The organism is Vitreoscilla massiliensis (assembly GCF_001457815.1).
Classification (GTDB): domain Bacteria; phylum Pseudomonadota; class Gammaproteobacteria; order Burkholderiales; family Neisseriaceae; genus Vitreoscilla; species Vitreoscilla massiliensis.
The window spans coordinates 286078-342701 of sequence record NZ_LN898219.1 but is presented as its reverse complement, the minus strand read 5'-3'; the positions used below and the strand labels follow the sequence as shown (position 1 = coordinate 342701).

59 protein-coding genes and 2 pseudogenes (2 of these 61 only partly in view) are annotated in these 56624 nt (G+C 50.4%); 31 read left to right on the top strand and 30 right to left on the bottom strand.

The features are described from left to right. Both BN3003_RS07260 and BN3003_RS07255 read right to left on the bottom strand, forming a co-directional pair. Positions 1-733, bottom strand: the 5' portion of a protein-coding gene (locus BN3003_RS07260; RefSeq protein ID WP_058355976.1) for an AraC family transcriptional regulator. 266 nt of this gene lie to the left of the window's left edge; 733 of the gene's 999 nt are visible here — the first part of the coding sequence; its start codon is at positions 731-733; the stop codon falls past the left edge of the window. 73 nt (positions 734-806) lie between these two features. Then, a complete protein-coding gene (locus BN3003_RS07255; protein ID WP_058355975.1) occupies positions 807-2183 on the bottom strand; it encodes a spinster family MFS transporter in 1377 nt (458 codons plus the stop codon). 342 nt (positions 2184-2525) lie between these two features. On the opposite strand from BN3003_RS07255, the gene BN3003_RS07250 reads away from it, so the two are divergent. Together BN3003_RS07250 and BN3003_RS07245 are read left to right on the top strand one after the other, a co-directional pair. Further along, the gene (locus BN3003_RS07250) at positions 2526-3809 is read left to right on the top strand and encodes an amidase (protein WP_108721502.1); all 1284 of its coding nucleotides are present in this window, start codon (positions 2526-2528) and stop codon (positions 3807-3809) included. A gap of 210 nt (positions 3810-4019) precedes the next feature. Continuing rightward, the gene (locus tag BN3003_RS07245) at positions 4020-4466 is read left to right on the top strand and encodes a peroxiredoxin (RefSeq protein WP_058355973.1); all 447 of its coding nucleotides are present in this window, start codon (positions 4020-4022) and stop codon (positions 4464-4466) included. Between the two features lie 330 nt (positions 4467-4796). Here the strand turns inward: BN3003_RS07245 and BN3003_RS07240 are convergent, their stop codons facing one another. Next, the gene (locus BN3003_RS07240; protein WP_058355972.1) at positions 4797-5663 is read right to left on the bottom strand and encodes an AraC family transcriptional regulator; all 867 of its coding nucleotides are present in this window, start codon (positions 5661-5663) and stop codon (positions 4797-4799) included. Positions 5664-5759: 96 nt separating this feature from the next. On the opposite strand from BN3003_RS07240, the gene BN3003_RS07235 reads away from it, so the two are divergent. The 4 genes from BN3003_RS07235 to dsbD all read left to right on the top strand — a co-directional run bounded on the left by BN3003_RS07235 (position 5760) and on the right by dsbD (position 11861). Next, positions 5760-6932, top strand: coding sequence for an MFS transporter (locus BN3003_RS07235; protein ID WP_058355971.1), 1173 nt, complete (start codon positions 5760-5762; stop codon positions 6930-6932). A 182-nt stretch (positions 6933-7114) separates the two neighbouring features. Continuing rightward, the gene (locus tag BN3003_RS07230) at positions 7115-8512 is read left to right on the top strand and encodes a PhoH family protein (RefSeq protein ID WP_058355970.1); all 1398 of its coding nucleotides are present in this window, start codon (positions 7115-7117) and stop codon (positions 8510-8512) included. Positions 8513-8652: 140 nt separating this feature from the next. Then, positions 8653-9921: a class I SAM-dependent methyltransferase gene (locus BN3003_RS07225; RefSeq protein ID WP_058355969.1), complete on the top strand. Its 1269-nt coding sequence runs from the start codon at positions 8653-8655 to the stop codon at positions 9919-9921. 113 nt (positions 9922-10034) lie between these two features. Continuing rightward, entirely contained in the window at positions 10035-11861 is a 1827-nt protein-coding gene (gene dsbD / locus BN3003_RS07220) for a protein-disulfide reductase DsbD (protein ID WP_058356273.1), read from the top strand. Positions 11862-12191: 330 nt separating this feature from the next. Here the strand turns inward: dsbD and BN3003_RS07215 are convergent, their stop codons facing one another. The 3 genes from BN3003_RS07215 to mgtE form a co-directional block, all read right to left on the bottom strand. After that, positions 12192-13100: a polysaccharide deacetylase family protein gene (locus BN3003_RS07215; RefSeq protein WP_058355968.1), complete on the bottom strand. Its 909-nt coding sequence runs from the start codon at positions 13098-13100 to the stop codon at positions 12192-12194. A 302-nt stretch (positions 13101-13402) separates the two neighbouring features. Continuing rightward, the gene (prmC, locus tag BN3003_RS07210) at positions 13403-14218 is read right to left on the bottom strand and encodes a peptide chain release factor N(5)-glutamine methyltransferase (protein WP_058355967.1); all 816 of its coding nucleotides are present in this window, start codon (positions 14216-14218) and stop codon (positions 13403-13405) included. Further along, on the bottom strand, positions 14215-15645 hold the full coding sequence (gene mgtE / locus BN3003_RS07205; RefSeq protein WP_058355966.1) for a magnesium transporter: 1431 nt from the start codon (positions 15643-15645) through the stop codon (positions 14215-14217). Before mgtE ends, prmC begins: the two co-directional genes overlap by 4 nt. A gap of 157 nt (positions 15646-15802) precedes the next feature. Here mgtE and BN3003_RS07200 point away from each other — a divergent pair, with 157 nt between their 5' ends. The 12 genes from BN3003_RS07200 to BN3003_RS07145 all read left to right on the top strand — a co-directional run bounded on the left by BN3003_RS07200 (position 15803) and on the right by BN3003_RS07145 (position 25163). Next, positions 15803-16660, top strand: coding sequence for an efflux RND transporter periplasmic adaptor subunit (locus BN3003_RS07200; protein WP_082625595.1), 858 nt, complete (start codon positions 15803-15805; stop codon positions 16658-16660). Positions 16661-16683: 23 nt separating this feature from the next. Then, positions 16684-17202 carry a type IV pilin protein gene (locus BN3003_RS07195; RefSeq protein ID WP_058355964.1) on the top strand — a complete coding sequence of 173 codons (519 nt, stop codon included), beginning with the start codon at positions 16684-16686 and terminating at the stop codon, positions 17200-17202. A 70-nt stretch (positions 17203-17272) separates the two neighbouring features. Then, complete coding sequence (locus BN3003_RS07190) at positions 17273-17710, top strand: type IV pilin protein (RefSeq protein ID WP_159061415.1); 438 nt, start codon at positions 17273-17275, stop codon at positions 17708-17710. A 91-nt stretch (positions 17711-17801) separates the two neighbouring features. Beyond that, positions 17802-18080: a YbeD family protein gene (locus BN3003_RS07185; protein ID WP_058355962.1), complete on the top strand. Its 279-nt coding sequence runs from the start codon at positions 17802-17804 to the stop codon at positions 18078-18080. Continuing rightward, on the top strand, positions 18080-18700 hold the full coding sequence (gene lipB, locus BN3003_RS07180; RefSeq protein ID WP_058355961.1) for a lipoyl(octanoyl) transferase LipB: 621 nt from the start codon (positions 18080-18082) through the stop codon (positions 18698-18700). Before BN3003_RS07185 ends, lipB begins: the two co-directional genes overlap by 1 nt. Then, positions 18697-19650 carry a lipoyl synthase gene (gene lipA, locus BN3003_RS07175; RefSeq protein WP_058355960.1) on the top strand — a complete coding sequence of 318 codons (954 nt, stop codon included), beginning with the start codon at positions 18697-18699 and terminating at the stop codon, positions 19648-19650. Before lipB ends, lipA begins: the two co-directional genes overlap by 4 nt. Before the next feature lie 77 nt (positions 19651-19727). Then, entirely contained in the window at positions 19728-21230 is a 1503-nt protein-coding gene (ppx, locus tag BN3003_RS07170; RefSeq protein ID WP_108721501.1) for an exopolyphosphatase, read from the top strand. Then, positions 21230-22225, top strand: a complete 996-nt coding sequence (gene corA, locus BN3003_RS07165) for a magnesium/cobalt transporter CorA (protein ID WP_058355958.1) — start codon at positions 21230-21232, stop codon at positions 22223-22225. Before ppx ends, corA begins: the two co-directional genes overlap by 1 nt. A 32-nt stretch (positions 22226-22257) precedes the next feature. Next, positions 22258-22767: an acyl-CoA thioesterase gene (locus BN3003_RS07160; RefSeq protein ID WP_058355957.1), complete on the top strand. Its 510-nt coding sequence runs from the start codon at positions 22258-22260 to the stop codon at positions 22765-22767. Continuing rightward, positions 22767-23378: a riboflavin synthase gene (locus tag BN3003_RS19105; RefSeq protein WP_058355956.1), complete on the top strand. Its 612-nt coding sequence runs from the start codon at positions 22767-22769 to the stop codon at positions 23376-23378. The genes BN3003_RS07160 and BN3003_RS19105 overlap by 1 nt, the downstream gene beginning before the upstream one ends. Positions 23379-23396: 18 nt before the next feature. Further along, on the top strand, positions 23397-24503 hold the full coding sequence (ribBA, locus tag BN3003_RS19100; protein WP_108721500.1) for a bifunctional 3,4-dihydroxy-2-butanone-4-phosphate synthase/GTP cyclohydrolase II: 1107 nt from the start codon (positions 23397-23399) through the stop codon (positions 24501-24503). A gap of 231 nt (positions 24504-24734) precedes the next feature. Beyond that, entirely contained in the window at positions 24735-25163 is a 429-nt protein-coding gene (locus BN3003_RS07145) for a hypothetical protein (RefSeq protein WP_058355954.1), read from the top strand. Between the two features lie 70 nt (positions 25164-25233). On the opposite strand, the gene BN3003_RS07140 is transcribed toward BN3003_RS07145, so the two are convergent. From BN3003_RS07140 to BN3003_RS07095, 10 genes are all read right to left on the bottom strand, one after another. Then, entirely contained in the window at positions 25234-27036 is a 1803-nt protein-coding gene (locus BN3003_RS07140; protein ID WP_058355953.1) for an aminopeptidase P family protein, read from the bottom strand. A gap of 315 nt (positions 27037-27351) precedes the next feature. Beyond that, the gene (locus BN3003_RS07135; RefSeq protein WP_058355952.1) at positions 27352-27888 is read right to left on the bottom strand and encodes a c-type cytochrome; all 537 of its coding nucleotides are present in this window, start codon (positions 27886-27888) and stop codon (positions 27352-27354) included. Positions 27889-28238: 350 nt separating this feature from the next. Beyond that, positions 28239-29414, bottom strand: a complete 1176-nt coding sequence (locus tag BN3003_RS07130; protein WP_058355951.1) for an O-succinylhomoserine sulfhydrylase — start codon at positions 29412-29414, stop codon at positions 28239-28241. 19 nt (positions 29415-29433) lie between these two features. Beyond that, positions 29434-30972, bottom strand: a complete 1539-nt coding sequence (gene purF, locus BN3003_RS07125; protein WP_058355950.1) for an amidophosphoribosyltransferase — start codon at positions 30970-30972, stop codon at positions 29434-29436. 11 nt (positions 30973-30983) lie between these two features. After that, entirely contained in the window at positions 30984-31487 is a 504-nt protein-coding gene (locus BN3003_RS07120; RefSeq protein ID WP_058355949.1) for a CvpA family protein, read from the bottom strand. Between the two features lie 4 nt (positions 31488-31491). Next, positions 31492-32685 (bottom strand): SPOR domain-containing protein, encoded by a 1194-nt coding sequence (locus tag BN3003_RS07115; protein ID WP_058355948.1) that lies wholly within the window; start codon positions 32683-32685, stop codon positions 31492-31494. Positions 32686-32704: 19 nt separating this feature from the next. Further along, a complete protein-coding gene (locus BN3003_RS07110; RefSeq protein ID WP_058355947.1) occupies positions 32705-33064 on the bottom strand; it encodes an SPOR domain-containing protein in 360 nt (119 codons plus the stop codon). Positions 33065-33145: 81 nt separating this feature from the next. After that, complete coding sequence (gene folC / locus BN3003_RS07105; protein WP_058355946.1) at positions 33146-34438, bottom strand: bifunctional tetrahydrofolate synthase/dihydrofolate synthase; 1293 nt, start codon at positions 34436-34438, stop codon at positions 33146-33148. Beyond that, positions 34435-34863 carry a protein YgfX gene (locus tag BN3003_RS07100; RefSeq protein WP_058355945.1) on the bottom strand — a complete coding sequence of 143 codons (429 nt, stop codon included), beginning with the start codon at positions 34861-34863 and terminating at the stop codon, positions 34435-34437. The genes folC and BN3003_RS07100 overlap by 4 nt, the downstream gene beginning before the upstream one ends. Positions 34864-34865: 2 nt before the next feature. Beyond that, positions 34866-35216 (bottom strand): hypothetical protein, encoded by a 351-nt coding sequence (locus BN3003_RS07095; protein WP_058355944.1) that lies wholly within the window; start codon positions 35214-35216, stop codon positions 34866-34868. A 159-nt stretch (positions 35217-35375) separates the two neighbouring features. Here BN3003_RS07095 and BN3003_RS19310 point away from each other — a divergent pair. The 5 genes and pseudogenes from BN3003_RS19310 to BN3003_RS07080 all read left to right on the top strand — a co-directional run. Beyond that, positions 35376-36218, top strand: a pseudogene (locus BN3003_RS19310) (ABC-F family ATP-binding cassette domain-containing protein); the annotation flags it as partial. 195 nt (positions 36219-36413) lie between these two features. Continuing rightward, positions 36414-36725, top strand: a pseudogene (locus tag BN3003_RS19305) (ATP-binding cassette domain-containing protein); the annotation flags it as partial. A 144-nt stretch (positions 36726-36869) separates the two neighbouring features. Beyond that, positions 36870-37298 carry an ATP-binding cassette domain-containing protein gene (locus BN3003_RS19300; RefSeq protein WP_407701099.1) on the top strand — a complete coding sequence of 143 codons (429 nt, stop codon included), beginning with the start codon at positions 36870-36872 and terminating at the stop codon, positions 37296-37298. Between the two features lie 57 nt (positions 37299-37355). Beyond that, the gene (locus BN3003_RS07085) at positions 37356-37868 is read left to right on the top strand and encodes a C40 family peptidase (RefSeq protein ID WP_058355942.1); all 513 of its coding nucleotides are present in this window, start codon (positions 37356-37358) and stop codon (positions 37866-37868) included. Positions 37869-37915: 47 nt separating this feature from the next. After that, positions 37916-39112: an acetate kinase gene (locus BN3003_RS07080; protein WP_058355941.1), complete on the top strand. Its 1197-nt coding sequence runs from the start codon at positions 37916-37918 to the stop codon at positions 39110-39112. Between the two features lie 50 nt (positions 39113-39162). Here the strand turns inward: BN3003_RS07080 and BN3003_RS07075 are convergent, their stop codons facing one another. After that, entirely contained in the window at positions 39163-39822 is a 660-nt protein-coding gene (locus tag BN3003_RS07075) for an OmpA family protein (RefSeq protein ID WP_058355940.1), read from the bottom strand. Positions 39823-40278: 456 nt separating this feature from the next. On the opposite strand from BN3003_RS07075, the gene BN3003_RS07070 reads away from it, so the two are divergent. Genes BN3003_RS07070 through BN3003_RS07055 form a run of 4 tightly spaced genes read left to right on the top strand, consistent with a single transcriptional unit; the run spans position 40279 to position 43840 of the window. Further along, entirely contained in the window at positions 40279-41229 is a 951-nt protein-coding gene (locus BN3003_RS07070) for a CysB family HTH-type transcriptional regulator (protein ID WP_058355939.1), read from the top strand. Positions 41230-41286: 57 nt separating this feature from the next. After that, complete coding sequence (locus BN3003_RS07065; protein WP_058355938.1) at positions 41287-41640, top strand: hypothetical protein; 354 nt, start codon at positions 41287-41289, stop codon at positions 41638-41640. 35 nt (positions 41641-41675) lie between these two features. Further along, positions 41676-42434 (top strand): sulfite exporter TauE/SafE family protein, encoded by a 759-nt coding sequence (locus tag BN3003_RS07060; RefSeq protein ID WP_058355937.1) that lies wholly within the window; start codon positions 41676-41678, stop codon positions 42432-42434. Positions 42435-42487: 53 nt separating this feature from the next. After that, a complete protein-coding gene (locus BN3003_RS07055; protein WP_058355936.1) occupies positions 42488-43840 on the top strand; it encodes a glycosyltransferase in 1353 nt (450 codons plus the stop codon). An 85-nt stretch (positions 43841-43925) separates the two neighbouring features. On the opposite strand, the gene BN3003_RS07050 is transcribed toward BN3003_RS07055, so the two are convergent. The 3 genes from BN3003_RS07050 to BN3003_RS07040 are packed head-to-tail and all read right to left on the bottom strand — an operon-like array spanning position 43926 to position 45491. Beyond that, entirely contained in the window at positions 43926-44570 is a 645-nt protein-coding gene (locus tag BN3003_RS07050; protein ID WP_058355935.1) for a hypothetical protein, read from the bottom strand. A 34-nt stretch (positions 44571-44604) separates the two neighbouring features. Then, complete coding sequence (locus BN3003_RS07045) at positions 44605-45084, bottom strand: hypothetical protein (RefSeq protein WP_147645376.1); 480 nt, start codon at positions 45082-45084, stop codon at positions 44605-44607. Next, positions 45048-45491, bottom strand: a complete 444-nt coding sequence (locus BN3003_RS07040; protein WP_058355933.1) for a hypothetical protein — start codon at positions 45489-45491, stop codon at positions 45048-45050. The genes BN3003_RS07045 and BN3003_RS07040 overlap by 37 nt, the downstream gene beginning before the upstream one ends. 83 nt (positions 45492-45574) lie before the next feature. Between BN3003_RS07040 and BN3003_RS07035 the strand changes: the two genes are divergently transcribed. After that, positions 45575-45943, top strand: coding sequence for a hypothetical protein (locus tag BN3003_RS07035; RefSeq protein ID WP_058355932.1), 369 nt, complete (start codon positions 45575-45577; stop codon positions 45941-45943). A gap of 84 nt (positions 45944-46027) precedes the next feature. Here BN3003_RS07035 and BN3003_RS07030 read toward each other — a convergent pair whose 3' ends face one another. From BN3003_RS07030 to BN3003_RS07020, 3 genes are all read right to left on the bottom strand, one after another. Further along, positions 46028-47068, bottom strand: coding sequence for a DUF4272 domain-containing protein (locus BN3003_RS07030; RefSeq protein WP_082625593.1), 1041 nt, complete (start codon positions 47066-47068; stop codon positions 46028-46030). Between the two features lie 114 nt (positions 47069-47182). Continuing rightward, the gene (locus tag BN3003_RS19205) at positions 47183-49636 is read right to left on the bottom strand and encodes a calcium-binding protein (RefSeq protein WP_082625592.1); all 2454 of its coding nucleotides are present in this window, start codon (positions 49634-49636) and stop codon (positions 47183-47185) included. Positions 49637-49856: 220 nt separating this feature from the next. Next, positions 49857-50162 (bottom strand): hypothetical protein, encoded by a 306-nt coding sequence (locus tag BN3003_RS07020; protein WP_058355929.1) that lies wholly within the window; start codon positions 50160-50162, stop codon positions 49857-49859. Between the two features lie 118 nt (positions 50163-50280). Here BN3003_RS07020 and BN3003_RS07015 point away from each other — a divergent pair, with 118 nt between their 5' ends. Next, a complete protein-coding gene (locus BN3003_RS07015; protein WP_058355928.1) occupies positions 50281-50508 on the top strand; it encodes a hypothetical protein in 228 nt (75 codons plus the stop codon). 87 nt (positions 50509-50595) lie between these two features. Here BN3003_RS07015 and fabG read toward each other — a convergent pair whose 3' ends face one another. From fabG to BN3003_RS06980, 7 genes are all read right to left on the bottom strand, one after another. Continuing rightward, positions 50596-51339: a 3-oxoacyl-ACP reductase FabG gene (fabG, locus tag BN3003_RS07010; protein ID WP_058355927.1), complete on the bottom strand. Its 744-nt coding sequence runs from the start codon at positions 51337-51339 to the stop codon at positions 50596-50598. A 15-nt stretch (positions 51340-51354) separates the two neighbouring features. After that, positions 51355-52290, bottom strand: coding sequence for an ACP S-malonyltransferase (gene fabD / locus BN3003_RS07005; protein WP_058355926.1), 936 nt, complete (start codon positions 52288-52290; stop codon positions 51355-51357). An 18-nt stretch (positions 52291-52308) separates the two neighbouring features. Then, positions 52309-52692 (bottom strand): DUF1294 domain-containing protein, encoded by a 384-nt coding sequence (locus tag BN3003_RS07000; protein WP_082625591.1) that lies wholly within the window; start codon positions 52690-52692, stop codon positions 52309-52311. A 71-nt stretch (positions 52693-52763) separates the two neighbouring features. Next, entirely contained in the window at positions 52764-53726 is a 963-nt protein-coding gene (locus BN3003_RS06995) for a beta-ketoacyl-ACP synthase III (protein WP_058355925.1), read from the bottom strand. Positions 53727-53834: 108 nt separating this feature from the next. Continuing rightward, positions 53835-54875 (bottom strand): phosphate acyltransferase PlsX, encoded by a 1041-nt coding sequence (gene plsX / locus BN3003_RS06990; protein WP_058355924.1) that lies wholly within the window; start codon positions 54873-54875, stop codon positions 53835-53837. A 175-nt stretch (positions 54876-55050) separates the two neighbouring features. Next, positions 55051-55230 carry a 50S ribosomal protein L32 gene (gene rpmF / locus BN3003_RS06985; protein ID WP_058355923.1) on the bottom strand — a complete coding sequence of 60 codons (180 nt, stop codon included), beginning with the start codon at positions 55228-55230 and terminating at the stop codon, positions 55051-55053. A 32-nt stretch (positions 55231-55262) separates the two neighbouring features. Beyond that, positions 55263-55766: a YceD family protein gene (locus BN3003_RS06980; RefSeq protein ID WP_058355922.1), complete on the bottom strand. Its 504-nt coding sequence runs from the start codon at positions 55764-55766 to the stop codon at positions 55263-55265. Between the two features lie 53 nt (positions 55767-55819). Between BN3003_RS06980 and BN3003_RS06975 the strand changes: the two genes are divergently transcribed. Next, complete coding sequence (locus tag BN3003_RS06975) at positions 55820-56407, top strand: Maf family protein (protein ID WP_058355921.1); 588 nt, start codon at positions 55820-55822, stop codon at positions 56405-56407. Then, positions 56404-56624: the 5' end (the start) of an SAM-dependent methyltransferase gene (locus tag BN3003_RS06970; protein ID WP_058355920.1), read on the top strand. It continues 484 nt past the right edge of the window; the window shows 221 of its 705 coding nt (coding positions 1-221); it begins with the start codon at positions 56404-56406; its stop codon lies off the right edge, out of view. The genes BN3003_RS06975 and BN3003_RS06970 overlap by 4 nt, the downstream gene beginning before the upstream one ends.

The window sequence follows — 56624 nt, the reverse complement described above, 5'->3', positions numbered from 1 at the left end:
CTTCCATGCTCACCTCGTCATGCAAATGCTCGTCTAAATACTGCTTGGCCGCGCGCACATACGCTGGCAATAGCTGTTTGCGGTGACGGTTTTTTAAGCTGTCGCTGTGGTTGTGCGGCAGATTGAGCAAGAGCAGATTCAATAAATAATCGCTGAAGTGTTGCGACAAGTCTGGCCACATTTCCTCGCTGTGGTAATGCACTTGCAGCAGGTAATGGATGGTGTCGACAATGATTTGGTATTCGTCCACGCCAATGGCAGCGGCATTGAACACCAGTGCTTGATGCGGCCTGTAACCGAGTTTTTCGGCCAAATGCTGCTCCAAATCGGCTTTGGACAGTTTCAATACCAGATTGCGGCAGTCTTGATTGGTGACGATTTTATTGCGCCGCCCCGGATTGGAAACCGAAATCTCCCCGATGTGTTGCGAGGCCTCATCGTTTTCCGTCAACACTTGGCAATGCCCATCCAAGGTCAAACGCAAAAAATAAAACTCACTGCGCGCATCAATGATGACTTCCACCGGTGCGCGGTATTGCAAATCAAACAAGGCCGAATTGCCCAGTTTGAAGCCGTACAATTGCACATCCAACAAGGCATCGTGCACTTGTTTGAATTCATGCGCGCACAAATAGTGGCTGATGCGCTCTTGTACCGCATCAAAGTCTTGCGACTGAAACAATTTGTATTTTTGAATGTAGTGACTGTGGCTTTGCATGGACAAGGGCTGCATTTCTCACTCCTTCAGCGTGGTGGGTATGGCAACAAGTCCAAACCCAGGGCTTGGACTTGTGTCACGGCTGTCATCAGTTTTTGTATTCCGATTCCATGCTGTTGCTGAAGGCTTTGCAACCGCGTTGCAACAAGATGAAGGTCAACACACACGCCACCGTACCGACGATGGTCAACGATGAACCGACCATGGCGGGATTGGTAAACACTTTATCGGTAATCAAAGCCACCAAAGTCGTGCCTATGCCCACCGCCACCAAATTGCTGATGAGTAAGAAGATGGCGGAAATTTGCGCACGCAATTGGTTAGGTGCCAACATTTGCATGGCGGTGGTTGAGATCGGCATAGGGAAAGAAGCGAAGAACATCGCTGGTACCAAGAGCACCACTGACAATACCAAGCTGTCGGTATGGGTGAAAGTCAACATCGGGATAATCAAACCGGCAATACCAATCACACCCACCAACATCGGCGCATCTTTACGGCCTTTTTTGATGAAGTGGTCATTTAACCAGCCCGCTACCCACACGCCCAAACAGTTGGCCACCAACAATACCGTGCCCAACATATAGCCGGCTTCGGTCGGGGTTAAACCAAATTTGCGGATGTAAAATGCCGGCGCCCAGCTGATGATGCAATACAAGGCCATGGCGTAAAATGTGAAGCCCAAATAATGGCAGGTGAAGGTTTTGCGGTGTTTGCCCAAAAATGCGAACGTGTCTTTCAGGCTGACTTTGGCCACTTGACCATTGGCATCCACTTTTTGACCTTTGCGTTTTGGGTCTTTTACTGTCAACAACACCAACAAGCCGATGACCACACCGGGTAAACCCACAATCACAAATGCCAACTGCCATGGTTTGAGCATGCCAAACACCGGCACAGAAATCAACGTCATGTCTTTCAACAAGCCAATAATGTAACCACCAACCAAGAAAGCAATGCCGCCGCCAACAAACGAACCTATCGAGTACACCGCCACAGCGCGACCCAATTTTTCTTTGCTGAACATGTCACTGAACATTGAATACGCCGCTGGCGACAAAGCCGCCTCACCGACGCCCACGCCCATGCGTGACAAAAACAAATGGATGAAATTTTTGCTCAAGCCACAAGCCACGGTAGCGACACTCCAAAACACAATGCCAATGGCGATGAGTTTGGGACGCGAGAAACGGTCGGCGATGTAAGCCAAAGGCAAGCCCATGAAGGCATAGAACAGCGAGAATGCTAAACCGTGCAATAAACTGAATTGGGTATCGGTGATGTGCAAATCGGCTTTGATCGGTTCAATCATCAAAGCCAAAATTTGTCTGTCGATAAACGAAAAAATGTATGCCACCATACACAGCAATACCACGTACCAAGAATACAGGCCGGCTTTCTCAGACGAGGTATGGCTGTGGGTATGGGTAGGTTCCTCTACAACTTGAGATTCTGACTTAATCATTGTGATTTCATCCTTTGTGAGTTGTGGTCAAATATTCCAAATGCGTTTTGATTTTGGAGTCTTGATTTTGTCTTTGTTATTTTTGTATCTGCTTCTTTCAACAACGGGTTTTTGTGTCTGTTGTTGAATCTGGCCACCACACTTTTCCTCAACGTGCCGTTGCCGTGTAAATCATTATTTTCTTTTTATTTGTAATTTTCCATTACTTTTTAAGTATAATTTTATACTTAAATTGAATGACTATTGATTTGGCAATTGTTGTATGCTGAAAAAGAGGCCATGACAGAAGCCATTGATTTTTAGGCGGCATTTACCCAAAAACCCACATCATGAGTAATGAATATGAAAACGAATCAGCCTGAGTATTGCACTTTTCCATTGACAGAATTATTGAAATTGCTTGATACAGGCGCGGTGACGGTGCCTGAAATCATTCGTTCCTATTATCACAGAATCGCCGAGCGCGAGCCGGAAGTGTTGGCGTGGCAATACTTGGTCAGCCAAGAAAATTACTTGGCCCAATACGAGGCACAGCGCGAATTTTACGAGCAGTCTGCGCTCAAAGGTTTGCCATTTGCAGTCAAAGACGTCATCGACACCGCCCATATTCCCACCCGTATGGGCTCGGACATCCACAATCTGCGCATCCCAGCCATGGATGCCTCTTGTGTGACCGCCATCAAAGCCGCTGGTGGCATTGTGATGGGCAAAACCGTGACCACTGAATTTGCCTATTTCAAAGCCGGCAAAACCAATAACCCACACGACAAAACCCGCACCCCCGGTGGTTCATCCAGTGGTTCAGCCGCCGCCGTGGCCGATTTTATGGTGCCATTTGCATTTGGCACCCAAACCGCAGCCTCGGTTATTCGCCCTGCGGCGTATTGCGGCAGCGTTGGCTATGTCGGCAGCAAAAATGAATACTCACTGCGCAATATCCAGCCTTTGGCACAGTCACTCGACTCTTTGGGCATCATCAGCAATGATGTGAATGATACTTTATTCATCAGAAACATTTTGCTGCAAAAATCTCCAGCAGCGGTCAGCTTGCCCAGCAGTCTGCGCTTCAGTAGTTTTGATGGCAGTGCCTTAGGCCCGATCGAAGACGGCATGGCACTGGCCTTGCAAAATTTTGTCGGCAAGCTGAGCCAACAAGGCCATCAAGCACAGGTATTTGAGCACAGTGACGCCATCGCCGAACTCACTACCTTGCATGGCGACATCATGGCGTATGAGGTCGCGCGCAATTTGGTTTACGAAACCAGCACCGGTCAAATCAGCGCCCAATTAAACGATTTGATTAAAACAGGCTTGGCCTTGCCATATGAGGCTTATGTGGCCAAAGTGGCACGGGTCGAAGTATTGAAACAAGCGCTGTTGCAATGGTGGCAACAGCACAACATTGATGTGTTGATTGCACCTGCCGCCCCAGGGGTCGCGCCCTTGAAAGAAACCGGCACCGGTGCACCGTTTATGAGCCGCCCATGGCAGGTATTGGGCTTGCCAACGGTCACCATCCCACTTACCAACACGGGCACGCTGCCATTGGCGGTACAGCTGATAGGCAAACCGAAAAGCGATGATTTTATTTTGACAGCGGCAGGTGTGTTGGCTCAAGCCCAATAATGTGTTTGGGTATGATTAATGTGTGAATAGTGGTGGTTTTATTTCGGGTTAGTAAGTCGGAGTGACACTGTGTTTAGCATTATCGATGTTGTGTTTGCTTCATCCCTATTTCTTACAAAAAGCAGCGCCACTCATCTTAAAGCGGCCTGTAAATCACAAAACCATGGGCGGTGTTACAATGTCCATGGTTTTGTTTATGGATACCTGATTATGAATGCACAATATTTATTCACTTTGCCTGCCGACTCGGGCGAAGACTTTGTGACAGCGGAACACCTGCCGTTGGTGGTGTATTTCTACCCGAAAGACTCGACTCCTGGTTGCACCACCGAAGCCCAAGGCTTTCGCGACAACATAGACGCGTTCAAAGCCGCTGGTTATACCGTGGTCGGCATTTCGCGCGACAGCGTCAAATCGCATCAAAACTTTGTCTGCAAACAAGAATTGAATTTCCCGTTGTTGTCCGACAAAGAAGAAACCGTGTGCAAGCAATTTGATGTCATCAAAGAAAAGAACATGTATGGCAAAAAAGTGATGGGCATAGAGCGCTCGACATTTGTGCTCGGTGCAGACGGCGCATTGTTAAAAGAATGGCGCAAAGTCAAAGTGGCAGGCCATGTGGACGAGGTATTGGCGTTTGTGCAAAGCCTTGCCTAAATCTGTTTCACCCTTGGTTTAAAGTGGGGCACATGCCTTGCTAACACACGCTGCAAGCTGCCTGGTTTGCAGCGTGTGCTTGATTTGGCTTACAGGCCGCATTGCTGATTGATTGCATGACTGCGTATCTGAAAGCTTTCAAAATCACGATTTACGGTTTACAGGCCGCTTTCAGGCGTTCACCCACTTAGCTGCAAGCTGTCAATTCCTCCATCTGCAGCTTACAGGCCGCCTTTACCCGTTATAAACACAAGCTAGATGCGAATTCACACCACAACAGCGCTGTTGCGCTATTCATTTCATCGCTAAACTTCTCAATACCCACACACCTCAATCCTTGGTTGGCTTGTGCGTGCGCCACTCGCCTTTATTTGGTGCCGAAAAATAGCGTTTGGGTGTGGTGCCCAAGCGTTTTTTGAACACAGTAATGAAGGCGCTCACCGATTCATAACCCAAATCCATCGCCGCTTGCTGCACGCTTTTGCCCGCCGCCAATTGCAATAAGGCGTGCAATAACTGTACTTGCTGACGCCAACGCGCGAAACTCAAGCCCGTGTCTTGCTTCACCAAACGCAGCAGTGTGCGTTCGCTGATGGCCAAACGCTCTGCCCAAGTTTGGCTGCTGTCGCGGTTTTGCGGCTGCGCCAACAGCTGTTGGTACAGCGGCTGCAAACGCGGATGGTGCAATACTGGGATGGCATATGCTTGCGGCTGTGCCCGTGGCAATTCCAATAGCAACACATCCATCAAACGCTGTTCATATTCCTGTTCTTTCTCATTAGTGTTCACCTCATCTGCACCCATCTCGGTATTCACTGCAGATGCGGCCTGTAAATCTGCCAATTGCAGTAACACCGCTTGCAAGACCTCAGTCACGGCTATCGTGCCGGTGGGCATGGCCGCCAAACCGATGTCGGCGGCGATAAATGCCATGCACACCTCGGCATTGTGGGTGACATAATTGGTGTGCACATGGTGCGGCGGTATCCACACCGCCCCTTGCGGCGGCACCATCCACACCTGCCCATTGATGGCGCAGCGCACACCACCGGCCAAAGCCAATACCAATTGCCCTTGCGCATGCTCGTGCTCAGGCGATTCGTAATCGCAAGCACTGGCGGTCACGCGGGTAACGCTGAGGCGTTGCGACAAAGCGCCTTGGTGGGTTTGGTTTAAGTGTTGGTGAAAATCGACCATTTTGTCTGTTTTGAGTGATTTTTTGGCATTATAGCTAAATTTTTACAGGGGCATTTGTAATACACTGTATTCCTTTATTAAAAATCACATCACATCATGAAAAAACCGTCGTCTTCGCTGTTGCTGTGGGGCATTTTGTTGATTGCCTGTAATTTGCGTTTGCCCATCACCAGCATCGGGCCGGTGATGCAAAACATCGGTACAGATTTGCATTTGGGCAGCTCGGCCTTAGGTCTGTTAACCACCTTGCCCTTGCTGGCTTTCGCCTTGATTTCGCCATTGGCACCGCTATTGGCCAAGAAAATCGGCACAGACCGCAGCTTGGGCTTGAGTTTGTTGCTCATCATCATTGGTTTTACAGGCCGCTTAATGCCGAGCGTGGGCATGTTGTACACCGGCACAGCTTTCATAGGCGCAGGTATCGCCATAGGCAATGTGTTGTTGCCCAGCTTGGTGAAACAGCGCTTTCCTGACAAAATCGCGCTGATTACCAGTGTGTATGCCTTCACCATGGGCGTGGCCGCAGCGGCGGGTTCGGCCTTGGTCATCCCCTTGATGCACGTTTGGTCATGGACGTGGGCGCAGGCTTTGTTTGCGTTTGTGCTCGTTGCCATCGTTACCTTCATCGTCTGGTTGCCACAGCTTAAAACAACCGCGCCCAGTGCACATACTGCAAGTAGTAACGCAGACAGCAGCAGCACGCCGGTGTGGCAACACCTGTTGGCGTGGCAAGTGACTGCGTTCTTGGGGGTGAACTCGCTGATTTACTACAGCATTATTACGTGGCTGCCGAGCATGTTACAGGCCGCTGGTTACAGCGCCAGCGCCGCCGGCTCGATACACGGATTGTTACAATTGTTTTCGGCCTTGCCCGGTTTTGTCATCGTGCCATTGATGGCGCGTTTTCAAGACCAAGTGTTGCCGACGGCGCTGGTGTGCGTGTGCATGTTATTGGGTTTGGTCGGTTTAAATCTGTGGCCGCAAGGCGCGTCTGTGTGGGCGGCGATGATAGGCTTTGGCTCGGGCGGCGCCATTTTATTGGGCTTGATGTTCATGGGCTTGCGTACCCACACGCCTACCCGCGCCGCTTCTTTGTCTGGCATGGCGCAGTGTTTGGGTTATTTATTGGCAGCATTGGCGCCGCCCTTATTGGGATTATTACAACAAGCACAGCAACATTGGCATGGCGTGTTGTGGATTTTGAGCGCAGCGGCAATCATTGTATTAATCAACGGCTTATTGTCCGGACGCAAACGCCAGCTTCCCTAGTCACGTTACTGTCATGTAAGACTTTTATGCTGTGTTGGCGTTGACAGGGTTTGCCAAGCTTGGCGCTTAGGCTCACACTGTCAGTAAGGCACTTCTGTAACCAATTGACAACCAAGCTTACAGGCCGCATGGGTAAGCTTGCTACCTAAGGATGACATTCCTGTCACAAGTGGAGGGTTTACATGACGACCAAGAAACTGTTTGTGCTCGATACCAATGTATTGTTACATGACCCGCAAAGCCTGTTCCGTTTCGACGAACACGACATTTACATCCCCCTCATCACTTTAGAAGAAATGGACGCCCACAAAGTGGGCATGACCGATGTGGCGCGCAATGCGCGTCAAGCCAGCCGTTACATCGACGAATTGTTCAGCAAAGAACCCGATTCGCTCACCTCCGGCATCCCCTTGAATTTGGCCGGCCACAAAGAAGCACGCGGCAAACTCATTTTGCAAACCTCGGTAGAAACCGCGTCGCTGCCCGATTCCTTATTGGGCGAAAAAGCCGACAATTTGATTTTGGGCTTGGTCAAATACCTGCAACAACAAAAAAATGGCTACGAACATGTGGCTTTGGTCTCGAAAGACATCAACATCCGCATCAAGGCGCGCGCCTTGGGTTTGCACGCCGAAGACTATTTCAATGACAAGGTGTTGGAAGACAGCGATGTCCTCTACACCGGCTACCGCCAATTGGACGGCGAATTTTGGCTGCGCAATGGCAGTGAATTGCAATCGTGGCAAGAACAAGGCTCGGTGTTTTACCGCATCCAAGGCGACGATGCCTTGCAAATGTTGCCAAACGAATTATTGTTAGACGAAGACGGTGAAAAAACCCTGCAAGCGCGTGTGCGCGAAGTCAATCGCGCCGACAAAGTCGCCATATTGCAAACCGTCAAAGACTATACCCATCCTAAAAACAGCGTGTTTGGCATCACCGCGCGCAATTGGGGGCAAAACTATGCCTTAAACCTGTTGATGGACCCTGAAATTGATTTGGTCACCTTGCTTGGCCAAGCCGGCACCGGCAAGACCTTGCTCACCTTGGCCTCGGCCTTGACCCAAGTTTTGGACCAGCAGCGTTACAGCGAAATCATCATGACGCGTGTCACCGTGCCCTTGGGCAATGACATTGGTTTCTTGCCCGGCACCGAAGAAGAAAAAATGAACCCGTGGATGGGCGCGCTGGAAGACAATTTGGAAGTGCTCACCCACAGCGACGACATGGGCGGTGATTGGGCGCGCGCCGCCACCCACGACATGGTGGCGAGCAAAATCAAAATCAAATCCATCAATTTCATGCGCGGGCGCACCTTCCAACACAAATTCCTCATCATAGACGAGGCGCAAAACCTGACCTCCAAACAGATGAAAACCATGATTACCCGCGCTGGCGAAGGCACCAAAATCGTTTGCATGGGGAACTTAGCGCAAATCGACACACCCTATTTAAGCGAAGGTTCCAGTGGTTTGACCTATTTGGTCGACCGCTTTAAGAACTGGCCGCATTTTGGCCACATCACCATGCAACACGGCGAACGCTCACGCTTGGCCGCCCATGCGGTCGCCGTGTTATAGAAAGAAGTGTTATTAACGCAATACTTGTGGCATTTGCAGTATTTGAGATTCAAAAACGTCCATAAGCGGCCTGTAAATGTTTACAGGCCGCATTCACGCACATTCAGGAGCCCTTAAACCACTCGAGAAAGCAACTCGCGATGAACAAAGCCTTGGCCACGATGGTGGCACGTCAATTACAACAACACCAACTCCCCCTACAAATCCGCTTACGCAGCGGCCAACGCTTGGGCGCGGCCGATGCCCAAGTCGTCTTGCATGTACATGACAACGCTGTCCTCAAACATTTGGCACGCGGCCACATCGGCGACATCGCCAGCGCCGTGGTTGAAGGCCAAGCCGATTTAGATGGCAGCATGCGTGAGGTGATGACATTGGCCAGCATGCTTTTGGCACAAGCACCGACCCTCGCCCACAACCATTGGTGGACGCGCTTATGGCGCTACGGCCACTCGCTGGCCCAGCACAGCCTGCACCAAGATGCCGCCAACATCCAATTTCACTACGATGTGTCCGACGATTTTTACGCCTTGTGGCTAGACCCGCGCCGCATCTATTCTTGCGCTTATTACCGCGCTACCGATATGGATTTGGCCGCCGCACAAGAGGCCAAATTGGATTTGATTTGCCGCAAACTGCATTTACAGGCCGATGAGCGCTTGCTCGACATCGGTTGTGGTTGGGGCGGCTTGTTGGTGTACGCGGCCGAACACTATGGCATCCGCGGCAGCGGCATTACCTTGTCACGCAACCAATACGCTTACGCACAGGCCTTGATTGCCGCCAAAGGTTTGCAAAACCGCCTGAGCATCCATTTGTGCGATTACCGCGATTTTCAAACCGACACGCCGTTTGACAAAGTCGCCTCCATCGGCATGTTTGAACACGTCGGCCACGCCCATATGACGGCTTATTTCCAAACCGTGCGCCGCTTGGTCAAAGCGGGTGGACTGATTTTGAATCACGGCATCACCGCCGGCGGCACCCGCAACAGCCAATTGGGCGGCGGCATGGGCGATTTCATCGAGAAATACATTTTCCCCGGTGGCGAGTTATTGCACATCGGTGAGGCATTGCGCCATGTTGCCGATGCCGGTTTGGAAGCGGTAGACATTGAAAACCTGCGCCCACACTATGCCAAAACGCTGTGGGCATGGTCGGACGCCTTGGAAGCACAACTGCCCGCGGCACTGGCAATCTTGGAAAATACCTTAAGCCCTGCCCAAGCCAACCGCGTTCTCAGAGCCTACCGTTTGTATTTGGCCGGCTGCGCCATGAGTTTTGAGCACGCGTGGATCAGCATCCATCAAATACTCGTCACCGCACCCGATGGCGACGTGAACCACGGCCGCTTGCGCGGCGCCCAAAGCGACTATCCGTTCAAACGCGACTGGATGTACCTTACCTAAACTTTACAGGCCGCTTGTTTGCGCTGTGTCCCGGTTGGCATAAGCGCTTGTGTTAGAATGAGCGTCTTTGATGAATCATCACCAACACTATGGTGCAAACAGGTATGAGCGGTATGGCATTGAAACAAAAAGTGGTTTATTTTTTGGCATTGTGTGTGACTTTGTACAGTGGCTGGCTGCACGCCGCCATCGATCCGAACTCGATTTTGCCGGCTGAGCAAGCCTACCAAACCCAATTGTTCGCCACCGAAGACGGCGTGTCTTTGCAATTCACCATCGCCGATGGCTATTACCTTTACAAAGACAAGCTGCAGTTTGACAGCGATGGCCCAGCATTGGGCACAGCGCAATTCAGCCCAACCGAATCCAAGACCGATGAATTTTTCGGCACGCAAGCAGTGTATTTCAAGCAAGCGCAAATCAACATCCCATTCAGCAAAGCCCACAATCCTGCTCAAGCCTACCGCTTCCACCTCAGCTACCAAGGCTGTGCCGAAGTCGGCATTTGTTATCCACCGACCAAGGCCGAGTTTGTGGTCGATAAAGTCGGTTTGATTGCGGTGCAAGCCAGTAGCAAGGTCAATGTGTTCAGCAATGGCGCTCTGCCTACTTTCGGCAGCAATACCAGTGCTGCACCTGTTGCCACTGCCACCGCAGCCTATGCAAACAACACCGACAGCAGCGGCTTTAACCTTAAGCAAGATGCGGTATGGCGCAGCTTGCTCACATTTTTCATTGCTGGCATAGGTTTGAGCCTCACTGCTTGCATGTACCCCTTATTGCCGATTGTTTCCAGCATCGTCGTTGGGCAAAAGCGCAGCAAGCGCATCGCCTTTTGGCTGTCGTTTGTGTATGTGCAAGGCTTGGCCTTGACCTATACCGTCGTCGGCGTGGTCACTGGTTTGACGGGCTCGCTGCTCACGGTGTGGTTGCAACAAGCGTGGGTGGTGCTCGCCGCCGCCGCTTTGTTGGTGGTGTTGGCCTTGGCAATGTTTGATGTGATCCAAATCCAATTACCCAGCCGCATCCAATCGTATTTCCAACAGCAATCCAGCCGCATGAGTGGCGGCAAACTCGCCTCGGTTTTTGGTATGGGCATGTTGTCCGCCCTCATCGTCGGCCCGTGCGTGGCGCCGCCTTTGGCGTTTGCCTTGGGCTACATCGCCCAAAGCGGCAATGCCTTCTTGGGCGGCGCCGCCTTGTATGCGATGGCGCTGGGCACGGGCTTGCCGTTGATTTTGGTGGCGACGTTTGGCGCGCACATCTTGCCCAAAGCCGGCACTTGGATGAACAGCATCAAAGTGGTGTTTGGCTGTTTATTGCTTGCAGCCGCCGTGTACATGGCACGACCATTCTTGCCGTATTGGCTGACCATTGCCTTGTACAGCGCCATCATGTTCGGACTCGGCCTGTATTTGATTACCCGCAGCTTCAAAGTCATCAGCAAATGGAAATACCTGCCGTTGGTCTTGGGCGCTGCCTTGCTGGCGATTTCAGCTTATTTCAGCGGTGAAACCCTGCGTGGCAACAGCACGCCCATCCACCAAGCCTTGAGTTTGCAAGCACCGAATCAAGCGCATTTTGGTCGCCAATACACTAATGTGGCGGCTTTACAGGCCGCCATAGATGAAGCGTTGGCGCAAGACCCCAACACACCGGTGATACTGGACTTTTACGCCGATTGGTGCGTGACCTGCATCCAAATGCAAATGAACACTTTCAACACCGACACCGTCCACAACCAAGTGGATGAACAGCGTTTCTTCACCATAGACGTCACCGCCAACACCGCCGAACACCAAGCCTTACTCAAACAATACGGCTTGTTCGGCCCACCTGGGATATTTAAACTGGGCAAAAACGGCCAACGCAGCGCGCCTTTATTGGGTTTTGTCGGGGCGGATGAGTTTGTGCAGTGGGTGAAACAGCCACTGCAATAAACAGGTGGGCAATGATAGCAGTGTAAGACAGAATGTCAGCCTGCCCGTGCAAAGCCACTGCCACCACGTGCTGCTGCCCACTTCATAAGTGAGGTACGTGATTGTCTGGCTCTGAGCTATTTTGTGTTTGTTGCTGAGGCGGGCATTATCCACAAAGCCAGTATTTGAATAGCGAAATGCTGCACGCCAATTCACGCAGATAATGAATATGAAGTATTTACAGGCCGCATTTAAGCGGCCTGTAAAAGTCTGTGCTCATCCCAATACCACAGTGAATCTTAAAGACCTCTCAGTGAGCATCCTGATTCACCACACCCTCACCCCAAGGTTTTAAGGCTGCACCCAAATACCATGGCGTTCCAAATTGGTTTTTTCGTATGGCGCGTCTTCGGCGGGATAGCGCAAGCCTTTGTGGCCTTGGGCTTTGGCCAATGCCCACACCAAACTTTCACCCGCAGGCAAATTATCTGGCTTGTGTTGGTAAATCGGGTCGGCATAAGCAGTGTCGCTGTCAACGATGTGCCAACCATGTTGTCTCAAGGCCACGATGGCATCGCCCAAATACGCGGCATTGATGGCATTCACATGCAGCAACAACACGTGTTTGGGTGAGTAATTGAGGGTTTTTAGCGCCAAACCATCGTAGTATTGGGCGCGGTCTAGCACATGCGCCACATACGCGCTCTTCAATTTCTCCAGCGCCACGGCATCATTTTTGTCGCTGTATTGCTTAAACAACTGGTTGTAATACCAATCACTGGCATCTATGGTCACATCGCCGGCTTGATACTGATGGGTCTGTAACCACTGGCGCACACCGTCTCTTTTTTCGGTGGTATTCCCCTCTTTCAGAAAGGGAAAACGGTAGCGTGGTGTCCAGCCTGCCATGTTTTGCAGCGATTTTTGAGCTTGCTCTATGCCTGTTAAGTATTGCGTGAGCGTCACCTCAGGTTTATTCAGATTCAAATGCTGGTCGCTGTGATTGCCAATTTTGTGTCCATTCTTGCCCCAATCGGCGACTAGATTTAGGCCCTCGCCCGTACCGGTTTTGATCAACGAGGGAAACACAATGGCGGTCACATGCTGGTCGCTGAGGTGTTGCAAAATGTCTTGGTTGATTTGCTTGGCCGCAAGATTGGTCTCTGGGTTGACGCCATCATCAAAACTCAAAGCCAACTCTTTGGCCAGCAACAACGGGGCAAAACACAACAGTAGCAGCGGCAATACCTTGTTCAACATACGCCATCCTGACATGGAAAGTGGAAACAGGGTTTATAGCATCTGCATAAACAGTTGCGGCGGGATTTGCCATTTATTTACCTTACGAGCAAGTGCAGCTTGTGCGTTTAGGCGGATTGCTGCCATGTCTCGCCTTATCTTCCAACAACAAATAGTTTAAAAGTGTGGCGTGTATTCGTCTGCCTATGCCTAACAAGTAACGATTACGGTGACACACCTTGATGTGTGTACCAGATAGTGCCCTAAACATTTACAGGCCGCATAAAGCGGCCTGTAAGCGTAATCTATCGGCTTTGAAGCAATTAAACACGCAATTGTCCCAAGGTAATGCGGTCCAAACCTGCGTAGTCTTGCAGCGTGTGTACTTGCTGCAAACCTGCGGCTTGGAAGATGGCTTGTATGTCTTGCGCCTGCTCAAAGCCATGCTCGACCATTAACCAACCTTGTGACTTCACATAGTGTGCACAGTCGGCGGCCAAGGCGCGGTAAGCGTTTAAACCGTCATCAAAATCGGTCAACGCTTGCTGCGGTTCAAAACGCAAATCGCCTTGCGCCAAATGCGCATCGTCTTTGTGAATGTAAGGCGGATTGGACACCAACACATCCACTGGCTCAGTGATAACAGGCATGACTTCGTACCAAGAGCCGATATGAAACACCACTTGTGCACCCAAACGGCCAGCATTATTGCGAGCGATGTCTACTGCCGCGGCGCTGATGTCCGACGCATGTACCGTGGCATCGCTGCGCTCCAACGCATTGGTGATGGCGATGATGCCGCTACCAGTGCCTATGTCCCACACGCGGCCGCCTTGCGGCAAGTATTGCAACACGGTTTCCACCAACAACTCGGTTTCAGGCCGCGGTATCAACACAGCGGGCGTGACTTGAAACACGCGCCCATAGAATTCGCGCTCGCCCAATAAATACGCCATGGGCACGCCGTCTAGCCGCGCTTGTTGCATGTCATTGAGTTGCCACAACATCATCTCGGGCAACACCTCATCATCGTGCGCCACCAAATGCGCGCGCGTAAAACCGCCGACATATTGCAATAACATGCGTGCTTCAAGTTTCGGTAAAGGGCTGGCCTGCAGCCAATCACGTATGCTGGTCATAATAAGAATATCGTTGCCAAACCTAAGAAAATCATAAACCCACCCGAATCGGTGACGGCAGTAATCAATACCGAGCTGCCCAAGGCCGGATCACGCCCAAATTTTTCCATGACCACCGGAATTAACACCCCCATCGTCGCTGCCAAAACCAAATTTAAGGTCATGGCGGCCACCATCACCAAGCCTATGCCGATGTTGCCATACAGCAAATACGACACCACGCCCATCACCGAACCCCAAATCACGCCGTTGAGTAAGGCCACGCCCAGTTCTTTGCGCAATAAGCGCCCTGATTGGCTCAAATTAAGCTGCCCCATCGCCAAAGAGCGCACAATCATGGTGATGGTTTGGTTGCCAGAATTGCCGCCTATGCCTGCGACAATCGGCATCAAGGCGGCCAAGGCGACGATTTTTTCTATCGAGCCTTCAAACATGCCAATGACACGGCTGGCCACAAACGCAGTACACAGATTGATGACCAACCACATCCAACGGTTTTTGAAAGAATCAATAATCGGCGCAAACAAATCCTCTTCTTCTTTCAAACCCGCCATATTCAACATGTCGGCTTCGGATTCTTCACGGATGACGTCGAGCATTTCATCGACGGTGATGCGGCCTATCAGTTTTTTATTGTTGTCGACCACCGGCGCGGTCACCAAGTCATAGCGCTCAAACGCCGCCGCCGCTTCTTCCACATCGTCTTCAGGGCGAAAACGCACCACATCGGTGGACATCACGTTTTCCACCAATTCTTCAGGGTCAGACACCAACAGACTGCGTATCGGCAACACCCCTTGCAACACATCGTCGTCGTCCACCACAAAGATTTTATCGGTATGGTCGGGCAGGCTTTCAAAGCGGCGCAAATAGCGCAACACCACCTCACACGTCACATCGGCACGGATGCTGACCAATTCAAAGTCCATCAGCGCACCGACTTCGTCTTCCTCATACGACAAGGCCGATACCACTTGCGCACGTTCTTCGGCATCCAAGGATTCCAAGGCCTCGTGCACCACTTCTTTGGGCAAATCGGGCGCCAGCTCGGCCAATTCGTCTGCGTCCAAGTCCTCGATGGCCGCCAACAATTCTTGTTGGCCCATGCTCTCAATCAAGGTTTCGCGTACCGCATCCGACACTTCCAGCAACACTTCACCGTCTTCATCAGGCTCAGACAGCTTCCACACCATCACCCGTTCTTGCTGCGGCAACGATTCCAACACCGTCGCCATATCGGCGGGATGCAAATCGTGTAAAATGCCGATTAACTCATTCAGATAGCGTTGAATTTTGGGGTCATCAATGCGACCGGCAGCGACATCGGCATAAATGGGCAATAAGCGCCCCGCCAATTCGTGGATGCGCTCCATGTCCCATTCATTGCGCTCTTCTGATGGCTGGAAATCAGGTTCTTTATCGACCATAGGCAACTCTTTCAACAACAGGACAGCGGATTAAGGGAAGTGCCGGCATTGTACCTGTTTTAATGCCAATACTTAACCTTAGGCACCCAGAAACTGACGCAGCACAGCAAACAGCCATGAAAATCGATAATGAAGTCAAAATGATGACAAAGCGAACATGATGAAGAAATATCAAATAACTGCTTTAATTACAGCTTGCGTAACCCTTCTCGCATGCCAACCCGAATCTAAACCTTTACAGGCCGCATCTGCAGCAAAAAGCGCTGCGCCTGCAAAAACCCAATCCTCACCCTCTGTTGATGACCATCAAACCCAACGCATACAAGTGGTCTTAGAATGGGAACACCTCAAACCTGAAATCCTGACCGCGCCCAACCATGGCAAGCTAGAACAAGTGTTGGTACAGACAGGACAGCAAGTGAATGCAGGACAATGGTTGGCCCAATTCAAGCCCGAGGCAGCTGCAACGGTGAAACGCATCAGCACGACCACCGTTGACCAAGCCGCCAAAGCAGCGGCCTATCAAAAATGGCAACAAGACAAAAAACTGCAAGCGCAAGGCTTTATTTCCGAGGCGGCTGTGGCCAAAAGCGAAGCGGCTTACCGCTTGGCCGCACAAGCCAAAACCACAGTCACGCAAGCAGCGACACCCGCAGTACCCAGCCAACCGATTTGGCTAGAAGCGCCGTTTAATGGCGTAATCAAGCCATTTACTGTTTCTGCTGGCAGCCAGGTTAAAAACGGTCAACAATTGTTTATAATTGAGCCCAAAGACTCAAAACGCATTAAGATTATCGTTGCTGAGGAAAACAATCGCTTATTGCAAGTCGGACAACGGCTGCATTTGCGCAATGCGCAAACAGAGGTGTGGTTACAAATCAGTGAGTTGCCCTTAAACAATGACAAGCAATACACCGTGGCCTATGCGGTTTGGCCCAGCGATTTGCCCAAAATAGATTTGGGCACAGTAAATGCAGAGATTGTGTTACAACAGAACACAAACACACCATTTTAATAAGAATTCATTGGGTTTAAAGCATGCAAACATTGGCACAAAGCAAACAACGGGGATTTACATTACTGGAAGTCATGGTGGTGGTCATCATCATCGGTATTTTGGCCGCAATTATCTATCCAAGTTACTTAAGATATGTGCGCAATGCTCGTTTGCAAAATGCCAAAGCTGAACTTATATTGGCACAAAATATGTTGGAAAAGTACTATGCGCAAAATCACAGCTTTAGACAAGCTGGAGCTTACCCTACTGATATTTTAACCAATATCAGCAGTGCCAATCCATTTTTTAACATTGCCTTTTATAGCGATGATGAAACAGGTAGTGGCACCAACCCTGGCTTAACATGTGACCCTGCAAATGCAAATAATGATCAGTATTGTTTATATGCAGCACCAATTGATGCTACCAACCCAGGCGAAACACGGTTTTTATTTGTAGATGCAACTGGCTCGATTCAAGAATGTGAAGCAAACGGTGCCACCATATCAGTGACAGGAGAAGTATCAGATGTCTCACTGGCTGATTGCCAAACAAAATAATATTGATGGGCTTTTTTCTTTTTGAGTCATCTCTATTGACTCTCCATAAAAGGGGCTTAAGGAGATGATTGTGGCTTATCAAAATCACACTATTTTCGTTGCTACTTTGGGGTTTACCTTATTAGAAAGCATGGTTGTGGTAGCGATTATTACCATCTTGGCAGTAATCGTCGCTCCTACTTACCATCAACATGTGCTCAATGCGCGTTTAAAAAATGCTAAAACCACTTTGGTCGCTGATGCACAATACCTTGAGCGCTATTATGCGCAAAATGCACGTTTTACTAAAAATGCGACCACTTGGCCAATTTTACCGTATTTGAGTACTGAATATTTCAACATCAGTTTCAAAGGTACCGCCCGCGGTGCTGCGGCCAATACTTACCGTTTACAGGCTGTAGCCAAAGATACAGTAGAAGAACCTCGTTACCTCACCATAGACCAAAACCATACCATCCAAGAATGCGAAAAAATCGGCAGCAGTACCCGTTGTTACAGCCCTGAATAGCGGGTTTACAGTGCCCACAACGCAACACTTGGGTAGCCGACTAAACTAGCGTAAAATAACGCCTTTAGATACATCTATTAAAGGCGTTATCATGTCTGATGCGAACACTCCCCACGAAACCTTATTGGAATTCCCCTGTGAATTTCCTCTGAAAATCATGGGCACACATCACGATGAATTCGCGCAAACCATTTTGGCTGTGGTACAAGAACATGCTCCTGATACGCAAGAACATCATGTCAGCACCCGTTTGTCCAGCAAAGGCAATTACATTGGTGCGACCATTATAGTGACCGCGACCAGCCAAGAACAATTGGACAATATTTACCGCAGCCTCACTTCTCACCCCATGGTGAAGGTGGTGTATTGATGTTGATTAAACATTTGGGGCGGGTGGATTACGAGCCCACTTATCAAGCCATGGTGGCCTTTACCGATAATCGTACCGAAGACACCGCCGATGAATTGTGGATAGTTGAGCATCCACCGGTGTTCACCCAAGGCATGGCGGGTAAAGCCGAGCATTTATTGCAACACAGTAACATTCCAGTCGTGCAAGTCGACCGCGGCGGTCAAATCACCTACCATGGCCCTGGGCAAGTGGTAGTGTATACCATGATAGACTTCAAACGCCGCCACATTTCGGTGCGCGACTTGGTCAGCCGCTTGGAAAACAGCATCATCGCCACGTTGGCACATTTTGGCATAGAAGCACACAACGATCCCAAACGCCCTGGCGTGTACGTGGGTGAAGGAAAAATTGCCTCTTTGGGTCTGAGAATCAAACGTGGTTCGGTCTACCACGGTTTGGCCCTGAATGTGAACATGGACTTAGCGCCATTTCACCAAATTAATCCCTGCGGCTATGCTGGTTTAGAGATGGTACAGATGGCCGAATTGGTGTCACCAACACCTGAATTTAATCAAGTCGCCGACATCCTCGCCGACCATTTGCAACAACAATTAACAGTGGAAGAAGCACACACATGAGTCAAGACAATGCCCAAGGCGTGAAACACAAAGGTGCAGCCAAAACCGCACGCATCCCGATTAAAGTAGTGCCTTTGGAAACCAAGCTAAAAAAACCGGAATGGATACGCGCCAAGCTGCCCAGCGGTGGCCAATTCATGGAAATCAAACGCATTTTGCGCGAGCAAAAATTGCACACTGTGTGTGAAGAAGCTTCTTGCCCTAACATTGGTGAGTGTTTCAGCAAAGGCACGGCGACTTTCATGATCATGGGTGACATTTGTACCCGCCGTTGCCCATTCTGTGATGTCGGTCATGGCCGCCCTAACCCTTTAGATCCAGAAGAGCCAAAACACTTGGCCGAAACCGTCGCCGCTTTGAAACTGAAATATGTGGTGATTACCTCTGTCGACCGCGATGATTTGCGCGACGGTGGCGCTGGTCACTTTGCTGAGTGCATCAAAGCGATACGTGAATTGAGCCCAAGCACACAAATTGAAGTGTTGGTACCCGATTTCCGCGGCCGTTTGGATGTGGCTTTGGAAATTTTGGCCGAAACCCCACCTGATGTGATGAACCACAATTTGGAAACCGCGCCACGCTTGTACAAACAAGCGCGCCCTGGTGCCGATTACACCCACTCCTTGGAATTGCTCAAACGCTACAAAGCCTTGCGCCCAGATGTGGCCACCAAATCAGGCATCATGGTTGGCTTGGGTGAAGACGATGAGGAAGTGCGTGCAGTGATGCGCGACATGCGTGAGTACAACATCGACATGATCACCATCGGTCAATACTTGCAACCCACCGATGGCCACTTACCAGTATTGCGCTATGTGTCACCACAAATGTTCAAAACCTTTGAAACCGAAGCTTTGGACATGGGCTTTAAACATGCGGCTGTCGGCGCCATGGTGCGTTCAAGCTACCATGCCGATGAGCAAGCCAAAGACGCAGGCTTTGTTGAATAAACCCTCTCTATCCCAAGCGGCCTGAACTTACAGGCCGCTTTAAACTCCTACCCAACATTTTCAATAGGATTACCGGCATGCCTCGATCAGCGCTTTTGGCCACAGTCGACTTGGGTTCTAACAGTTTTCGTTTACAAATTTGCGCCGTCGAAGAAGGTCAGTTGCGCATCGTCGATTCCATCAAAGAAATGGTACGCTTTGCCGCAGGTTTGGATGAAAACAAATACATCACCGTCGAAGCGCAACAGCGGGCACTGAAATGTTTATCGCGCTTTGGTCAACGCTTACAAGGTTTCAAACCTGAACAAGTGCGCGTGGTCGCCACCAATACCTTTCGGGTCGCCAAAAACATTGCCAGTTTCTTGCCTGCCGCAGAAGAAGCCTTAGGCTTTCCAGTTGAAATCATTGCCGGCCGTGAAGAAGCACGCTTGATTTACTTGGGCGTGAAGCACACCCACCCACCAACCAACGACAATATGCTGGTGGTCGACATCGGTGGCGGCTCAACCGAATTTGTCATCGGCAATGCCTTACAGCCCGACATCATGGAAAGCCTGCCCTTGGGCTGTGTGACTTACAGCTTGCGCTTTTTTAACGATGGCAAAATCACCTCAGAAAAATTTGAACGCGCCGTGTCCAGCGCCCGTATCGAAATCCAACGCATCAGCCCAGAGTTGAAGCAACACGGTTGGGACTTTGCCATAGGCAGCTCCGGATCGGCCCGCTCGATACGCGATGTCATTGAAGCCTATGGCTTAAGCAGCCACCATTTGGATGCGGCGGCAATGCGCGCCTTGGCTAAGAAGGTGATACAGGCCGGCTCAGTGAAGAAAGCCAAATTGCTGAACCTCAAATCCGACCGCACCGAAGTGTTTATCGGTGGTTTGGCAGTGATGATTGCGGTGTTTGAAGAACTGAGTTTGACCTCCATGTCGGTCACCGATGCGGCGCTGCGCGATGGCGTGTTTTTTGACATGTTGGGCCGCGATTTAGACCACGATTTGCGCGATGAAACCGTCAAACAATTCCAACACCGTTACCACATTGATGTGTTACAGGCCAATCGGGTCAATCAAGTGGCGCAGCAGTGCTTCGCGGGTCTGTCGCAAAATCTGCCACGCAACCAATTGGACATGTGGCAAAAATACTTGGCTTGGTCTGCACAGCTACACGAATTGGGCATGAGCATTGCCCACTCAGGCTATCACAAACACTCCGCTTACATTTTGGACAATGCCGACATGTTTGGATTTTCGCGCCAAGAGCAACACTTGCTGGCGGTATTGGTCTTGAGTCATCGCGGCGACACCAAAAAATTATTGGAAGTGGTGACCGAACGCCAATGGTGGCCAGCGGTCTTGTCTTTGCGTTTGGCCGCCTTGTTCTGCCGCGGTCGCCAAGACATCCAATTTCCGAGCGACACCAGTTTGTTTTACGATTTTGTCGAAAAAACCTGTACCTTGCGTTTAAGTGCCCAATGGCTGCAAGACAACCCATTGATTGCCGGCAGCTTGGAGCAAGAAGCGCAGCAATGGCAATACATCAATCGCCACTTCATCATTGAACAACAAGCGAGCTAATGGACAGTAAAACCGCCGATACGGGCTTACAAGTACAATTGCACCAAGCAACACCAAGCGGGGATGCTGAAGTGGTCACCGATTTGGCTCGCGACCAAAGCGTGCACAAACCAGCGACACCGCATTGGCTCAACCTCAGTGGCAAAGCCTCTTTGGCGGATTTGCAATTGTTACTGGCCGAATACGGTTTGCATGCGTTGGCTTTGGAAGACATGGCCAGCAAAAACCAACGCGCCAAAATCGAAGACTATGGCGATTTTGTGTTTTTGGTATTGCGCGGGGTGTTGTTTCAAGACAGCCAATTGAAAACCCAATTGCTGTATTTGATCATTGGTAAGGATTTCTTGATTTCGTATCAACCCAAATCGCTGTTGATGCGGCCTGTAATGAAGCAGCGCATTGCACAAAAGCCATTGTGGTACCAACAAAACAATTTGGAATACCTGATGTATCTGTACATCGATTGTTGGGTAGACACCTTAATGGCCAGTGTAGAAACCTTCAGCACCAAAGTCGACAAACTCGATGGCTCTTTATTGCAAATCAAAGACACCGACTTGCTGCCACGCCTACACCGCATGAAGCACGATGCCATGCGCTTGCGCCGCTCGGTGGTGCCGCTGCGCGATGTGTTAACCATCTTGATGCGCTCCGATTTCGAGGTCTTGTCCGACCGTTATCACCTGTATTTGCGCGACACCTTCGACCATTGCATGCAATTGATGGAAAATCTCGATTTCAGCCGCGATGCCTTGCTCACCATGATGGAAGTGACTTTGGGCTCACAGTCCAACCGGCTAAACCGCCAAATGCGCTTGCTTACCGCAGTCAGCATTACCTTCATGCCACTGACTTTAATCACTGGTATTTATGGTATGAATTTTGACAATATGCCAGAATTGCATTGGCAATACGGTTATTTCTATGTCTTGGGTACCATTGCTATCATTGCCATAAGTTCAATTGTGTTCCTGATCTATCGAAAATGGCTATAATAACAATCATTAAGAAATGAATTGAGTAAAACATGCCCCAATTAGACCATCCAACCATCGTAGAAGCACAATCTGAATTAACCATGTCGATTTTAATGACACCTGACATGGCCAATTTTTCAGGCAATGTGCACGGTGGCGCCATCTTAAAATTGCTCGACCAAGTCGCTTACGCTTGCGCCAGCCGCTATTCAGGCTCGTATGTGGTGACCTTGTCTGTCGACAAAGTGACATTCAAAGAACCGATTTACGTCGGTGAATTGGTTACCTTCTTGGCCAACGTCAACCACGTCGGTCGCACCTCTATGGAAATCGGCATCCGCGTCGAAGCACAAGACATCCGCAACCGCACCGGCCGCCATACCAACAGCTGTTACTTCACCATGGTAGCGGTAGACGAACACGGCAAGCCGGTAGAAGTGCCGCGCCTGAATTTGGACAGCGACTTGAAACGCTGCCGTTTTGAAGCCGCCGAACACCGCAAACACATGCGTTTGGAAACCGTGCAACACAGTTCTTGCAGCATTTTTAAGGACAAATAATGTTTACAGGCATTGTTCAAGGCATCGCCCGCCTTACCGCCATCGAAGACCGTGGCGAATTTCGCCGCCACACCGTCGAATTGCCGCCAGAATTGGCACACGACTTGGCCATAGGCGCCTCAGTGGCCCACAATGGCTGCTGCTTAACCATTACCGAGTTTGATGGTCAGCGTGTGGCGTTTGATTTAATCGCAGAAACCCTGCGCTGCACCAATTTAGGCGGCCTGAACATCGGCGATGCGGTCAATATTGAACGTGCCGCCCGCTTTGGTGATGAAATCGGCGGCCATGTGATGAGTGGCCACATCGCCACCACCACCCACATCGTTGCCATTGAAAAAACCGATTTCAACACCACTATTTGGTTTGCCCTGCCTGCAAGCTTGCAAGCCTATGTCTTATCCAAAGGCTTTGTTGGCTTAGATGGTTGCTCACTCACCATAGGCGATGTGTTGCCCGACCGTTTCAATGTGCACTTAATCCCTGAAACCCTCGAGCGCACCTTATTTGGCAGCCGCCAAGTTGGCGATGCCATCAATATTGAAATAGATGCCCAAACCCAAGCGATTGTTGACACAGTGGCACGGGTATTGGCACAACAAAAACAATGAAATAGGAAACAAACAATCATGATCTCTACACCAGCCGAAATCATTGCCGACATCAAAGCCGGTAAAATCGTCATCTTAACCGATGCCGAAGACCGCGAGAACGAAGGCGATTTGGTGATGGCGGCACAATTTGTGACACCAGAAGCCATCAATTTCATGATCAAACATGCGCGTGGCTTGGTTTGCTTGCCGATGGCCGATGAACTCATCGACCGCTTGGGTCTGCCGATGATGACGCAAAATAACGGCGCCCAATACGGCACCAATTTCACCGTTTCCATCGAAGCGCGTGAAGGCATCTCGACCGGTATTTCCGCCGCCGACCGTGCCCACACCATCCAAACTGCTGTGGCATCGAATTCGGTTGCCAGCGACATCGTGCAACCGGGCCACATCTTCCCACTGCGCGCCAAAAAAGGCGGCGTATTGGTGCGCGCCGGTCATACAGAAGCCAGCGTGGATTTGGCGCAATTGGCGGGTTTAACCCCTGCCGCAGTGATTTGTGAAATCATCAACGACGACGGCACCATGGCACGCATGCCCGAATTGGAAGTGTTCGCCGAAGAACACGGCATCAAAATGGGCACCATCGCCGATTTGATTGAATACCGCAGCAAAACCGAAAGCCTGATTGAAGACATGGGCAGCCACACCGTGCACACACCGTGGGGCGACTTTGTGCAGCACATTTACGTCGACCGTTTACAAGGCGAAACGCATTTGGCCTTGGTCAAAGGCAACATCACCCCCGACACCGAAGTGTGGGTGCGCGTGCACGAGCCATTCAGCGCCATGGATTTCATCAGTCCCAACCCTAGCCACAGCTGGACTTTGCCGCAAACCTTGGAAAAATTGCAAACCGTCGACGCCGGCGTGGCCTTATTGTTGCACCGCCCCGAAACCGGCTCAGAGCTGCTCGACCGCGCCTTGCCACAAGGCAGCAACCAACGCAGCACTTGGGACAGCAAGACTTACGGCATAGGCGCGCAAATTCTGAACGAATTGCACATCAAAAAAATGCGCGTGATGGGCAAACCATATGCATTCAGCGTGTTAAACGGCTTCGGCTTGGAAATCACCGGCTTCGCTTTGCCTAATGACGATAATAGCGATTACTCGGTATAAGCTGTTTAAACAGTATTAACACCATCATAAGCGGCCTGTAAGTGTTTACAGGCCGCTTGTTTGCATCCTACTGTATCTATGGTGACGATGATGTGATTCAGACAGTAGCGCTCAGCGCTACCCACACACGGTTCTCAAACCTCACCTGCCTCAATACACTTATGATGTTTGCACGTACATGATAAAACCCACATCACCATTTTCATTGCAAAAAAACGAGGAGAAGTAAACATGCAACACAAATCTTTGCTGCTATTGTCTTTGATGTTGTCTTGCCTTCCAGCATTTGCCAAAACACCCGATGCCAGCGACCAAGGCCAATATGTGTTATTGAATATTAAAACCCACCAGCCCTCGGCCATGTACATGCGTTTCTCTCAAAAAAATGGCCAATGGCAAATGGACCAAAAGCAAGGCCAACAAAGCTGGCAAGCCTCGTGCCGCCAACAAGAGCCCTGCCGATTGCACACCTCTGAGCCCAATCAAGTGCGCCATTTCATCACGGCACTGCCCAAAGAATGGCAACAATATGATGTGGGCTGCATCCACAATCAAGCGTTTGCTTTTTGCCGCGTAGACCACCAAAACCGACGGGCATACTGGTTTATCGGTTTGGTTGCAGGCAAACCACAAGCCATTCCCGTCAATCGCATCAACTGATGTGCAGACAAAAACAAGCGGCCTGTAAACATTTACAGGCCGCTTTGATGTTACCCAGAAACAGTATTGATTAAGCCACAGCTTCCGTATGCCGCAACAACCAATCCAAAGCTGCACCTGACACAGAATCCGCCAAGGCCGTGCGCACTTGTTGGTGATAAGCATTGAGCCAGTCTTTTTCAGATTGGGTGAGTAAATCGGTATCCAAACACGCCACTTCTATCGGGCACAGTGTGAGAGTTTCAAATGTCAAGAAGTCGCCGTAAGCGCCGGTTTGCGGCAATAAGCGGTTCACCACCAAGTTTTCGATGCGGATGCCGTAATGGCCTTCGTGGTACAGGCCGGGTTCATTCGAGGTAATCATGCCGGCGCGCATCTTGTTGTAGGCGCTCATCGGTGCGTAATACGACAGAATTTGCGGGCCTTCGTGCACGTTTAAGGCAAAGCCGACGCCGTGGCCGGTGCCATGGCGGTAGTCCAATTGCTGTTGCCACAAGGCTTGGCGGGCCAACGCGTCCAGCAAAGGCGCGGCGATGCCTTCGGGGAACACCGCTTGCGCCAAGGCGATGTGCGCTTTTAAGACCAAGGTGCAATCGCGTTTTTGCGCCGTGCTCAGTTCACCGATGGCGACCATGCGCGTGATGTCGGTGGTGCCGTCTTCGTATTGCGCGCCCGAGTCGATGAGCAACAAGCCATTGCCCTCAATCATGGCAAAACTCTCGTTCGTAGCGTGATAATGTGGCAAAGCGCCATTGTCATTAAAGCCTGCAATGGTGGCAAAACTCTCGCCGATAAAGCCCGCCTGCTGCGCGCGGTATTCGCGCAATTTTTCGGCAATGGTGAGTTCGCTGATGGCGGTTTTGGCGGCCAATGCTTGTTCTAGCCATGCAAAAAACTGTGCCAAGGCCACGCCATCTTTGTGCATGGCGCGCTTCACATGCTCGATTTCGGCATCGCTCTTACACGCTTTGAGCAAAGTCGATGGATTGATGTCATACACCACCGATACGGTGTCTGACAAGGCCAACAAATGCGCCACCGATACTTTGGCCGCATCCAACAACACAGCGCCATCGCCCAAACCCGTTAAAAAATCGCCACTGGCGGCATAGTCTTGCAGCTGTATGCCATCGGCGGCCAAGGCTTGTTGTAACTCGGCGCTGATTTTAGCGGCCTGTACGAACAACACACAGCGCTCGGCGGCAATGTACAAATGCGCCAAAAACACCGGATTGCACTCCACATCGCTGCCGCGGCAATTCAATATCCATGCAATGTCATCCACCGACGACACCAAATGGTGGGCGACGCCGCGTTCACGCATGTGTGCCCGTATGGCAGCGATTTTATCGGCACGGCTTAAGCTGTTAATGCCCGCCGCCATTTCGTACACCGGCGCCAATGGCAAGGCTGGGCGTGTTTGCCACAAGGGCGTTATCAAGTCTTGGGCGGTGTCTAGCTGCACACGTTTGCTTGCCAACGCTTGCTCTAAGGCTTGGTATTGGGCAATGGACAAGGCGCGGCCATCTACGGCCACCACAGCATCGGTAGGCAGGTGTTGCGCCAACCATGCAATGTGGGTAGAACCTTCGTCAGCGGTCAGTTTTTGCAACACGAAACCGGTGCCTGCCAATTCTTTCTCAGCCTGTACCCAATAGCGGCCGTCTACCCACAAGCCGGCAAACGTGTCGGTAATCACCAAAGTGCCGACCGAGCCGGTAAAGCCAGTCAACCACAAACGCACTTGCCAATACGCAGGCAAGTATTCCGACATATGCGGGTCGGCGCTCATCACCACATAAGCGGCCACACCGCGCTCGCGCATCAATGCGCGCAAAGCGGCCAATTTTTCTGGCACTGTTTGTAATCCCATATCCGATTGCATCCTTGTTGTTGGTTAAAAGCCGGCGCGACATTGCGCTGCTGCTAAAACGCTTACAATACATGGGCTGTACCGACAAAAGCAATGCTGCAACGCAGTATTGTAGCGAAATCCGCCACGCTCGACACCATCTAGCTTGTTGATGCTGTAAGCCATTTGCGGCTGACCGAGCTTGCGATATTAAGCCATGTGTGCAAATCAAATGGCATGCATGTGCACCCAAGCATACAAAAGCGGCCTGTAAACACTTACAGGCCGCTTATTTATCATTGATTAAACATTCAAACACTCAACATTGAAACGTGTTTAATCCTGCTTAAACGTGGTGTGACAAGATTTGCAGCTCTCGCCCACTTTGGCGAAAGGCGCTTTGATGGCGTCCAAACCACCTTGCGCAGACGCGGTTTTCAATTCGGCCACAGAGGCTTGGAAGGTTTTGATTTCTTGTTGGAACTTGTCGTTTTGTTCCCAAACGGCTGGTTGCGCCTCAGATTTCACGTCTTTGGTGGCGACATCAAAATATTCCCAACCTTGATTGGCATGGGTATCGAGCAAGGCCACGGCCTCTTTCATTTTCGCATCATCAAAACCTTCTTTGCCTTCAGCCATGGCACGCAAGGTTTTGCTGGCTTTGGCGATGGCCTTCATGTTTTTTTCGCGCGCTTCTACTTGCTCTTCTGGGCTCAAGGCCGCAGTTGCAGTATTGGCAGGCGCGGCGCTGGCGGCGGTGTTGCCTTGCTGTGCAGGAACGGCGTCGCTCTTAACAGCTTCATTGCCGCCTGAGCACGCGCCCAAAGCCAAAACCACCATCAATGAACACAAAGACAGGCTTAATTTTTTCATGGTTGCATCCTTAAAAATCAAATATGAGGAGTAATAGTGCACGGTGGGTGTTGCGTCACACCTTCTGTTTCTTTTGGTCATTGCCACTGTGTGTGCAATTGCTGCACTGCAGCTTTGTGGGCATTAGAATCGCATATTTTGAGCCGGTGCGCTAGAACTAACACGCTCAGCGTCTGTTTGTGCGGCCTGTAAGGACATGGAATACCGCAATGCGGCCTGTAAACAGTGAGGATAGAATTATGGCTGGACTAAATTGTCAGTTTCTATGCTCATTCATGTTTGGCAGTACTAGCGCCCATAAAAAAGGCAAAACGACGCGCGTTTTGCCTTTATGTCATGCACCTAAAAACTTAAATTCCGGCCAAAGCCTGTTCTAAGTCGGCCTGTAAATCGGCGACGTTTTCCAAACCGATGGACAAACGCAACAAACCTTCAGTAATGCCTGCTGCTGCCTTGCCCTCTTCGCTGACGCGACAGTGGGTGGTGGTATACGGATGGGTAATGGTCGATTTCACATCGCCCAAATTGCCGGTGCGTGAGAACAACTCTACCGCGTCCACCACATGCCAAGCCTCTTTGCGGCCGCCTTTGACTTCAAATGCCACCACCACGCCGAACATGCGCTGTTGTTGCTTGGCCAACTCATGTTGCGGATGGCTTTCTAGGCCGCCGTAATACACTTTTTCAACTTTAGGATGTTGTTCCAACCACTGCGCCAAAGCCATGGCATTGGCGCATTCGCGTTCCAAGCGCACGAACAAGGTTTCCAAACCACTGGACAATAACCACGCATTGAATGGCGAAATGATTTCACCGGCGGTTTTGACATGGTTCCAGATTTGTTCGATTAAGGCATTGCTGCCACAAACAATGCCGCCGATGGCGCGGCCGTGGCCGTCTATGCCTTTGGTGGCCGAAGCCAAGGAAATGTCTGCGCCCAATTTAATTGGCTGTTGTACCGCTGGCGTACAGAAGCAATTGTCAACGATTAACACCGCACCATGTTGGTGTGCCAAGGCTGCCAAGGCTTTGATGTCGGCCACTTCACCCAAAGGATTGGATGGGGTTTCCAAGAACAACACTTTGGTATTCGGCTGGATGGCCGCTTCCCAAGCCGCCAAATCAACAGGGTTGACCGTGGTCACTTCTATGCCATAACGTGGCAACATATTGTTGACCACTGAGCTGGTTGAACCAAACAAGCTGTGACTGGACAACAAATGGTCGCCGTTTTGCAGCAAGCTGATTAAAGTCGAATGGATGGCCGCCATACCGCTGGCAGTGGCCAAGCCTCGCTCGGCACCTTCCAATTGCGCCATGCGCTCTTCAAACGCGGCGATGGTTGGATTGGAAGTGCGGCTGTAGGTATAACCCGCTTGCTCACCCACAAACAGACGTGATGCGTCTTCTGCTGTTGGGTAAGTAAAACTGCTGCTCATAAACAATGCTTGTGTGTGTTCACTGAAGTCACTGATTTGGCGACCACCGCGTATGGCGATGGTTTCAGGATGCCATGTTTTACTCATTTGTGTTTATGCCTTTGAATCACTCGTCGTCATCTTGATTGTCATCCACACGCACACTGTGGTCTACCAGTGTTGGATTGACTTTTTGTATCAGCTCAGCAGACACCTTGCCGCTGGCCAGTTTCTCAAGATACGCCTCATCCACATCGCCAGTCAAATACTTACCATTGAAACAAGAGGTATCGAAACCTTGGATTTTCGGATTGAGTTTGGACACGGCCACAATCAATTCATCCAAGTCTTGGAATACCACGCCATCGGCAGAAATTTCAGCGGCAATTTCTTCGACGCTGCGGCCATTGGCAATCAATTCTTCACGTGTCGGCATGTCGATGCCGTAGACGTTGGGATAACGCACTTCCGGCGCGGCAGAGGCGAAATACACTTTTTTGGCGCCGGCATCGCGCGCCATTTCAACGATTTCACGACTGGTGGTACCGCGCACGATGGAATCATCGACCAACAACACGTTTTTGCCTTTGAATTCGCTGGCAACAGGGCTCAGTTTTTGACGCACCGATTTTTTGCGCACGGCTTGGCCTGGCATGATGAAGGTACGGCCAATGTAGCGGTTTTTGATGAAGCCTTCGCGGTAGGTAATGCCCAAATGGTGGGCCAATTCCATGGCGCTAGGACGGCTGGTGTCCGGAATCGGCATCACCACGTCAATTTCTTCCCATGGCAATTCGCGTTTCACTTTTTCAGCCAAGCTCACACCCATGTCCACACGGGCTTGGTAGACCGACACACCATCAATTTTTGAATCAGGGCGCGCAAAATACACGTATTCAAACAAGCAAGGTTTCAATACCGCTTGGTCGCTGCATTGGCGGCTGTGGAATTCGCCATCAAAGCTGATGAACACCGCTTCACCCGGCTCGATGTCGCGCCAAACCTCATAGCCCAAACCATTGAATGCCACCGATTCAGAGCTGACAGCATAATCGGTACGGCCTTGTTCGTCTTGTTGCTTGGCCAAAATCAACGGACGGATGCCATATGGGTCGCGGAAAGCCACCATGCCATAACCGGCAATCAAAGCCACCACGCCATACGCACCGCGCACCATTTTGTGCAATTCGGTCACGGCATCAAAAATGTGTTCTACCGTTAAGGTCTCGCCGTCAATGCGGGTTTCCAATTCGTGCGCAAACACATTCAACAACACTTCTGAATCAGAACGGGTGTTGATGTGACGCAAATCGCGGTAACACACGTTTTCAAACAATTCATCGGTATTGGTCAAATTGCCATTGTGTGCCAACACAATACCGAAAGGAGAATTCACATAAAACGGCTGCGCTTCGGCCGCACTTTTTGAATTACCGGCTGTTGGATAGCGCACATGGGCGATGCCTGCATCACCAATCAATTCGCGCATATTGCGGGTTCTGAACACATCACGCACCATACCACTGCCTTTGTGCATGTGGAAAGATTGCCCGCTGGCGGTCACAATCCCTGCTGCATCTTGACCGCGATGCTGCAACATTTGTAAACCATCATAAAGCAATTGATTAACAGGCTCATGACACACCAAACCGAAAACACCACACATGGAAAAATTCCTTACTCGCTAGAGGGAGAATAATGAATACGTCCTGCCACAAAGGCAGGCAGATAGGGAACTGTAAGTAACGCCATTTGTTCAAATGTGGGGGCTAAGTAAGCATTTTTCCAGTCCTCAGTACGAGGTAAATCGGTCAATGCACACAGCAACACCACCACGGTAATCAAAAACGTGCCTTTGATTAAACCAAACAAAGCGCCAAAGAATTTATTGATGCCACCCAAGCCTATCGCTTGTATGGCCGAAGTCAGCAATTTTTGCGCACACGAGAGCAAAAAATAAGTGGTGATGAACACCACAATAAACGCCAATACTGTGGCAAATACGGTTGAGTCGACTCGGGTAAACACCGTTTGCGCCACCACGGGAGCCAACACCCGCGCCGCGACCAGAGCCACCAACCAAGTAATCAAAGAGGCGATTTCAGCCACCACCCCACGCACCATGGATACCAAGACACTCAGTCCCAATACCACCAATACCAACAAATCAAATACTGCCATTTTTTCAATACTGCATAATCAAGGCATTAAATCCATGCAGCTTTAATTTAGCTGCGGCTTTTTCGGCATCGGCGGGATTGCGATACGGCCCCACTCGCACCCGCGCCATTGTTCCCACACGAGCAACAGAAGATGGCAAACCCAAGGCTTGTACTTCTTTGTGGATTTGCTGCGCCTTGTCATCGCTCTTAAATGCGGCCACTTGCACCACCGATTTGCTGTTGGCTGTGGCAGCTGGTGCTTTATTGGCTAATGCGGCCTTGGCTTTGGCGGCATCCGCTGCTTTTTTGGCATCGGCCAATTTCTTGGCATCAGCGGCTTTTTTCGCTTCCGCTACTTTTTTGGCTTCGGCGCTTTTCTTCGCTTCTGCCAATTGCTTGGCCTCGGCAGCTTTTTTGCTTTCAGCCAGTTTGCGTTCTTGTTCTTGCTTGGCTTGTTCGGCCTTGCGTTGTTTTAAATCAGCGGCTTTTTTCGCTTCGGCTTGAGCCAATTCCAATTTGCGCTGTTCTGCTTGTTTGCGCGCGGCTTCGGCTTTGTCGTTTTTGGCCTGCTCTGATTTGGCTTTTTCAGCCGCTAATTTGTCAGCTTTGGCTTGATTGGCTGCGGCTTGATCGGCCTTCACTTTTTCAGCCCGCTCTTTGGCCAAAAAAGCCAATTCTTGTTGACGTTGCTTGTCTGCTTGTTGCTGTTGCAAACGGGCAGACTTTTCTTCGGCCAATTGTTGGCGCTTGTGCTCTAGCAACTGTTGTTCGTTTAAGACAGCTCCGGGTTTCGCCTGTTCAGCTTGGGCTAGACGTGGTTGTGACTCGTCAGCCTGCGGCTTTTTTCGGGCGTGCTCCGCGGCTGCTTGTTCTTGTTGGCGCTTTTCTTCGGCTTGCTGCTGTTTCAGCAATTGTGCTTGCTGTTTGTCTGCCTCGGTTTCGATGGCTTGTACGGTATTGTCTTGCTGATTGTGCACCGTGACTTTAGGCAATACAGTGGTGGTCGCCTGTGCTTGTAAGCCTTGTGCGGTGCTGGTTTTGCCATTTGCGGCGACGGCGGTTTTCACATCGCCATTATCAGCCGCTTTGGAACCAAAACTGCCAGTACTGGCCAAAATGCCACCGGCGGCTGCCACCATCACCACGGCGCCTACCAAACGACGGCGATTTTGGCGTTTGAGCTGCTCGTACTCATTCTCTATTTTCTTTTGCACCATACAAATCCTAATTACCTGTTTATTCTGGCAACACGATGGCGTTTTCTACGCCTATCAATTTCAACTGCAATACCATGGCTTGCGCCTCTTGCTTGGTGTTAAACGGCCCTGTGCGTATGCGCATTAAGCCTGTATCCCCTTTGGCAGGCACCACATACGTTTTTACACCAGCTTCTGTCCATTGTTGGCGCCAGCGCAAAGCCTGAAATTCATCTGCAAATGCACCCAATTGCACCACATAACGTTTGGCACTGGCAGGTTTCGCTGGTTTGGGCTGATTGGCATCAGCCGAATTATTCACTACCGCGGCGTGGGCTTGTGTTTGCCACAAACCCACACACACGACACTCAACACGGTTGCGATGTGCCGAAATTTCACGTTCTCATCCCCTTAGAAAATGTGTGACATTGCTTTTTATCATTGGATTTTGTTATATATTGCTATGAGAATACTACTCTATTAATAACGTGGAATGTCCATCACTTCTGCCACGGTATGAAATGAGCCAAACGTCACAATTCTATCATTTTCTGTCGCTTGTGATAAAGCGCTTTGGTAAGCCTCAGCCACACTGGGATACGAAACCACCGCATCGATTCCCGCTTGGTTTAAAGCGGCCTGTAAATCCTCAGTCTTCATGCCCCGTGGCAAATCCAGTGGTGCAATCAGCCATTCGTCAAATTGGTCTTTGAGAATGTCGAGCACACTGGCAATGTCTTTGTCGGCCAACATTGAGAATACCGCGATGCGTTTTTGCGCATATGGCAAGGCCAATAAGCCATTGCGCAGCGCCCGTGCTGCATGGGGATTGTGCCCCACATCCCACACCACCAACGGCCGACCTGGCAATACCTGAAAACGCCCAGGATTGCTGACCAATAACAAACCGCGCTTAATCGCACCAATATCAATAGGCAATACCGCATTCAAACATTCCAACACCGCCAATGCACAAGCAGCATTGCTCATTTGATAAGCGCCGCGCAAAGCCGGTATCGGCAAGGCATGGCGGTTGTGTTCACTCAGATTCAATGCTTGAGCTTGCGGATGGAAACGGAACGACCATTGCTGCTGCTCTTGTTTCACAAACGCAAAATCGCGTTGCAACAATAACAACGGCGTACCCAAGTTTTCCGCATGTTCGCGCATGGATTCTGGCAATGGCAATTGCGCCACAATCGCAGGTTTGCCACTGCGGAAGATACCGGCTTTTTCAAAGGCAATTTTTTCGATGGTGTCGCCCAAAAAGGCTTGGTGATCTATGTCAACACTGGTGACCACGCTGACATCGGCATCAAACACATTCACCGCATCCAAACGCCCGCCCATGCCCACTTCCAATACCATCACGTCCACGCCAGCACGGTCAAACACATCTACTGCCGCCAACACATTGTATTCAAAATAGGTTAAAGCAACATCGTCTTTACAGGCCGCTTGAATGCGTTCAAAACTGGTGACGATTTCCTCATCGCTGCTGGGCACGCCATTGATGGCAATGCGCTCGTTATAGTGTTGCAAATGCGGGCTGGTCAAAGTGCCGACTTTGTAACCGGCCTGTAAATAGATTTGGCTTAAAAACGCACACACCGAACCCTTGCCATTGGTGCCGCCGACAATAATGAGCGGACATTGGGGCGCCAAACCCAAGCGCTCTTTGACCGTGCGCGTGCGCTCCAAACCCAAGTCGATGACGCCACCGACCATGCCTTGTTCTAATTGTGTCAACCACTGTTGCAAACTCAAACTCATTTGCGTTTTACCTCATGTTGTTGCGGCTGCCAACGCAGCCACACATACAATAATTTAAACGTGTGCTTGGGCACACTGTCGCGCCATACCTGTGTGACCTGTCTTTGCCCCTGTGCATCTTGCCAACGCATCACCAGCAGCCATTTGGACAGAAAACCACCGTCTTGTAAGCACACTTCATGTGCTGAGGCGGCCTGTAAGGCCAACATCACCTTGCCATCGGCACGAATGTCCAAAAAATATGCGGCACTCTGCCGCCATTTTCGCCATGCCCACACACCCGATAACAGCAATAAGCCCACCCACACATAACGCACAGGCGGCGCTGTTGCTGCCACCACAAACGCCAAACCAAGTAAGTGCAAGCCCCATATCAAACCCAGATACAGGCGCGACTTACTTGGTTTCACGCTGATGGCGTACATGTTCAGCTGCTGATGGGTTGAACCATCAATTCATCGTCTACCGAGTCCAACACCAAGTCATGGATTTCCACTTCAAAAAACTGCCAGAATGTCACCAAATCCATGTTTTGTGGCCACTGGTCTTGCGGCACTTCCCAGCCCGACAATTCATTGCGGAACACCTCTTCAAAGCGCTCATCCAAATACGCCACGGCTTCTTCAGGCTCGCCGACTTCTGGTATCAGCAATACCGTACAATTGCTGCGTATTTGTGCCAAACTCAATTCTGGCATGTCTTCATCCACGCTTTTGAGCCAATCCAAAAACACCTGTGTGGGTTTCAGCACCACGGCGCTGCGATCTACGAAATACATGGTTTGTGTCCTTCAGAAATATGTGCACATTGTACTATGATGCATGGCCGCTGACACGTTTCAGGCCGCTTATATGTGGATTTTAGCACTGCTTAAGTTGGTGGCATGCGTTAAAATAGCGTCCTTAAACTTCTATCCCATTCTTTTTGCAAAGCACCCATGAATATAGTCTCTGTAGATCACGCGCAATTTGCCGTTGGCCATGTGGCCTTACTCGATGATGCCGAATTCCATTTGGAACAAGGTGAGCGCATCGGTTTGATCGGCCGCAATGGCGCCGGTAAATCGTCATTTTTGAAAATTTTGGCTGGCGTACAGCAATTGGACGATGGCCATTTGGTGTGCCAAAGCGATTTGAAAGTGGTGTATGTGCCGCAAGAATCGTTTTTCGCTCCCGAAGCCAGCGTGTTTGATGTGGTGGCCGAAGGCTTGGGTGAACTCAAACACCATTTACACGAATACCACCGCGTCAGCGCCGCCTTGGCCGAACACTCTGACGATACCGGCTTATTAAAACAATTGAACCAATTGCAATTAGAAATTGAAAGCCGCGACGGTTGGCAATTTGACAGCCTCATCGTGCAAACCTTGGCACAACTGGGCTTGCCTGAAGATGAACTCATCGGCAATTTGTCTGGCGGTCAGAAAAAACGCGTGGCCTTGGCTCAGGCGTGGGTACAAAAACCCGATTTGTTGCTGTTAGACGAACCCACCAACCATTTGGACATTGAAGCGATAGAATGGTTGGAAACCTTATTGCAAAACTTCCACGGCAGCTTGGTGGTGATTACCCATGACCGCCGCTTCTTGGATGCCATTGCCACACGCATCGTCGAACTTGACCGCGGCATCATGCGCAGTTATCCCGGCACGTTCAGTCAATATACCGACATTAAGGCGCAAGAATTGGCGGCCGAAGCCGAGCAAAACCGCTTGTTCGATAAATTCCATGCCCAAGAAGAAGTGTGGATACGCAAAGGCATAGAAGCGCGCCGCACTCGCAATGAAGGTCGCGTCAAACGCTTGGAACAATTGCGCCGTGACCGCGCTGCCCGTCGCGATGTACAAGGCCAAGTCAACTTCAAACTCGACAGCGGCGAGAAAAGCGGCAAAATCATTGCCGAATTGGAACATGCGTCTTTCGCCTTTCCTGAACGCGACATCATGCGCGACTTCAGTTGCGTCATCCAACGCGGCGATAAAATCGGTTTAATCGGCCCCAACGGCATCGGTAAAACCACGTTTTTGAAACTGATTTTGGGCGAATTGGAGCCGACTGCTGGCAAAATCAAATTGGGCAGCAAACAAGCGGTGGCCTATTTTGACCAGTTTCGTTCGGCCTTGAACGAAGACGACACCGTGTTTTACACCTTAGGCCAAGGCAACGATTATGTGAGCATAGGCAATAAGCAAAAACACGTGATGAGTTATTTGGAAGACTTTTTGTTTGCGCCACAACGCGCACAATCGCCAGTGAAATCCTTATCCGGTGGCGAACGCAACCGCTTGTTGTTAGCAAAATTGTTCACCCAACCTGCCAATATTTTGGTATTGGACGAGCCGACCAATGATTTGGACATAGACACACAAGAGCTGCTCGAAGGCTTGCTGCAAGACTACGATGGCACGGTGTTTTTGGTCAGCCATGACCGGATGTTCATCGACAATGTCATCACCCAAAGCATCGTGTTTGAAGGCAATGGCGTATTGAAAGAATACATCGGTGGCTACCAAGATTACCAAGACGCCAAAGCGCGTGAATTGAGTTTACAGGCCGCTAAAGTCGAAACCAGCAGCAGCAATGATAAAAAAGTGATCAGCCGCGATAAAAGCCAAAGAACGGTGAAACTGTCGTACAAAGAACAACGCGAGTTGGAACAATTGCCACAAATCTTGGCTGACTTGGAACAAGAACAATCACAATTGAATGAATTTCTATTATTGCCCGATGTGTTCAAAGACCAATATCAGCAGGCCATCGATGCGCAACAACGCATTAATGAGATTGAAGAATCTTTATTAGAGCAGTTAGAGCGCTGGGAATACTTGGAAAATAAGCAAAACGGATTGTTGCCGTCTTAACAATATCCATGAAGCTGTGCTAAGGTAAGCCCATCTGACTGAAAAACAGGAGGGCTTATGCGTTATGTTCTGATGTGCAGCATGGTATTGGCAATAGCGGCCTGTAATAGCAGCTCCAAACCCAAACATAGCAAACCAACGAGCAGCGGCCAAGTTGCCAAAATCACCAAAATCAGCTTGCCTGACACACCCAATGCCCGCCAAGAGGTTTGGTTTCAGGCATTCTCCTTAATCGGCACCCCGTATCGCTACGGTGGCAGTGATAAGAGCGGTGGCTTTGATTGCAGCGGCATGGTGCAATACGTGTACCAGCAAGCCTTGCACGCCCAACTCCCCCGCACCGCGCGCGACATCGCCGCCAGTGCCCATGAAATCTCCCGTAGCCAACTCAAAAGCGGCGACTTGGTGTTTTTCAACACCGGTGGCGGCAAATACTCCCATGTCGGCATTTACTTGGGCAGCAACGAATTCCTGCACGCGCCCAGCAGCAATGGCACCATCAGAGTCGCCAAGCTGGACAACCCCTATTTCGCATCGCGGTTTACCGAGGCGCGGACGTTTATGCGCTAAGGCGCAAATCCCAGCAATTCCATAACAAGAGAAACTAAGGAAGTAGAATGCACAACTTAATTTTGGTACTGAACTGTGGCAGTTCCTCGATGAAGGCAGCCGTCTTAGACGGCACAACTGGCGACAGCCATTTGAATGTCTTGGCCGAAAAACTGGGCAGTGCCGACGCCTTGATTACCACCAAACACCAAGGTGAAAAAGACGTTTTTTATTTCAAAGAGCACACCACCCACGACCACGCCGTGCGCAAATTGCTGCAAATTTTGCAACAACACGGCTTGAGTGAAGACATCATCGCCGTTGGCCACCGTGTGGTACACGGCGGTGAGAAGTTTCATGCCTCTACTCTCATCACCCGCGAGGTATTGGAAGACATCGAACACTGCATTCCTTTGGCGCCCTTGCACAACCCTGCCCACTTGCTCGGCATTCACGCCGCCCAAGATGCCTTCCCCAATTTGCCGCATGTGGCCGTCTTCGACACCTCGTTCCACCAAACCATGCCCGAACACGCGTATATGTATGCCATACCGCGCAAGTATTACCGCCAAAATGCGGTGCGCCGCTACGGCTTTCATGGCACGTCTTACCGCTATGTCAGCCAAGCTGCCGCCGACATGCTTGGGCGCAATCTGGACGAGTTGTGCATGGTGATTGCCCATCTGGGCAATGGCGCGTCGGTGACGGCGGTGAAAAATGGTTTGTCTGTCGACACCAGCATGGGTTTGACGCCATTAGAAGGCCTGATCATGGGCACGCGCAGCGGCGACATCGATCCGTCTATTTTTGAGTTCTTGTTTGATAACAAGCACATGAGCATCCGTCAAATCAACAGCATGCTCAACAAAGACAGCGGCTTATTGGGCATTTCCGAATTGTCTAACGATTGCCGCACCTTAGAAGAACACGCCGCTTTGGGCCATGATGGTGCGATTTTGGCCTTAAACATGTTTGCCTACCGCTTGGCCAAATACATTGCTTCGATGACGGTGGCTACAGGCCGCTTAGATGCCTTGGTGTTCACTGGCGGCATCGGTGAAAACTCGGCTTCCATGCGCCAACGCGTGATACAACATCTGGGGGTTTTGGGTGTGCATGTGGATGCGGAATTGAATGCCGCCATGGTGGGCGGTCAAGCCGGTGCCATCAATGTGGCCACCGATGTGGTACACACCTTGGTCATCCCTACCAATGAAGAATTGATGATCGCCAAAGACACGTATGCGTTAACCTGCGCTGAGTAACAGGCAAATAAAAAACCCGCTGCAAGCAGCGGGTTTTTTCAAGACTTCGATTAGTTCGCTTGTTTTTGAACTTCGCGAGTTACCAAAGTTTTGATTTGAACGTCTACGCGACGATCAGGTTCGATACAAGCAATCAAAGCAGCGCGTTTTTTGGCTTTAGATACTTTTTTGCCCAATTTAGCCACTTCAGCTTCACACTGAGCTTGCAATTGTTGTTGGCTTTCGCCTAAACCAACTGCAGAGATTTTGCTGGCTGCAACGCCGCGGCTAACCAAGTAGTTAGCAACAGTGTTAGCACGACGCTCAGACAATGCTTGGTTGTATTGTTCAGTACCCATGAAGTCGGTGTTACCTTCAACACGCACTGACTGTACGTTGGTTTGACCCAAACGAGCAGCCAAAGCATCCAAAGTAGTGATGGCTTCAGGGCGCAAGTTGTATTTGTCAAAACCGAACAAGAATTCAGATTGCAAACGAACAGTTTCGTCTACTACTTCAGTGATCACTTCTTTAGCAGGAGCGTCACCACACTCAGCCAAACCATTTGCAGCTTTGTCTAAGTAAGTATTTTCCCAGCATTCACCGTAGCTGTTGCGAACCACTTCACGTGATTGCTCGCTGATGGTGTAGCCAGGCTTTTCATGTGCCAATGCACCGGTAGAAGCAACAAGTGCAGCAATCAATGCACCCAATTTAAGCTGTTTGGTCATGGTTTTCCCTCATCTAAAATTTCATTTATGCAACACTTGGGAGTGCATAAGCGATTACAAAAATCTGACTCGCCATCACGGCGGAGCACTAAGGTATGTCAAGTAAGCACTATAAGAACAAGGGTGAAAACTGTCAATACAATCTTCATAATCCTCAGCGCCAGCTCAACTACCCATACAGAACATAGGGTCAAAAATACCTCTTTTGTCACTTTAATACAACATTACGACTCACATATTCCCTACACTGTAGGTTATCCACAACAGTTACACGGCTTAACTTGCAATCTCAGCGTGGCCACTGCCTGAAAGCGGGGACCATGGTTAATTAATGCTAAAATGCAGGCTTATTTCAGTCAGAGTATTGCGTGTCTTTAACCCATTGCCCACCCTGCAAGAACGCAACACCTTCTGTCTATTCACTGTTTTGCTGCAGCGCACTGAAAGTATAACAATATGAAATTACAACAATTGCGTTACACCTTGGAAGTCTACAAACACAATTTGAATGTGTCTGAGGCCGCTGAGGCTTTATTTACATCACAACCAGGTATATCCAAACAAATTCGCTTATTAGAAGATGAATTGGGCATCCAAATCTTCATCCGCAATGGCAAACGTGTGGTAGCAGTGTCAGAGCCGGGAAAACAGGTGTTGCAAGTGGCCGAACGCATGTTGCGCGATGCCCAAAACATCAAAAAAATAGGCGCTGAGTTTTCCGAGCAAGACGCAGGCTCGCTCACCATTGCGACGACACACACACAAGCGCGCTATGTATTGCCTAAAATCATTGCCGATTTTGTGGAGCGCTTTCCCAAAGTGCAGCTGTCCATCAAACAAGGCCCACCGAACACCATTTGCGATATGGTGATGAACGGCGACGCTGACTTTGCCATCGCCACCGAAGAAATCGACGACTATCCAGAATTGTCCAAACTGCCGTGTTACCAATGGAACCGCAGTGTGGTCGTGCCCGATGGCCATCCCTTATTAGAATTAGACCGGCCGCTGCGCATTTCCGACATCGCCCAATACCCATTGGTGACGTATGAATTTGCCTTCACCGGTCAATCGCAAATTGCGCGTGGCTTTATCCGCGCCGGTTCGCCACCACCACACGTGGCTTTGTCGGCGGTGGACACCGACGTCATCAAGACGTATGTGCGTTTGGGCTTGGGCGTGGGCTTGATTGCCTCCATGGCTTTTATCCCTGAAGAAGACAAAGGTTTGCACCTCATCAATGCCGAGCATTTGTTTGAACCGTCTACCACCCAAATCGCGCTGCGACAAGACAGCTATTTGCGCGGTTTTGCTTACGACTTTATTCAATTGTTTGAACCTTCGTTAACGCGTGAGCGCATCAGCCAAATCCTGTATGCGCCGATTAACGAAGACTTCAGTATTTAAGGCCAAGCGGCCTGTAACATAGATGTAGCTGTTTACAGGCCGCTTTAACACACGATTATGTCTGAATCTCATCCATTAAGCGCTTATGTGCGCGCCAGCATGCGTTTGCAAGACAGCCCCGCTGTTTGCCAACGCCAGCAACAAGAACAGCGCCAACAAGACGGCGATTACACCATCCTCACCCAAACCACTGAGTACACATTTGACAACGGCGTGCGCATGATTGCCGAAGTCGAACAAGAATGGTCGGTACACGATGCGGTGCAAGGCGATGTGTGTCCACCGTGTGACATCACTTACCGTGTGCTTGATGCGGCCGGGTTTGACATCCAACCGCCGTCCAAATCATTCAAAAACAGCTGTCAACTGCATTTTTGGATGCAAGCCCACCACTTGACCCAGCCTGAATAAACCCTCAACACGGTGATTTGATTAAGGACAAGCGAATGTTTGATTGGCTGTGGCCGGAATTGATTTCCCACGCCACCACCGTATTTTTGATATTTTTCTCTTGCCTCACCTCTGCCATCACCGCCAGCTTGGGTGCCGGTGGCGGTGTGTTGTTATTGGCGACGATGGCAATGGTGTTGCCGCCGGCCGTCATCATCCCAGTGCACGGCATTGTGCAATTGGGTTCCAACCTCAACCGTGCCTTGATGACGATTAAAGACTTGGATGGGCGCATGTTGGCGGTGTTTGCCTTGGGCTCGGCCTTGGGCGCATGGTTGGCCAGTTTGTTTTTGGTACAACTGCCGCTGCAAACCACCCAGTTCACCATCGCCGCCTTGATTTTGTTTTTGTGTTGGGGCCCTGCCATCCCCAATGTGGCCTTGGGCAAGTTCGGCTCTTTCATTGCCGCCACCGTCACCACCTTCATCAGCATGTTCGCTGGCGCCACCGGCCCTTTGGTCGGCGCATTTGTGAAGCAGCAACAACATGGCGACCGCGCCCGCACCGTGGCCAATTTCTCCGCCGCCATGACGGTACAACATCTGCCCAAAACCATTGTGTTTGGTGCCACTGGGTTTGTGTTTCAACAATGGTTGGGACTAATAGTATTGATGGTATTCAGCGGCGCCATTGGCACGTGGCTGGGTTTGAAACTGGCACACCGCCTCAGCAACCGCCACTTTGGGCTGATTTTCAATCTGCTGCTCACCGTCTTGGCCTTGCGTTTGGTGTGGCAGGCATTGCAAGCGGCCTGAAAAACAAGGCATGATGCGGAGCATCAGCACCCATCTGCCATGAGGATGACTTAATGTACCACGAGCAAGAAGAAGCCGCCGTTCAGCAATTGTTATTAACAGCCCTCAGTGCCAAAGCCGCCGAGGCGTCAAGCATCGTCATCATAGGCCATGCCCAATCAGGCTTCATAGACCAAGTGGCGGCGCAACACCCACAAGCGCAGCTGCACGTTTTTGAAGCCGATAGGCAGTGGTGGTTGGGGGATTTTCATGCCTCGCTACAGCGATTCTTGCAAGACTTGCCTGAGCAATCGGTGGATTGCTTGCTGTTAATCGACTTTATGCAATTGCAAGAGCACAGCATTGCGTGGTTACAGGCCGCACGTCACAGCCTTAAAGCCACAGGCCATGTGATTGCCAATGTCAAAAACAGCCAACACCACCAATACATCCAACAATTGCTCAGCCAAAACAGCCACAATTACACCAGCACCAAAACCGGCAATGTGGCCAAGTTATCCTTGATGGAAGCCATTAAGGTGTTTTTGGATGCGGGCATGTTGCCGTATTTGCACACTTCTTTGCCGCACAAAGCCGACGATGCCTTAATTGCCAGTTTACAGGCCGCATTTGTGCATTTGGGCATACAAGAGAGCATTGCCAAAGTTCGCCTCAACCAATTGCAATACATCTTCACTGCTCAAAACGTGCCCACCCGTTTACTGGTTGCCGTCGCCGAGCCGTGCAGCGTGTTGTGTGCCACCAACAATCCACTGCAATACCAAAACAATTTGGCGGTGTCGCCCGACTTATTGGCCCCACAAGCCGGCCACCAAATCCTCTCGATTACCCGCGCGCCCAACATCGCCATGGCGTTTGAACAAGGGGTGAAATACGCCGAACACAAATGGTTGGTGTTGGCGCACCAAGATGTGTATTTGCCGCAAGGCTGGTTGGCCGATGTACAACAGGCATGGCAAGCGGCGGAAGCCAAACTCGGCAAACCCATAGGCGTGGCCGGCGTCGCTGGCATGGTCAAACGCGACGCTGGCGACTTTATCGCCGCCGGCTGTTGCATGGACCGCATGTACACCTACAACCACGCGCAAGCCCAATTGCCGTTGCAAGCCCATTCTTTAGACGAATTGGTGTTGGTCTACCGCAGCGACCGCTTTATCCCCGAGCTCAATCCTGCTTATGGTTTTCACTATTACGCCACCGAATCGGTGTTCAAAGCGGAAGATGCGGGCTTTATCGGCGCCATCTTGCCGGTGCCGTGTTTGCACAATACCTCGCGCTATGACATCACCGCAGGCGATGCTGATGTGCGCCAAAAAAGCCTGTTATTCCAGCAAGAATGGCAACAGCGCTTGCCGATACGCACCACCATTGCCCACATCACCCATGAAGGCATCAAACTGAATTAATCACGCCACTAATGATGATGCTGTGCATAACAAGCGGCCTGTAAACGATATACAGGCCGCTTGTGTATTCCCCAAAACCCATTCACTACCAAGTAATTGTCTTGCTCTTGGTGGTGGTTTTGGTTTTGGCGGTCTTGGGATTGTCACAGTTTTTTTGGTGCAGCGTTTTAATCGTTTCGGTCACTTTGGCCGGATTGCCATCATGGAATTTCAATTTGGCCTCAATCGAAGTACAGCCACGGGTTTCCGACGCATAGCCAAAATCATCGTAAGATTCCGAGCGGTAATGCACCACGGGTTTCCAGCCATTGAAGGTCACCAAGCTCACGCCCGTGGCAACCGTGCCCTGCCCCGAACCCGAGCTTTCCAATTCCAATAAAGTCGCTTTGCGCTGGCGGCTCAACACCTCTATGCTGGACGATTGGCCGGCAAAGTCTTCCAAGTGTTGCGATTGCTTCAGTTGCGGACGCGTCAAAATATAGCCATTGGAGAAATTGCGGCCTGAATCGGCGTACTCCACCGCCGACAAATACGCTTGCTCGCCCGATTGCAAGGTGATGGCCTCGGTTTGAACGATGTGCACCGATTTGTTGGTCACTTCTTCAGCGACGATTTTGTCTTTGTTGGTGAGCCAGTTGACGATTTGTTTGTCGCTGGGCGTCGCCGCCTGCGCCACAGGCAACAACGTGCTCAAGGCCAACAGGCTCAGATAAGAGGGTTTGTTGAACATGGTTTTCCCTTGGGTAGCGGGCTTACAGGCCGCATCAGCCTTGTTGCCACAGGTTTAAAATCATCTGCAAATCGTGTTGCCACGCATCGCAATCATAGGCACTGCCTTTGGCCTGCAATTTCTTGCGCACCGCCGCCGCACCATACAACATATCGGTCGCCATTTGCGCTTGTTGCTGCACCAAATCCATGCGTGCAAACGCCGTGGTGTAATGGCGGCGTATGCTCAAGCGCGTTTCGTACTTGGCCACAGTCAAACGCCCCACTTGGTAAGCCGGTCGTATCCAATATGCGGGGCGATGGCTCGCCCGCTGCGCTTCTGGCACATCGGCTTCGGCATGGTAGTATTCAGCAGGTAGGTTCTCATCATCCACATGGCTGAACAGCCACTGCCACGCCACATAGGCAAAGTCGTTGCCATAGGCTTCAGGCCGGCTGTGGGCAATTAACAAGGCTTTCAAGCGTTCCAAGCTGGCAATTAAGGCAATAAGGCGCGGTCGTGATTGCCCGAGCATTGCCAACGCAGTGGCGATTTGGGCAAGGGATTGCGCTGACTGGCCAATTTTGCACAGTCGCCATCGCTGTCTGGCTGCGCTGCCAATACTTGCACACCGTGGCGAATTCGCCATTCTTGTTCTTCACCACCGGCCACACAGGCAAATGCGCTGTTTTGCAAACGCGTGTACCAAGCGCCATTGAGCCACACTTGCGCCAAGGCTTCCACGGGTTCGGCCTCGCCCCAACCGATGATGCGCAAACACTCACACACGCGCACCAAACGGTTCCACTCACTGGCATTGCGGTAGGATTTCAATTCATGAAATTGTTGCAGCAAGGTCGCGCGCAATGCCGTCGGCTCTTGCGCCTGCACGTACGCCGCCAATTCGGTCAATTCCATCTCGCCCCAAAGCGCAGTGTGCATGTGTGCTATCCTCTCCAACGCTGATACGGATTCGAGCCGTGTTTGCTTGTCCTCACCCTAACAGCCATCCAGCGAGTTCCGTGATGAAGCCCCGCTTACAATTGCAGTTGGTCTTACATACTTTAGCACAGCAGCGTGCCGATGCCATCGCCGCCTTGCGCTCCTCCCCCCAAGATGCGGACGCTTTGGCCTATAAGCGCCAAATCGATGCCGCCATCGCCTGTTTGCAATGGTGTGAGCGCCACCAAGTGGCGGGCAATAGCCGCGTGCAAGTGTTGCCATTTCCGCGCAATGCATTTGGTGAATATGTGTTGCTCGAAGCCAATGAAGATGGCGATTATTTGCCCGAAGCCGTCTCCGATACCCAAGGGCAGCCCATCAGTCCCAACAGCGGTGATTTGGTGGTATTGCTGGGGCATGTACTCAATTTAACTGATGCTGGCACTGACTGACCCCAAAACTTAAGCCCCAATTCACCGCAAGCAAGCGGCCTGTAAACCTATTCGGCTTTACAGGCCGCTTGTTATTTTTCACCATTAAGCCGGCGTTTGGATGTCGTCCCACTCGGCCACATCAAAGCCCGTCAACCAATTGAGCGCGTACAAACGCTCTTGCACCACGCCGCCGTGGATGTGTTCGGGCAGATTTTTGCCTTGGTGATGGCAGTCGTGCACCAACCATTGCAAACGGTACATCTCATCCAAGGCATCCAAAATCTCGCTGTCCGCGCGGTAATGAGCGGCCTGTAAAGCCTGTGGCACATCCATGTTCAACACCAAACCAGCCAAGGCCGACACATCACACACCTCATCGACTTTGGGCAAAGCCGGCAAGGCCTCCAACGCCCACATCAAGGTCGCAATCGCCTCATAACGCCAAGTGAAATTGACACAGTCTTGCTCATCCACATAATCGCTCTCAACAAAATCGCGCTCTTGCGGCGTCATCCAGCCATAGGCTTGTGGAAATTTTTCTTGTAGCTCATCAGTGCTGAATGGCTCACCGCTGGCGCGTGTGTCCGCCATCACCGCCGCCACACAACAGCCCAATGCCCGCTGCAAACACTCAGCCGCCGGACGCAAGCGCAATTCCTCATCCGCAATCACTGCCGGCAACGACACAGGTGTGCGTATGCCTAGTGCTGTCAAAGCCGCCTCGGTGCGCTGCTTGCGCGCCCAAGCACTTGGCAGTGTCGGTGGCAATACGGGTTCATCGGTGGCTGGCAAGATTTGCGCGCCATTGGGTGCGCGCACCGAACCATCGGGCAAATAAACAATGGCATTGGCGCGCTCGGCCCAGAGGGCAAAATCATCCAAATCATGCTCATCGACTTCGGCGCTGACTTGGTGTTTCACCCGCTCGATGTGCTTCATGGTGTAATACTTGCTCTGCGTCATGTCCTCGCCATCAAGCTGCAACACATAGCCAATAAAGCCTTGCAGATGTCCCGCCAATTCCGCGTCCGTGTCATCGCGCTGATTGAGCACCTCGCCACGAAAATCCAGTGGCGGCAATGCCACCACGGTTGCATACGCATTCACCAATATCGCCATTTCCACACCTTTAGCCCCAGTCATGATGTGTGGATGGTAGCAGAAATGAAATAATGACTCTAGGTGTTTTTATCAGCTATTTGGTGCATACAAAAGCGGCCTGTAAATGGTTTACAGGCCGCTTAATTAATGCTTTATTTAAATACTAACAGCCAAATTTGGTGTCATAGAATTTGCCACGGATGTATTGCTTACTACAGATGTGGTTGTTGCCATTGCATTCATCGCACCAATCAATTGAGACACCTGATTGGCCGTGACGGTTTTATCTGCAAATTGAAATTGTTTATTTGCAGCATTCACCGTAGTTGTAAAAAATTGTTTTACTGTAACCTTATCGCTGGCAACCCCGTAACCCGAAATCAACAAATCCGTTCCAACTTTGCTAAATGTCGCTGCGCTGCTGTTAATATTAATAAAACGTAAGGTATCTAGCGCAGAGGTATCATCGGTATCAATAACAGTATCTGTCCCATCACCTTTGTAAAAAATATACGAATCAGCATCATTACCCGCACCACCATACAAGGTATCATTACCCGTACCACCATTTAAAACATCAATCCCAGCATCACCATTCAACGCATCAGCACCTACACCTCCAAACAAAGTGTCATTACCAATGCCCCCACGCAATAAATCACTGCCTTCATAGCCATACAATTTATCATTTCCAGCCAAACCATAGATTGTATCCGCAACTTGACTGCCATTAAGGGTATCCACTTCAGCACTGCCATTCAAATTAAAGCGCAAGCTTCCTGCTTGCATTTCCAACAAGCCCATAGTCTTGTCTGCAAATTGAAACTGCTTATTGTGAGCAGCAACTGTTCGATCAAAATACTGGGAAATTTTTACCGCATCACCACTACTACCATAAGCGCTAATGACCAAATCGGTACCCTTACGTAAGTACTGTGCATTGCTGGCATTCATATTGATAAATCGCAAAGTATCTTTGGCACTGCTGTCATCCGTATCGATTACAGTATCACTCCCATCCCCCAAATAAAATATATAGGTATCCGCATCATTACTAACACCACCATAAATGACATCATTGCCCTTGCCAGCATTTAAAACATCATTACCCTCATTGCCATTCAAACCATCTGCACCTTCATTACCAAACAAGGTATCGTTACCCTTACCACCTTGCAAAGCATCATTGCCCAAATAGCCATATAAGATATCATTACCATCCAAGCCTTGTATCAAGTCAGCATACTCAGAGCCTTTCAGTACATCACCATTAAGAGTGCCTTTAACACTTAACTTAACATCACCCGCAAGCAAAGTCTTATCCTTAAAAGTAAAGCGTTTATTGCGAGCAAATGTTGAGGTATCAAAATACTGTTTAACGATGACTTTATCGGTTGTTAAACCATAACCTGCCACCACCAAATCATCTCCTTGCTTGGTGAAAATGGCTTGCGAACTGTTGACTTGTAAGAACTCTAGGAAATCTCCTCGTAAAAAACGGTCATCCAAATCAATTACCATATCCACACCATCTCCTGAGTAGAATCGGTAAGTGTCCTCATCACTGCCATCGCCACTGTACATGGTATCGTTGCCTTTACCACCTACAATGATATCGGCCCCATAATTGCCTCTGATGGTGTCATTACCTTCTTGACCATACAGCTTGTCATAACCTGTTCCACCATCAATCACATCATTGCCCAAACCACCAAACACCACATCATCACCATCACCTGAATCAATGGTATCCGCTCCTGCATTACCGTGCATGACATCAGCAATGCTGGTGCCTGTCAGGTTATCAATACCAGCCCCACCCACGATAAAACTGCTGTATTTTCCATCTCTATAATCAAAAATCGGGGCTGATACTGCCTGTATATTATGTAAAAAATAATCACTTATTCGAACACTACCATTTCCAGACACATGCTGAATGATGAGATCATTATTGATTTTGGTATAACCATAATCTGCCACTGCACCACCGTAAAATTCTACTGTGTATTTTGGTGAATTAGAATTGTCTGCCTCATTGGTTTCAAAAATGACATCATTACCAAAATTTTGGTCAGAAAAATAAAATAAATCTTGCCCCAGACCACCATACAATGTGTCATTACCAGCGGCGCCCAATATAGTGTCATCACCATCACCACCATTTATGGTGTCATCGCCTTCGTATCCATACAATTCATCATTGCCAGCGCCACCATTCAAAATATCATTACCATTATACGCATAAATTTTGTCGTCCCCATTTCCACCCAGTATTTCGTCATTCATCAAACCGCCATACAAGATGTCATTACCATCCCCACCATCTAAATAATTATTATCCTCATGACCATATAAATAATCATTACCAGCACCACCATACAATTTATCTTCGCCATAGCCTCCATAAAGATAATCTACCCCATCACCACCATAAAGAATGTCTTTGCCCTCATCTCCCCATAATGTGTCATTGCCAATCCCTCCCCAAAGAGTATCTGCACCCGCATACCCTGAAATAGAATCATCTCCTTCTAATGCGTCAATGAAATTATCAAAATCATCTCCAAATAACGCATCATTACCAACAGTACCTAATTGAGTTGCCATACTTTCCCCTTAAAATGTAGTTTGTACTTCAGATACAAGTAATTTAGATAAATTGCTCCTCTCTCTACAGCAATATTCATTCCGAATTACTTTCTAAAATAATCGTTATCTGTTTAGAGCATATCAACAACAGCAAAGCGGCCTGTAAACGTTTACAGGCCGCTTATTTGTGTTTACATACAGGTATGGCTGCGACTGTCTTTTATCCTCTCCATCCCTCTCAAACACGTCGACGGTGATACCAGCGCCACAACAGCAAAACCGCCACCACTCCCAAGGCGATGGCACCGATTTGCACGTCCGACAGCGACAGCAAGGCCGTGCGCAGCGGATGGGCGGTGCGCGTGGCTTCGTCAAACACCCACCACTGATTTCTTCCGCCGCGCACACCAGCGCTGGCACGCAACACGCGTTCGCCGCCCAAGCCTTGCGCCAACCACGGTCGCACATAGGCGATGAACATGGCCGCAGCAAACAAGGGCAACCACACACTCAAGAACAATGTTGATTGTCGCCGTTTGTTCACACCCACCTCCTTCATCTCGGCAAGCCTCGCTCGGTGTTGCCCACATTTCCCTGCACACTGTTTCTCCCATCTATGCCATCCCCGTTGCCGCTATTTGCCGCAGCTAAGCGCAGCGTCTATGATGTGGCAACATTATTTTGGCACAGGTTCTGAAATGGCTGACACGATTTATGCCCTTACGCGCTTTATCGACAAACCAAACCATGTCGATGCTTTTACCATTTTGGTGTTTCAGCGTGGTAAACCGCGGCGACTCACTGACGACAACGGTCAAGCGCTGTTGTTTGCCACGGCAGATGCGGCCAAAGCCTATGCCGCCGCACAAGGATTTGAGCTCTCTGAATAAGATAAAGCTGTTCAGAGAGCACATACAAAAGCGGCCTGTAAATGGTTTACAGGCCGCTTATTGATTCATGGTCTTGCTCTCAAAGCCTTAAGGCATCAACATGCCGCCATTCACATGTAAGGTTTGGCCGGTGATGTATTTGGCTTGATTCGATGCCAAGAACACCACTGCATCGGCGATGTCTTGCGCTTCACCAAGTTTGCCCAAGGCGATGTTGCCAGCCAAGGCTGCACGTTGCTCTTCAGGCAAGGCGCGGGTCATGTCGGTGTCGATAAAACCAGGGGCAACACAGTTGACGGTAATGCCACGGCTGCCGACTTCACGCGCCAAGGATTTGGTGAAACCCATCATGCCGGCTTTGGCGGCGGCGTAATTGGCTTGACCGGCATTGCCCATCGCACCAACGACAGAAGCGATGCTGATGATGCGGCCGTGGCGCGCTTTCATCATGCCGCGCAAAACGGCTTTGCTGGCGCGGTACACCGATTTCAAATTGATGTGCATGATGTCGTCCCACTCTTCGTCTTTCATGCGCATCAACAAATTGTCGCGGGTCACGCCGGCGTTGTTCACCAACACTTCGATGGTGCCGAATTCTTTGGTAATGTCGGCAATCAAGGTTTCGATAGATTCCACTTCGCCCACGTTCAACACGCGACCAGCGCCACCGTGCGCACTCAAGCGCTCGTTGATTTTCGCCGCTTGCGCGTCGCTGGTAGCCGTGCCTATCACAATCGCGCCTTGGGCAGCCAAGCTGTCGGCAATCGCCGCACCGATGCCGCGCGATGCGCCCGTTACCAATACCACCTTGCCTTGTAATCCTAAATCCATGTTCATCCCTTTGTATTACGCGCTCTGAGCCGCGATAAATGCTTCTAAGTCTGCTTGTTTGGTCAAGGCCACACAAGAGGCTTCTTTGTTAATGCGTTTGGACAAGCCCGCCAATACTTTGCCGGGGCCACATTCGGCCGCTTCGGTAATGCCGTCTTCGACCAGTTTGTTCACGGTTTGCGTCCACAATACCGGCGAATACAATTGGCGCACCAACGCGTCTTTGATCAAGGCCACATCTTGGTGGGTGTTGACATCGACGTTGTGTATCACTGGAATGTGTGGTGCCACAATCTCAACATCGGCCAAATAAGCCTTGAGTTTTTCTGCTGCAGGTTTCATCAAGCTGCAATGTGAAGGCACAGACACAGGCAAAGGCAAGGCACGTTTGGCACCTTTTTCTTTGGCCAAGGCCATCGCGGTTTCCACGGCTTGAGCATTGCCGGCAATCACCACTTGACCGACGGCATTGAAGTTCACCGCTTCGACCACTTCGCCACCGTCTTGCGCCAAACGGCACACGTCCATCACTTCTTCATCGCTCAAGCCCAAGATGGCCGCCATCGCGCCCACGCCTTGTGGCACGGCGTTTTGCATCAAGTGGGCGCGTTCGCTCACCAATTTAATCGCAGTGGCAAAATCCAAGCTTTGTGCTGCCACCAAAGCGGTGTATTCGCCCAAGCTGTGGCCGGCCAAAGCAGCAGGTGCTGCGCCGCCCAAGTGTTGGTAAGCGCGCCATGTGGCGATGCCAGCGGTCAACATCAAAGGTTGGGTAATCACGGTAGCATTGAGTTTGGCGGCATCGTCGCCGTTAATCAGCGCCCACAAGTCTTGCCCCAACACATCGGATGCTTCTTGGAAAGTATGGCGCACCACACTGATGTCATTGAAGCCATCCATCATGTGCAAAGATTGCGAACCTTGTCCGGGAAAGAAAAATGCAAAAGCCATTATGGTCCTCTCTGGTGTTTAATAAAGCGTGGCGCCGTTTTTCAAAACAGCAATCAGCGCCAACACTGCGGCGGTGTTGAGTAAGGCCGTCAGCCAAAACACCCATATAAAAGGGGTTTTGCTGGTTTTGTGGTGCCACACATGGCGTGCCAACAAGCCGCCTACCCAACCGCCCAATAAGTCTTGTCCATGCAAACGCGCTTCAGAAATGCGCCAGCCTTGGCGCGTTGCCGCACGTTTGTCGACATAATAACTGAACAAAGATACCACATTCATGCCCAGCAGCCACAGCCCTAAATAAGAGTTTTGCTGCAAAGCAAACAAAATCAAAGCCACCCCCAATAACACAGGCAGCACCAAAGTGGGACGGGTCCAAACACCCGCAGAACGTGAACGTGACATCTAGCTTCATCTTAAAAACGTTTACAGGCCGCTTAAACAGTTTTTAAGCGGCCTGTAATAAAATCCATACATCAATAGCGCAATAACACCGCGCCCCAAGCAAAACCACCGCCTATGCCTTCAAGCAAGACCACGTCGCCGCGTTTGATGCGACCATCGCGCACGCCCAAGTCCAGTGCCAACGGAATAGACGCCGCCGAGGTATTGCCTTGGTCTTGTACGGTCAAAATGATTTTGTCCATAGAGAGGCCCAAGTGTTTGGCGGTAGACTCGATGATGCGCAAATTGGCTTGGTGCGGCACCACCCAATCCACATCGTCCGCAGTCAAACCTGCATCGTCTATCACTTGCTTGCCGATTTTGGCCAAGGTTTTCACTGCAAATTTGAATACCGCTTGGCCGTCCATGTACACATACGGTGAACCGACGATTTCGCCACCATGAATCACCCCTGGGGTTTCCAAGATGTGGGCGTAATTGCCATCGGCCTGTAATTTGGCCTGCATGATGCCGCCTTCGGTCTCACTCTTGCCCAACACCACCGCGCCCGCGCCATCGCCAAACAACACGCACGTGCGTCTGTCGTTCCAATCAAGCAAACGCGTGAACGTCTCGGCACCAATCACCAAGGCATTTTTGGCCAAGCCAGCCAAGATGTAAGCATGGGCGGTGGTCAACGCATACATAAAGCCGGCACACACCGCTTGCACGTCAAACGCTGCCACGCCGGGCATGCCCAATTTTTGCTGCACGATGCATGCGGTCGATGGGAAGGTTTTGTCCGGTGTGGTCGTGGCAACAATGATCAAATCAATGTCGTTTTTGTCCAGACCAGAGCTGTCTATGGCCTTCAAAGCGGCCTGTACGGCCAAATCACTGGTCAATTCGTTTTCAGCAGCCACATGGCGGTGACGTATGCCTGTGCGCGTCACAATCCATTCATCAGAAGTATCTACTTTTTGTGCCAAATCATCATTGCTGACGCGGTTGGCGGGTAGGAAACTGCCCGTACCTAAAATTTTTGCATACGTCATGGTAATACGCTCTCGACTTTCTCGTTGGTGCTGCTGATGTCACTTAACTGTGTGCCTGCTCGGCGTGGACTCACGCCTAGCTGCCTATTATTATCGCGCTGCTGGGGTTTATTTGCCGATGTTCACACCTGAGGCTTCGGCCGCAGCCAAATGTGCACTCACACCGCGTTGGATGCTGGTCAAAATATCGGCCTTGGCTTCGTGATACGCTTCTTGCAAGGCATAGTTAAAGCCAACCGCATCGGTACCACCGTGGCTTTTCACCACCACCCCGCGCAAACCCAAGAATATGGCGCCATTAAAGCGGCGTGGGTCTATGCGTTTTTTCACTTGAGCCAACACCGGTTTGGCAATCAAGCCTTGCGCTTTGCTTAAAGCGCTGCTGTTGAATTCGTTTTTGATGATTTGACCCATCATCTTCACCGTGCCTTCGATGGTTTTCAAAGCCACATTGCCAACAAAACCATCGGCGACAATCACTTCCACTTCACCGGTAAAAATATCATCGCCTTCAACATTGCCAATGAAATTCAATTGGCTGTTTTGCAATTGGTGGTAAGCCTCTTTGACGGTGCTGTTGCCTTTGATTTCTTCCGAACCGATGTTCAGCAAGCCCACGCGTGGGGTTTTGATGTGCGGATTGACCGCTTGCACCAATTGCGAACCCATGATGGCAAACTGTAACAAATGCTCAGGCGTGCTGTCGATGTTGGCACCCAAGTCCAACACACAGGTCAAGCCACCATTGGTAGTGGGCAAGAATTTGGCAATTGCCGGACGTTCTATGCCTTCTATCGTTTTCAACACGAATTTTGCAGTGGCCATCAATGCGCCGGTATTGCCCGCAGACACAGCCGCCTCGGCCAAGCCTTCTTTGACTTGGTTAATCGCCACGCGCATCGAAGAATCTTTCTTGTGGCGCAAGGCATTGCGAGGGTCTTCGTCCATGTCCACCACTTCAGAGGCATGGATCACACTGATGCGGTCCATGGGCGCGTTAACGCTTTTTAAAGCGGCCTGTAACTTGGCCTCATCGCCGACCATCAACAGTTTGACATCGTTTTGGCGTTCTAAAAAAGCCACGGAAGCCGGTACGGTAACGCTTAAACCTATGTCACCACCCATCGCATCCACTGCAATCGTTATCATTATTTATACTCAATCATTTTTAAAACACGGCAAGCTTATCACGCGAAGAAATGCACCACAAACTGCTGCGTGTGAAAGTCGCGCAAAATTGGGTTAGCCTGTTTTGCACAACACTGAAATGCAAAAAAGCCAACATCTAGCTTGAGCTGGTGTTGGCTTCCTCCATCAAACAGACTTATTCGTCGTTTGATTTGATCACTTTACGACCACGGTACATACCGTTAGGAGAGATGTGGTGACGCAAATGTACTTCGCCAGTGGTTGCATCAACAGCTGTTGCAGGTGCAGTCAAGCTGTCGTGTGAACGGTGCATACCGCGTTTAGAAGGGGATTTTTTGTTTTGTTGAACTGCCATGAGTCAAACTCCATAAGAGAAAATAAATACGTTTATTGGTTGCGCTTAAGCTTGGCCAACTGGGCAAAAGGATTAGGTTTATCCGCATTAACGCGCTCTAAATCATCATTGCCACAATCGTCGTGACGTGGGGCATAAGGCAAAGCCATAATGATTTGATCTTCCAAGAGCGACCACACAGAAAGCTCAGACTCAGCCAGCACTCCCTCTAAATCGGGATCACTGTCCATGGCCTCATCCAACACAGCCTCATCGCTGAACAACACGATGCGAACTGTCTCGTCCAACACGAATGGCAACGCTGACAAACAACGTTGACAAGCAAGTTGTAACTCGCCCTGTATTGATAAATCAAGAAAGGGGCGTTGCAACTTGTCCACACCGCCTTTTAAGCGGTAATGCAGTGTTGTATCGGCATGGGCCAAAAACTCATGCTGCGCCACGCGCTCATCCAATTGCGCCAAGCTGATGCTATCATCTTGAAGCAACGCGCTTTTTGCAAAAGCGACCGGATCAATCAAATTAACGTCTAACATAAACGAAGGATGATATAATTGTTTGATTCTAACTGTCAATGACAAATTTCCCCATGAGCACCCCAGCACTGATTTTGGCATCGAGTTCACGCTTTCGCCAAATGCAATTGCAACAATTGAATCTTCCCTTCTCCACTTGCTCGCCAGACATAGACGAAACGCCTTTAGCGCATGAAAACGCCGCTGCTACCGCCTTGCGTTTGGCCACTGGCAAAGCGCAAGCCGTGGCTGAAATATACCCACAGCATTTAATCATCGGCTCCGATCAAGTGGCGTTTTGCCAACACACGCAATTGGGCAAACCAATGAGTGTGGAGAAAGCCGCCGAAACTCTGCGTTTCACCAGCGGCCAGCATTTGGACTTTTACACCGCTGTGGTCTTACTCAACACACTTACAGGCCGCATGCACAGTCATGTTGACCTCACCCAAGTGCAAATGCGCGAACTCTCAGATGAGAGCATCCAGCGCTATTTAGAACAAGAACCCGATGCCATTTACTGCGCCGGCGGCGCCAAAAGCGAAGGCTTGGGCCAAACCCTGATTGCCGCCATCACCAGCACCGATCCCAATGCCTTAATCGGTTTGCCGATGTTGAGTTTGATTGGCTTTTTAATTGAAGAAGGAATCGCATTACCATGAGCGCGACTTTGTACTTAATCCCCACCCCTTTGGCCACTGCCGACACGCCTTGCCTATTGCCACACGAACAAGCACTGATTGTCGGCATCACCGACTTCATCGTCGAAGCCGAAAAAACCGCGCGCGCACATTTGAAAGCCTTGGGTGTGAGCACGCCGATACGCGAATTGTCCATGCACACGCTCAATGAGCACACCAACGCGGCCGACATACCCGC

What these genes read in the sequence shown, in the direction of transcription:
- BN3003_RS07255 (WP_058355975.1), bottom strand. Translation starts at nt 2,183, where the DNA reads ATGATTAAGTCAGAATCTCAAGTTGTAGAGGAACCTACCCATACCCAC.
- BN3003_RS07250 (WP_108721502.1), top strand. Translation starts at nt 2,526, where the DNA reads ATGAAAACGAATCAGCCTGAGTATTGCACTTTTCCATTGACAGAATTA.
- BN3003_RS07245 (WP_058355973.1), top strand. Translation starts at nt 4,020, where the DNA reads ATGAATGCACAATATTTATTCACTTTGCCTGCCGACTCGGGCGAAGAC.
- BN3003_RS07240 (WP_058355972.1), bottom strand. Translation starts at nt 5,663, where the DNA reads ATGGTCGATTTTCACCAACACTTAAACCAAACCCACCAAGGCGCTTTG.
- BN3003_RS07235 (WP_058355971.1), top strand. Translation starts at nt 5,760, where the DNA reads ATGAAAAAACCGTCGTCTTCGCTGTTGCTGTGGGGCATTTTGTTGATT.
- BN3003_RS07230 (WP_058355970.1), top strand. Translation starts at nt 7,115, where the DNA reads ATGACGACCAAGAAACTGTTTGTGCTCGATACCAATGTATTGTTACAT.
- BN3003_RS07225 (WP_058355969.1), top strand. Translation starts at nt 8,653, where the DNA reads ATGAACAAAGCCTTGGCCACGATGGTGGCACGTCAATTACAACAACAC.
- dsbD (WP_058356273.1), top strand. Translation starts at nt 10,035, where the DNA reads ATGGCATTGAAACAAAAAGTGGTTTATTTTTTGGCATTGTGTGTGACT.
- BN3003_RS07215 (WP_058355968.1), bottom strand. Translation starts at nt 13,100, where the DNA reads ATGTTGAACAAGGTATTGCCGCTGCTACTGTTGTGTTTTGCCCCGTTG.
- prmC (WP_058355967.1), bottom strand. Translation starts at nt 14,218, where the DNA reads ATGACCAGCATACGTGATTGGCTGCAGGCCAGCCCTTTACCGAAACTT.
- mgtE (WP_058355966.1), bottom strand. Translation starts at nt 15,645, where the DNA reads ATGGTCGATAAAGAACCTGATTTCCAGCCATCAGAAGAGCGCAATGAA.
- BN3003_RS07200 (WP_082625595.1), top strand. Translation starts at nt 15,803, where the DNA reads ATGATGAAGAAATATCAAATAACTGCTTTAATTACAGCTTGCGTAACC.
- BN3003_RS07195 (WP_058355964.1), top strand. Translation starts at nt 16,684, where the DNA reads ATGCAAACATTGGCACAAAGCAAACAACGGGGATTTACATTACTGGAA.
- BN3003_RS07185 (WP_058355962.1), top strand. Translation starts at nt 17,802, where the DNA reads ATGTCTGATGCGAACACTCCCCACGAAACCTTATTGGAATTCCCCTGT.
- lipB (WP_058355961.1), top strand. Translation starts at nt 18,080, where the DNA reads ATGTTGATTAAACATTTGGGGCGGGTGGATTACGAGCCCACTTATCAA.
- lipA (WP_058355960.1), top strand. Translation starts at nt 18,697, where the DNA reads ATGAGTCAAGACAATGCCCAAGGCGTGAAACACAAAGGTGCAGCCAAA.
- ppx (WP_108721501.1), top strand. Translation starts at nt 19,728, where the DNA reads ATGCCTCGATCAGCGCTTTTGGCCACAGTCGACTTGGGTTCTAACAGT.
- corA (WP_058355958.1), top strand. Translation starts at nt 21,230, where the DNA reads ATGGACAGTAAAACCGCCGATACGGGCTTACAAGTACAATTGCACCAA.
- BN3003_RS07160 (WP_058355957.1), top strand. Translation starts at nt 22,258, where the DNA reads ATGCCCCAATTAGACCATCCAACCATCGTAGAAGCACAATCTGAATTA.
- BN3003_RS19105 (WP_058355956.1), top strand. Translation starts at nt 22,767, where the DNA reads ATGTTTACAGGCATTGTTCAAGGCATCGCCCGCCTTACCGCCATCGAA.
- ribBA (WP_108721500.1), top strand. Translation starts at nt 23,397, where the DNA reads ATGATCTCTACACCAGCCGAAATCATTGCCGACATCAAAGCCGGTAAA.
- BN3003_RS07145 (WP_058355954.1), top strand. Translation starts at nt 24,735, where the DNA reads ATGCAACACAAATCTTTGCTGCTATTGTCTTTGATGTTGTCTTGCCTT.
- BN3003_RS07140 (WP_058355953.1), bottom strand. Translation starts at nt 27,036, where the DNA reads ATGGGATTACAAACAGTGCCAGAAAAATTGGCCGCTTTGCGCGCATTG.
- BN3003_RS07135 (WP_058355952.1), bottom strand. Translation starts at nt 27,888, where the DNA reads ATGAAAAAATTAAGCCTGTCTTTGTGTTCATTGATGGTGGTTTTGGCT.
- BN3003_RS07130 (WP_058355951.1), bottom strand. Translation starts at nt 29,414, where the DNA reads ATGAGTAAAACATGGCATCCTGAAACCATCGCCATACGCGGTGGTCGC.
- purF (WP_058355950.1), bottom strand. Translation starts at nt 30,972, where the DNA reads ATGTGTGGTGTTTTCGGTTTGGTGTGTCATGAGCCTGTTAATCAATTG.
- BN3003_RS07120 (WP_058355949.1), bottom strand. Translation starts at nt 31,487, where the DNA reads ATGGCAGTATTTGATTTGTTGGTATTGGTGGTATTGGGACTGAGTGTC.
- BN3003_RS07115 (WP_058355948.1), bottom strand. Translation starts at nt 32,685, where the DNA reads ATGGTGCAAAAGAAAATAGAGAATGAGTACGAGCAGCTCAAACGCCAA.
- folC (WP_058355946.1), bottom strand. Translation starts at nt 34,438, where the DNA reads ATGAGTTTGAGTTTGCAACAGTGGTTGACACAATTAGAACAAGGCATG.
- BN3003_RS07100 (WP_058355945.1), bottom strand. Translation starts at nt 34,863, where the DNA reads ATGTACGCCATCAGCGTGAAACCAAGTAAGTCGCGCCTGTATCTGGGT.
- BN3003_RS07095 (WP_058355944.1), bottom strand. Translation starts at nt 35,216, where the DNA reads ATGTATTTCGTAGATCGCAGCGCCGTGGTGCTGAAACCCACACAGGTG.
- BN3003_RS19300 (WP_407701099.1), top strand. Translation starts at nt 36,870, where the DNA reads ATGTTCATCGACAATGTCATCACCCAAAGCATCGTGTTTGAAGGCAAT.
- BN3003_RS07085 (WP_058355942.1), top strand. Translation starts at nt 37,356, where the DNA reads ATGCGTTATGTTCTGATGTGCAGCATGGTATTGGCAATAGCGGCCTGT.
- BN3003_RS07080 (WP_058355941.1), top strand. Translation starts at nt 37,916, where the DNA reads ATGCACAACTTAATTTTGGTACTGAACTGTGGCAGTTCCTCGATGAAG.
- BN3003_RS07075 (WP_058355940.1), bottom strand. Translation starts at nt 39,822, where the DNA reads ATGACCAAACAGCTTAAATTGGGTGCATTGATTGCTGCACTTGTTGCT.
- BN3003_RS07070 (WP_058355939.1), top strand. Translation starts at nt 40,279, where the DNA reads ATGAAATTACAACAATTGCGTTACACCTTGGAAGTCTACAAACACAAT.
- BN3003_RS07065 (WP_058355938.1), top strand. Translation starts at nt 41,287, where the DNA reads ATGTCTGAATCTCATCCATTAAGCGCTTATGTGCGCGCCAGCATGCGT.
- BN3003_RS07060 (WP_058355937.1), top strand. Translation starts at nt 41,676, where the DNA reads ATGTTTGATTGGCTGTGGCCGGAATTGATTTCCCACGCCACCACCGTA.
- BN3003_RS07055 (WP_058355936.1), top strand. Translation starts at nt 42,488, where the DNA reads ATGTACCACGAGCAAGAAGAAGCCGCCGTTCAGCAATTGTTATTAACA.
- BN3003_RS07050 (WP_058355935.1), bottom strand. Translation starts at nt 44,570, where the DNA reads ATGTTCAACAAACCCTCTTATCTGAGCCTGTTGGCCTTGAGCACGTTG.
- BN3003_RS07045 (WP_147645376.1), bottom strand. Translation starts at nt 45,084, where the DNA reads ATGCTCGGGCAATCACGACCGCGCCTTATTGCCTTAATTGCCAGCTTG.
- BN3003_RS07040 (WP_058355933.1), bottom strand. Translation starts at nt 45,491, where the DNA reads ATGCACACTGCGCTTTGGGGCGAGATGGAATTGACCGAATTGGCGGCG.
- BN3003_RS07035 (WP_058355932.1), top strand. Translation starts at nt 45,575, where the DNA reads ATGAAGCCCCGCTTACAATTGCAGTTGGTCTTACATACTTTAGCACAG.
- BN3003_RS07030 (WP_082625593.1), bottom strand. Translation starts at nt 47,068, where the DNA reads ATGACTGGGGCTAAAGGTGTGGAAATGGCGATATTGGTGAATGCGTAT.
- BN3003_RS19205 (WP_082625592.1), bottom strand. Translation starts at nt 49,636, where the DNA reads ATGGCAACTCAATTAGGTACTGTTGGTAATGATGCGTTATTTGGAGAT.
- BN3003_RS07015 (WP_058355928.1), top strand. Translation starts at nt 50,281, where the DNA reads ATGATGTGGCAACATTATTTTGGCACAGGTTCTGAAATGGCTGACACG.
- fabG (WP_058355927.1), bottom strand. Translation starts at nt 51,339, where the DNA reads ATGGATTTAGGATTACAAGGCAAGGTGGTATTGGTAACGGGCGCATCG.
- fabD (WP_058355926.1), bottom strand. Translation starts at nt 52,290, where the DNA reads ATGGCTTTTGCATTTTTCTTTCCCGGACAAGGTTCGCAATCTTTGCAC.
- BN3003_RS07000 (WP_082625591.1), bottom strand. Translation starts at nt 52,692, where the DNA reads ATGTCACGTTCACGTTCTGCGGGTGTTTGGACCCGTCCCACTTTGGTG.
- BN3003_RS06995 (WP_058355925.1), bottom strand. Translation starts at nt 53,726, where the DNA reads ATGACGTATGCAAAAATTTTAGGTACGGGCAGTTTCCTACCCGCCAAC.
- plsX (WP_058355924.1), bottom strand. Translation starts at nt 54,875, where the DNA reads ATGATAACGATTGCAGTGGATGCGATGGGTGGTGACATAGGTTTAAGC.
- rpmF (WP_058355923.1), bottom strand. Translation starts at nt 55,230, where the DNA reads ATGGCAGTTCAACAAAACAAAAAATCCCCTTCTAAACGCGGTATGCAC.
- BN3003_RS06980 (WP_058355922.1), bottom strand. Translation starts at nt 55,766, where the DNA reads ATGTTAGACGTTAATTTGATTGATCCGGTCGCTTTTGCAAAAAGCGCG.
- BN3003_RS06975 (WP_058355921.1), top strand. Translation starts at nt 55,820, where the DNA reads ATGAGCACCCCAGCACTGATTTTGGCATCGAGTTCACGCTTTCGCCAA.